Raw genomic sequence first — 55093 nt, 5'->3', positions numbered from 1 at the left:
GTCATGGGTTGGCATTGTGCTGGCTTTTGCCGGGCTGCTGCTGCTCGCCGGGCCTGACGGTGGCGAGATGGCCTTTAATGCAGGAGAGATTGCCACGCTGCTCAGTACGCTGGCTATCGCGGCGGAAATCATCCTGATCGGTGCCAGCGCAGGCAAAGTGAATGTGCAGCGCGTCACGGTGATCCAGCTGGCGGCGGCGTCGCTGTTTGGTTTTATCATGATGGTGCCTAACGGCGAGTCGGTGCCTCCGTTCAGTCCCTATCTGTTGTACAGTGCCGTGGGGTTGGGGATGGCCAGCGCGCTGATTCAGGTGACAATGAACTGGGCGCAGCGCAGCGTGTCACCCACGCGGGCAACGGTCATTTACGCGGGTGAACCGGTGTGGGCAGGAATTGTCGGGCGCATTGCCGGGGAGAGAATGCCCGCCATTGCGCTGCTGGGTGGGGCGCTGATCGTGCTGGGCGTGCTGGTCAGCGAACTGAAGCTGAAACGCAGAAAACAGCCTTCAGACCGGCCGGTGTAGAACGGTCGGGGCATGCCCCGACCTGCATAAGGTTAACTATCCTGACGCACCACGCTACCGCCGCTCAGCGCCGCGGCACGTTTATGGCTGAGAAGGGCATTAAGTAAAATGGCGCCGAAGGTCGCTGTTCCAATGCCGCCCAGCGTAAAGCTGCCGATCCTGAGCGCGAAGTCTCCCGCCCCCAGTACCAGCGTTACGGCCACCATAATCAGATTGCCGTTCTGGCTGAGGTCAACATGATTCTGCACCCAGATACGTGCCCCGGCCACGGCGATCAGGCCGAAGACCACAATCGAAGCACCGCCAATGACCGGGCCGGGAATGGTGTGGATTAATGCGCCAAACTTCGGTGAGAAGCCGAGTACCAGGGCAATCAGCGCCGCCGCCACAAACACCAGCGTGGAGTAAACCTTGGTCACCGCCATCACGCCGATATTCTCCGCGTAGGTGGTGACACCGCTGCCGCCCACGCTACCGGAGAGCATGGTCGCTACGCCGTCACCGACAAACGCCCGGCCCATATACGGGTCGAGATTGCGTCCGGTCATTCCGGCCACCGCCTTGATGTGACCGAGGTTCTCTGCCACCAGAATCACTGCCACCGGGGCAATCATCACCATCGCCTGGGTGCTGAACGTCGGGCTGGTGATCAGCGGCATACCAAACCACGGCGCATTCGCCAGCAGGCTGAAGTCCACGGGCTTGCCGAGGCCTAAACCATTGGTCAGCAGCGCGTAGATGGCCCAGGCGACAATTAGCCCGACAAGGATCAGCAGGCGCTGTACCATGCCGCGGGTGAAGACTGCCACCACGCCAATACACAGCACGGTCATTACCGCCATCCAGCTGTCGAACATCGAAGCCGAAACGCCGCGTACTGCAATCGGGGCCAGATTCAGGCCAATCGCCATCACCACCGCACCGGTAACCACCGGCGGCATCATTTTTTCAATCCAGCGCGTACCGGCTTTCATCACCACAAAGCCGATCAGCGTATAGACCAGTCCGCAGACAATGATTCCGCCCAGCGCCACGCTGAGGTTGGGGTTCAGCCCCTGACCGCTGAAGCCGGTCACCGCGATCACCACGCCGACAAATGCCGCGCTGGAGCCAAGATAGCTGGGAACGCGCCCGCCGGTGATCAGGAAGAACAGCAGCGTACCCACTCCTGACATCAGGATCGACAGATTCGGGTCCAGCCCCATCAGTAAAGGCATCAGCACCGTGGCACCAAACATCGCCACCGCATGCTGCAGGCCCATCACTACCGTCTGCCCGAGGGGCAGTGTTTCATCAGGCGCGACAATACCGGTTGTCGCCGCCGTCGTTTTCGACCATTGAGGGAACCAGGAACCTGCCATCGTTATCTCCAGAGTGTGAGCACTACATTGACCGGTGTGAGAGCGCCGGGATCAGAAACACTTTTGTGGCAGCGGATGATAGCCACGGTCGAACCAGATGAGGCCGTGGCTGCTGTCGCTGAATACCAGCGCCTGGGCCTCGCATACCAGGATGTCGTGGGTGCCGACGCTCATTACCTGGGTCACCACACAGTCAAATGAGGCCAGCGCCCCGCTGAGGATGGGAGAACCGGTGGCCAGCGTTGACCAGTCGGCGGCGATGAAGCGTTCGTCCATCGGGGTTTTCCCCCCGAACAGCGTTGATAAATCCTCATGTCCTGCCGCCAGCGTATTCACGCAGAGCTTTCTGTTCTCCCTGAAGGTGTCATACACCGAGGCGGAACGGTTCAGGCACACCAGCAGGGTGGGGGGCGTATCGGTGACGCTACACACCGCCGAGGCAGTAAACCCGGCACGTCCGGCGGGGCCGTCAGTGGTGATGATATTGACGGCAGCGCCGAGGCGCGCCATGGCGTTACGGAACTGCAGCTTCTCTACGCTGCTGACCGGGGTCGCAGATGGGGTGGAAAGTGTCATTCGGGCTCCTTACTCAATCACGCAGGCGGTGGAAAAATCGAGACGTGGCAGGCGGGTATAGACTTTGCTGGTGTCGCCGTAGCCGATGTTAATCAACAGGTTACTTTTCCAGCCGCTGTCGGCAAAAAACGCAGCATCAACGAGCCCGCGGTCAAAGCCGGACATCGGGCCGGTATCCAGCCCGAGGGCGCGACAGGCGGTGATCAGGTACGCGGCCTGCAGGGAACTGTTGCGAAAGGCGGTTTCTTCCGCCAGCGCCGGGCTGCTGGTAAACCAGGCACGGGCGTCGGCATGGGGGAACAGTTCTGGCAGCCGGTCGTAAAACTTCGGATCCCAGGCGACGATCGCCGTGACCGGGGCCGTCATTGTTTTCTCCAGGTTACCGCTGGAAAGCGTGGGCTTCAGGCGGGCTTTGGCCTCCGCGCTGCGCACAAAAAAGAACCGGGCCGGGCAGCAGTTTGCCGACGTGGGGCCCAGACGTACCCGCTGGTAAACATCCTCCAGCTGGGCGTCGGTCACCGGCCGATCCTGCCAGCCGTTAAAGGTGCGGGCCTTGTCGAACAGGGTGTCAAGGGCGAGAGTATTCAGGGCGTCTGCCATAGGGGCTCCAGATCGGGGGTATTGGCGGCCAGGCTGTCATTTTGCAGCCAGCTCATCAGCAGGTGATTAAATGTACTACTGTCGGTGACGCTCATCGCATGCCCCCCCCAGTTCATCCGTTGCAGGGTGGCGTTCGGCAGTGCGGCCAGCAGCTGTTCAGAGCAGGTCCAGGGCACCAGCAGATCGTCGCGAGAGCAGAGCAGCAGCACCGGTTGGGTTATCTGTGCAGCCTGCTCACTGTAATCGCAGGCCATCAGGGCATGCAGGCGCTTGAGCAGATTTTCCGTGCCCTGGAAATGGGTGATATGCAGGGCATCTTCCGCTTCAATGCGTGCCTGGTGCTCCGACAGCCAGTCAGCGGGGTAAAGAAACAGCGGCTGGGCGCGGACAAACGCCTCGACCCCGACATTCAGCAGCAGATCCTGACGCACGCGGAAACAGCGGCGGGTATGGGCATCCAGTTGCAGCCAGCCGTTAACCAGCACCAGACGCGATACGCGCCCGGGGTAATCGAGCGCCAGCTGCAGAGCGACCATGCCCCCGAGCGCATGGCCGACAATATCGAACTGCCGGATATCGTGCTGTTCCAGCAGGGTCGCCAGCTCAGCGGCCATCTGCTGCATACTGTAGCCTTCAGGCAGGCTGTCGGGGCTGCGCCCGGTGCCGCGCTGGTCATAGACCACCACGCGAAACGCCTTACGCAGCAGGTTCATCTGCGGTAGCCAGAAGCTTCCCAGTCCGCCCAGCCCGGCAGATAACACCACGGTTCTGGCTCCCGGATCCTCGCGGCCTGACAGCTCAATATGCATAGTGAACTCCTTATTTACCGATATGGGCGATGCTGGCAATTTCAATCAGCGCATCGGGTTTCACCAGCCCACACTGAATGCAGAAGCGGGCCGGTTTTTCCCCCGGAAAATAGTCGGCATACACGGCATTGACCGCCGCATAATTGCTCCAGTCGGTAATGAAAATGGAGTTGAAGGTCACGTCGTCCATCGTGCCACCTGCCGTTTCGATCACGCTTTTGATCGTTTCCAGCACGTGGCGGGTCTGGGCGGCCGCATCGCCAACGTGCACCACATTGTTGTCTTTATCGAACGGCAGCGTGCCGGACACATACACCACGCCGTCAGCCAGCGTGCCCGGTACAAAAGGAGCAATAGGAACGCTGGTGCCCGGTGGGGTGATAATCGTTTTTGGCATGAGAGGTCTCCGTCAGTGCGTCAGGGTCAGGCGGTCTGGGCGGCGTTAGCCGGTTCGGTTTGCAGCGCACGACAGAAGCTGCCAACGTCAGAGACCCAGCCGAAGAACGTTTCAATATTGAAGATCGCTGCCTGCTGGGCAAACAGCGGACCGGCCTGATAGGTGGCGTCTTCCAGCACGATACCGAAATACTCCAGGAAGAAACCATCGCGCAGCGTGGACTCCACGCAGACGTTGGTGGCAATGCCGGTAAACACCAGATGGCGGATCCCCCGGCTGCGCAGCATGCTGTCCAGAGCAGTATTAAAGAAGCCGCTGTAGCGCGGTTTTGGCAATACGATGTCGCCTGCCTGCGGCGTCAGCTGATCGACCAGTTCATAATCCCAGCCGCCCTTTGCCAGCAGGGTGCCCTGCAGTTCCGGGTTCTGACGCATGGTTTTCAGCGCGTTAGATTTATGCCAGTTGGGTGAGCCGGGGCCGCCGGCTTCGACGTACTGATCGTCCCAGCCATTCTGGAACCAGATAATCTGGATACCGGCCTCGCGTGCGGCTTTCACCGCCACGTTAATCTGGTCGATGACCGGGCGGGTGGCCGAGACGTCAAACCCGGCGAGGTCGAGGTAGCCGCCGGTGGTGGCGTAGGCATTCTGCATATCGACGACGATCAGGGCCGTCTGCTCCGGCGGGAAAACAATCGCTTCCGGGCGCGCGGGCAGGGTGATTGCATTTTGCATCGATGCGGTGGTGCAGACCACGGCAGGTTTATTCTTCATTACGCGACCTCCTGTGCGGCATCAATTACGTCAAGACGGCACTGCATCAGCGGCTGAATGCGCTCGCCAAAGTTTTCAATTCCCTGCAGGAAGTCATCAAAGGTCAGCAGTACGCCCTGGGTCCCGTCTACGCTGGCGACATCATCCAGCATGCGGGCGACGTTAGCGTAAGATCCAACGAGCGTTCCCATATTGATGTTCACGGCGGAGGTCGGGTCTGCCATCTGGCGCACGTTGGTGTCACTGCCGGAGCGCTTATCCTGCTGGCTCTGGGTGGTCAGCCATGACAGTGCCTCTTCATCCGCCCCTTCTTTATAGTGTTCCCATTTAGCGCGGGCGGCCTCGTCGGTTTCATCGGCGATGATCATGAACAGCACATAGGAGCCGACGTCACGCCCTTCGGCATCCGCAGCGGTTTTCATCCGTGCTGCCGTAGGGGCGAATGCGGTGGGGGTATTCACACCCTTGCCGAAGCAGAAGTTATAGTCAGCATGTTTTGCCGAAAACGCCATGCCGGCATCGCTCTGACCGGCGCAGATCACCTTCATCGGTTTCTGCGGCTGCGGGCTGAGGCGGCAGTCATTCATGGTAAAGAATTCCCCCTTGAGGTCGGATTTACCGCTGCCCCAGAGGTCGCGCAGCACGCTGACGTATTCAGTGAGATAGTCATAGCGGCGTGAGAAATACTCATCGCCCGGCCACAGCCCCATCTGATCGTATTCAGGTTTCTGCCAGCCGGTGACCAGGTTAACGCCGAAGCGGCCACCGGAGATAGAGTCGATGGTGGAGGCCATGCGCGCCACAATGGCCGGGGGCAGAGTCAGGGTGGCGGCAGTGGCATAGATTTCAATGCGCGACGTGACGGCTGCCAGACCGGCCATCAGGGTGAAAGACTCCAGGTTATGGTCCCAGAACTCCGTTTTCCCCCCAAAACCACGCAGTTTGATCATCGACAGGGCGAAGTCGAAATGATAATGCTCGGCCTTCTGCACGATGGCTTTGTTCAGTTCAAAGGTCGGCATGTACTGCGGCGCGTTGTTGGAGATCAGCCAGCCGTTATTACCGATCGGGATAAAAACACCAATTTTCATGAGACATCCTCTGCGTAAGTGAAAGATTGAATCCCGGCGCTGCGGTGCCTCCTGCACTGTCCTTTGAAGCGGCGCTGTATTCAGGATTGCAAAGGCTGTGCCACTTTGAGAAATGTCATTTAAAACAGATATTTGCTTTTCTTTGTGTAACATGCGGCTGGAGTAGATGGTCCGTTTCAGACCATTTGGTCAAAAAGCCTGCACGGAAAGCAGGCAGCGATGGTCAATAAAAGTGCAGAACGGTGAGTAGGTATGCGTGGGCGCTTTTGCTATTATCCCCGCAACCCACATGGATCATGGAGTCACGGTGAATTCTACAGACAAGTTACCGGCAAAAGCCCCGACGCGACGCTCGCGCGCGGTGGCAGCAAAGCGTTCCGCTATTCTTGCCGCGGCACTGGAGTTTTTCTCGCAGTTTGGTATTCACGGCACCAGCCTGGATAAAGTCGCTGAACGTGCCGATGTCTCTAAAACCAATCTGCTTTACTACTTTCCCTCGAAAGAAGAACTCTATATTGCCGTGCTGAAAGATCTGCTTGATGTCTGGCTGGCACCGCTGCGCGCCTTACGTCACGACCAGCATCCGCTCGAAGCCATCCGTGATTACATTCGCCTGAAACTGGAAGTATCCCGCGACCATCCCCAGGCTTCGCGCCTGTTCTGCATGGAAATGTTGCAGGGTGCTCCGCTGTTAAAAGCCGAACTGGCCGGGGACCTGCGTCATCTGGTAGAGGATAAAGCGACAGTGATTGAAACCTGGGTCCTGCAGGGAAAACTGGCTGCCGTGCAGCCTAATCATCTGATCTTTATGCTGTGGGCCACCACTCAGCACTACGCGGATTTTGCCACTCAGGTGGAGGCGATTACCGGGCAGACGCTGAGCGATGAGAGCTTCTTTAACCAGACAGTCGAAAACGTGCAGCGCATGGTGATTGAAGGCATCCGCGTACGCTAACTCACAGTAGTGGCAAACAGGGAGCGAAGATGGATTCCGTTTCACAGCTGGTTCTTGGGGCATCGGTCGCGGTTGCCGTCATGGGCCGAAAAGTTCCGGTGTGGCAGGCGGCTGCCGTGGGGGGCATCTGCGGCACGCTACCTGACCTGGATGTGCTCATCGATCACGGTGACGCCATCCGCAATATGACGCTGCACCGCACCGAAAGTCATGCGCTGTTCTGGCTGACGCTGGTGTCACCGCTGCTGGCCTGGCTGATCTCCCGCCTGTATCGCCCGCCGCAGACCTTTGCCCGCTGGTGGATGGCCGTGTGGCTGGCGCTGATTACCCACCCGTTGCTTGACCTGACCACCGTGTACGGTACGCAGCTGGCACTGCCTTTCACCGACCGCCCCTTCGCCATTGGCAGTATGTTTATTATTGACCCGCTGTACACGCTACCGCTGCTGGTGGGGCTGGCCGGCGCACTGGCGTGGCGACAGGCGCGTGGCCTGCGCTGGAACCGGGTGGGTTTAACCCTGAGCTGCCTCTATCTGGTGTGGAGCATGGCAGCTCAGGCGTGGGTGACTCATCAGGTGAAACAGCAGCTGGTACAGCAGAGTGATGATGTGCAGCAGATACTGGTGACCCCGACGGCATTTAATACGCTGCAGTGGCGGGTGGTGGCCATGACGGCAGACAGCTATCAGGAAGGGTTTTATTCGCTACTGAATGCGGACAAACCGCTGGCGTTGACCACGCATGCCAATGGCAGGGCGCTGTATCAGCAGTTCAACAGCAACTGGTACGTGCAGCGTGTCGCCTGGTTTAGTCGTGGTTTTTACGCCATGAAACGGGTGGGGGAACATATCACCATTACCGACCTGCGGATGGGGGAGGAGCCTCACTACAGCTTCACCTTTGACCTCGGGCCTGAGCCGCTGAAAGACGGGCCGTTCAAACCAGAGCGGTTAGCCGTTCAGCGCCCGCCGCTGGGGCAGGCGCTGCATAAACTGTGGTCGCGCTTTTAACTGAGCGGGTCAGAGGTGACTGACCCGTTTTTCATTACGCAGTTTTGCGTTTGCGCAGGAACCAGCCTGCTGCCAGCAGAATAAACCACAGCGGCGTCACCATCAGTGCCTGACGCGTGTCTTCTTCCAGAGTTAGCAGCACCAGAACAAACGCGAAGAAGGCCATACACACCCAGCACATGAACTTGCCCAGCGGCATCTTGTAAGTCGATTCAGCGTGGCGTTCAGGGTACTTCCTGCGATAAGCCAGGTAGGAACAGAGGATAATCGTCCAGACAAACATAAACAGAATGGCCGACACCGTGGTAACCAGCGTGAACACCGTCATCACATTCGGGATCAGGTAGATCAGCGCCACACCGCCCAGCAGACACAGGCAGGAGAAGAACAGCCCGGTCGTCGGTACCGCACGACGGGAAAGCCGGCCAAAGCTGCGGTGCGCCACGCCCTGCTGCGCCAGGCCGAACAGCATACGGCTGGTAGAAAAGATACCGCTGTTCGCCGACGATGCCGCCGAGGTCAGCACCACAAAGTTGACGATACTGGCCGCAGCCGGTAACCCAATCAGCACAAACATTTCAACGAACGGACTGCGATCGGCGACCACCTGATCCCACGGAGTGACCGCCATAATCACCATCAGCGACAGCACGTAGAACATGATAATACGCAGCGGAATCGCGTTAATGGCACGGGGCAGCACGGTTCTTGGGTTATGCGTCTCGGCCGCTGCCGTCCCTACCAGTTCGATGCCGACAAAGGCAAAAACAGCAATCTGGAAACCGGCAAAGAAGCCGCTCAGCCCTTTCGGGAACATACCGCCGTGACCCCAGATATTATTCAGAGAGGCCGTCCCGCCGCCCGGCGATGGATAGTGCATGGCGACCAGTACAATCCCGGTAGCAATCAGCGCCACAATGGCGACGATCTTAATAATCGCGAACCAGAATTCCATCTCACCAAACAGCTTTACCGTGGCAATATTCAGCGCCAGGAACACCACAATACACAGCAGGGCGCTCATCCATATCGAGAAGCCCGGGAACCAGAGCTGAAAATAGGAACTGATAGCCACCACGTCAGCGATGCCGGTCACCACCCAGCAGAACCAGTAGGTCCAGCCGGTGAAATAACCTGCCCACGGCCCCAGCAGGTCGGCGGCAAAATCGCTGAACGATTTATATTCAAGATTGGAAAGCAGCAGTTCGCCCATGGCACGCATCACGAAGAACAGCATAAACCCGATGATCATATAAACGAAGATGATCGATGGGCCGGCGAGGCTGATGGTTTTTCCCGATCCCATAAACAGACCAGTACCGATAGCTCCGCCAATAGCGATGAGCTGAATATGACGATTATGCAAATTCCGCTGGAGCGTGACCGGCTCTTCGGCGCGGGCGATAACCTCTTTAGATTGATCAACCATTACGGGTTTCCTGTCCTGTGGTGATGATGTGAAAGCTCTGTTGGCTTTTGATGTCAGTGATGTTGTCCGGTGTAATGCGATCAAGAGCTTAACGCAAAATTCCGGCGGATAAAGCAAAATTGCAGCTAAACTGCGTTAAGTGTGCATCACTTGCTTAAAAACCCGGCGTCAATTTTGTCGCTTAAACTGACAGGAGAGAGATGAGACGATTAATCCTGCTGATGGCAGCGGTGGCGGTGTGCTGGGGAGTGTGGAAGGTCTTACTGCCCAAATTACCCGCACAGTGGAATCCCTTCACGCCGCTGTCGGTGACGGATGCACCGACCGTGGTCACCCGTTACAAGCTGAAGCGCCTGAATGCTGACCCCGAAGCCTGTCTTGCGGTACTGCAGCAGGCGCAGACAGCCGGTTATATCAGCTTTACCCGACCCGGTAACCAGCAGGGCCGCTGCCCGCTGGTGGATCCGGTACGCATTACGCGGTTTGGTGATGTTTCACTCAGCAGCTCTTTTCTCAGCAGCTGCGCGCTGGCGGTCAGCAGCACGATGCTGGTTACACAGACGCTTAAACCTCTGGCTGCCAGTGAACTGGGGTCACCGCTGACCCGTATCGATCACTTTGGCAGCTACGCCTGCCGCAATATTTACCATCGTGCAGAAGGCCGTTTAAGCGAACACGCCACGGCTGAAGCCTGGGATCTGAGTGGTTTCCGTTTGCAAAACGGAATGCGCATCAGCGTGCTGAATCACTGGAAGGGGGACGATGCGCGTGCCCGCTGGCTACAGGCTGTTTTTGCCCGTAGCTGTAGGCTGTTTGGAACGGCGCTGGGGCCGGAATATAATGCGGCGCATGCTAACCATTTTCACTTTGGCATGCGCAGTTTCGGAATTTGCCGTTAAAAAATCGGGTATCAGGACATTCCACTCAATTATCTCCGGCCCGGAAAGCTATTCCGGTCCCTCATTACGAAATATCTGTTCCGCTTTATTCAACGGCGACAGGATTATCTCCGTCCTGACCTGCGGTGAAGCAGAAGCGCCCATTTTAACCGCGGCGGTCAATAATCATGGAAACATCTGAAAGTGCCGCCATTTAGTCCTCCTGTTCATTACCCAATCCCATGTTATCCCCTGCTGCCCACCGTGCTGAAGCGCGGTGCTGGTATGTAGATGAAAAGATTGGGGGACTGACCGACCACAGTGCTGACAATCCCTTTCCTTTAATGTGGACTTATCTGATGTTCATAAATCAGGATTAATATATTGTAAGAAACTCAAATGACGCTTCAGGCGTAATAATGTTCTTTAATATCATACTGTTGTTTTTTCATGGAGTGCGCAGGGACGGGCAGGCCATGAGAGAGAAGAAGAGTGACACTGTAAAACTATTGTGCATAAACCCGTAAACTAATGGGTCAAAATTATTGAATGTTTATAGGAAAAATCCTATTCTAAGCCGGTGTGGTGAGGGAAGTGTTAAATCGTTGTATCTTGTTAACGGCGTGTAAAGCGAATGATTGTGATGAATATTAAAGGCAGATGATGGTTTTCATGCTTATTTTTCTGGCTCTTTTTAATGATTTATCACGCAGGTGTCTGAGCAGAAAAACGCTTTCTGACACTTAAAGATGACGCCGGGGAATTAGATTTTTTGCTGCCGTATTCACCAGCACAATTATAATCAGGCAGGGTATTTGCCCCTTGCCCGGCAGAGGCGTTAATGACATCTGAGAACTATTTCAGTTGGCGAACCAGGATTCAATTAGCTTTTGGTCAGGGAAGCGAAGTGGCACATATTACCAGAGTGATTGAGCAGCAGGCTAAAGAGCTGGAATTCGATTTTTATGCTTTGTTTATTCGACATCCAGTACCGTTCACCCGACCGAAGACTTTTTTTTACTGTAATTACCCCAAAAAATGGGTTGAATATTATTTGCAGGAAGACTTTACGCTGAGTGACCCGGTTTTGAAAAAATGCTGTTCGCCGGGAGTCGTGTGGCAGTGGCGCGATGAGCCCGGTTGCAGCGGTCAGCGGGTTCTTAACGCGGCCAGAGAACACGGCATCTTTGATGGCGTCTCCTGCTCGGTGATGGCGAAAAACAGGTCCGTAGGAATATTATCGCTGTCAGTCGCGGATCCGAAAAAAATTATAGTGTTAACGACGGAAATTGAACTTAAACTCCAGTATATTTCGGAACTGGCTCTTGCCGCGCTGATCGAGATGGATGATATTTCGATGACTGCGACCAGACTGGAATTAAGTGAACGAGAGCTGGAGATTCTCAAATGGACGGCGGAGGGAAAGACATCCGCTGAAATATCACTGATTCTCACAATTTCTGAAAATACCGTTAATTTCCACCAAAAAAACATGCAAAAACGATTTAACGCACCAAATAAAACGCAAATTGCCTCTTATGCAGCAGCAATCGGTTTAATCTGAAAGAGGATGCAACTACCAGATTTGGTAGTTTCGAATTATTAACGGGTTGTCTACCCTGCGCCCAGGGTAACAACACTGCCCGAACCGGCAGGAGCGGCGCTCACGAGGGAATGCGACAGGGGATCACAAATGAAGATTATTCAGACCAAGCTGAAGGACATGCCATCCTCGTTACTGGCAGAGTTGGGGAGTTACCGTTACAGCGTCTTCGCCAGGGGCGAAGGATGGTCGATTCCGTCACGTCTCAGTACGCCGGGCCAGGAGTATGACCGCTACGATCGTTCGGATGTTATCTGGCTGATAGCCTGGACCGCTAAGTTCGGTATCTGCGGCTGTGCGCGCCTGATGGCCTGGCACGACCCTGACAACAGTCGTGCGGCCTCCGGCGGCGACAACGGCCGTATCGAGGGTCACGCAGTCTGGGAAATGTCGCGCTTTTCTGCCCGACTGGAAATTGACGCGGAACTGCCGCTCAATATCTTATGGCATGCGGTGCAACTGGCCGAACAGTCCGGCATACAGTATCTGTACAGCGCGGCAACCCCAATGCTGGAACAGATGTTTGAACAGCATCAGGTCTATTACGATCCGCTTACGCCAGGGATCATCCAGTCAGAAGACAATCTGTTTGCCGTTAAGATACCGGTCAGGCAGGAGAACCTGGCGGAAAAGTTCCACGGTGCGCGTCGCTTCCGGCCGGAAGAAGTGCTGCCTACCCTGGGGGTGTCTGGCACCTGGGGGCCACGTTAACGGCAGGTCACTGCCCGTGCCACTTTGACCACAGCGCGATCAGCACCCATGCTGCCGCGCTCCAGCATAAAACGGCTGCCAGCAACGCCAGCGGCAGCCGCATTATCGTAATAAAATACCAAAGCCCCAGCAGATAGATGAAGTAAGGCACGATTGCCCACATCCCGAAAATGATGGTGGTGCGTAATGCGTCGATGCCACGCTCGCTGGCGACAATATAGTGGGCTATCAGGGCGAAAGTAGGGAACAGCGGGATTAACCCGGCGAGATAGTAATGCCGTGTTTTCGACAGGATGCCAATCAGCACCACGACGATTGCCCCGAGTAGTGCTTTGAAAAGTAAGGCCATTGCTTTGTTCAGTGAGTGAAAACACTACGTTGTAATAAAACGACTGAAAAAGCAATCGACCTTAACGTTGAGGCAGCAGGGGGGTTACTGGCGGTACGCGTATTTGATCTGCTTCACCGTATTGCTGAAAACGTCTGCCTGCTTCTGGTCTTCCAGATCGGCGATGTAACGCTCCATCTTGATGATCACTTTACCGGCATCGGCCTGACCCATCCCTTTCAGCATCAGTGTCACCAGAGCCTTCATACAGGTCACTTCATTGGCCAGTGCCTGCGCTTCTTCGCTGGTTGAAAAGTCAATTTCGCTCATGATCTCTCCCGATAGTATTTGAAAATAGTGCTCATCGTGGTTGCTGCGAACACTAGAAAGTGATTGAAAGTATAACATATAACACTGTGAAGAAATCACCACGCGCGCTAACCGGTTACCGGGTACAATCCCCCTGGTTTCTGCATCGTGTTTTAACGGTCAGTGGGTCTGCTAAATGCGGCTGATAACAGGCGAAGCGGCCAAAATCTGGTTATTATTTATGTTCTAACCGTCAGTGAAAAGTAGTAACATAAGCGGCCTGCTATTGTCACTTTCGTCACCTGCCTTAGCCACTTAGGGAGCTTCGTTTGATAAGCGTTTTTCTAGTTGATGATCACGAGCTGGTACGCGCAGGTATTCGTCGCATCCTGGAGGATATCAAAGGTATTCAGGTTGTTGGTGAAGCGAACTGCGGGGAGGATGCCGTTAAGTGGTGTCGTACTCACAGTGCCGACGTGGTGCTGATGGATATGAACATGCCGGGAATTGGCGGGCTTGAGGCCACGCGCAAAATCATTCGCTATACCCCGGACTGTAAAATCATCATGCTGACGATTCACACTGAAAACCCACTGCCGGCGAAAGTCATGCAGGCAGGGGCATCCGGCTACCTCAGTAAAGGGGCTGCACCTCAGGAAGTGGTCAGCGCGATTCGTTGCGTTAATGCAGGCCAGCGCTATATTGCGTCTGATATTGCCCAGCAGATGGCGCTAAGCCAGATTGAGCCGCAAAAGGCCGAATCACCGTTCAGCTGTTTGTCGGAACGCGAATTGCAGATTATGCTGATGATCACCAAAGGTCAGAAAGTGACGGAAATTTCCGAACAGCTCAATCTGAGTCCTAAAACCGTTAACAGCTATCGCTACCGTATGTTCAGCAAGCTGAACATCAGCGGTGACGTAGAATTAACGCATCTGGCCATTCGTCATGGCCTGTACAGTGCGGAGCCGTTGATCAGTAGTGAATGAACCGTTTGATGCAAAAAGTTTCCTGAAAACTGTTACCAGCCAGCCCGGTGTTTATCGGATGTATGATGCGGGCGGAACGGTAATCTACGTCGGCAAAGCAAAAGATCTTAAAAAACGTCTTTCCAGCTATTTCCGCGGTAATCTGGCCAGCCGTAAAACGGAAGCGCTGGTGGCGCTGATCTGTCAGATTGATGTGACGGTTACCCATACGGAAACCGAAGCACTGCTGCTGGAACACAACTACATCAAACTCTACCAGCCGCGCTACAACGTGCTGCTGCGTGACGATAAATCCTACCCTTACATCTTTCTCAGCGCAGATACTCATCCGCGCCTGGCCAGCCATCGCGGTGCGAAACATGCCAAAGGGGAGTATTTCGGCCCTTTCCCCAATGGTTACGCGGTACGCGAAACGTTGTCGCTGCTGCAAAAAGTGTTTCCGGTGCGTCAGTGTGAAAACAGCGTCTACCGCAATCGCTCGCGCCCGTGTCTGCAATACCAGATTGGCCGCTGCCTCGGTCCCTGTGTAGAAGGCCTGGTTTCAGAAGAGGAATATGCGCGCCAGATCGATTACGTGCGGCTATTTCTTTCCGGGAAAGACGATCAGGTACTCAACCAGCTGGTTGCCCGTATGGAGCAGGCCAGCCAGGATTTACGCTTTGAAGAGGCCGCGCGTCTGCGCGATCAAATTCAGGCCGTACGCCGTGTGACGGAAAAACAGTTTGTCTCCAATCAGGGCGATGATCTTGACGTAATCGGCGTGGCATTTGAGTCCGGCATGGCCTGCCTGCACGTATTGTTTATCCGCCAGGGCAAAGTGCTTGGCAGCCGCAGTTACTTCCCTAAGGTGCCGAGCGATACGGAGCTTGCTGAAGTCGTGCAGACCTTCGTCGGTCAGTTCTATCTGCAGGGCAGCCAGGCGCGCACGTTGCCCACCGATATCCTGTTGGACTTTACGCTGCCGGAAAAAGATCTGCTGGCGGAGTCGCTGACGGAGCTGGCCGGACGACGTGTTGCCATACAGAGTAAGCCACGCGGAGATCGCGCCCGTTACCTGAAGCTGGCACGCACCAATGCCGCAACGGCGCTAGTGACCCGGCGGGCACAGCACTCGACCATCCATCAGCGGCTGACCGCGCTGGCCGGGACGCTGAAGCTGCCCGCAATCCGCCGTATGGAATGTTTTGATATCAGCCATACCATGGGTGAGCAGACGGTGGCCTCCTGCGTGGTGTTTGATGCCAACGGGCCGCTGCGCAGCGAATACCGGCGTTACAATATCACCGGCATTACGCCCGGCGATGACTATGCGGCAATGAACCAGGTGCTGCGTCGCCGTTACGGTAAGGCCCTGGAAGAGGGTAAAGTTCCCGATGTGATCCTGATTGACGGGGGTAAAGGTCAGCTTTCGCAGGCGAAAGAGGTCTTTGCGGAGCTGGATGTCCCCTGGGACAAACATCACCCCTTACTGTTAGGCGTGGCGAAAGGCAGCGATCGTAAAGCTGGCCTGGAGACGCTGTTCCTTGAACCGGAAGGGGAGGGATTCTCCCTGCCGCCCGATTCTCCAGCGCTGCATGTTATCCAGCATATTCGTGATGACTCTCACAATCATGCGATAACGGGTCACCGCAATAAACGGGCAAAAGTGAAGAACACCAGCGCGCTGGAAACCATCGAAGGCATCGGCCCCAAGCGCCGCCAGATGTTGCTCAAATACATGGGGGGCCTGCAACCGCTGATGAATGCCTCCGTTGACGAAATCGCCAGTGTCCCTGGGATCTCGCATGGGCTGGCCGAAAAAATCTTCCATGCGCTGAAACACTAAGCATTGCAACACCCGTAGCAATGTAGGAACATAGGGACAAATCCTACTCTGTCCAAACAGTTAGCGTGATTATGCCATTTAATATTCCGACCTTACTTACCCTGTTTCGTGTAGTATTAATCCCGTTCTTTGTGCTGGCTTTTTACCTGCCATTTCAATGGGCTCCACTGGCCTGCGCGCTGATTTTCATCTTCGCCGCGGTTACAGACTGGTTCGATGGCTACCTTGCCCGTCGCTGGAAACAGACCACCCAGTTCGGGGCGTTCCTTGATCCTGTCGCTGATAAAGTGATGGTTGCCATGGCGCTGGTGCTGGTGGCTGAGTATTTTCACGCCTGGTGGATCACTCTGCCTGCCGCCACGATGATTGCCCGCGAGATTATTATTTCCGCTCTGCGCGAGTGGATGGCAGAAATTGGTAAACGCAACAGTGTCGCCGTCTCGTGGATTGGTAAAGTGAAAACCACCGCCCAGATGCTGGCGCTGTTCGCGCTGTTGTGGCACCCGAACACTATCGTGGAAGGCATTGGCGTGGCGGCTTTGTACATTGCAGCCGTGCTGACATTCTGGTCAATGTTCCAGTATCTTAGCTCCGCGCGCGGCGATCTGCTCGAACGGTGATCGAAGCGACTTAAAAAGCAGCAAACGGATGCGTTGTGAGGATAATTTGGTTGACTCATTCCTCCAGAACAGTAGAATGCAACGCATCGAAAGGCAGCTCAGGCAGCCAGAAGATAAAGCAAATCAGCAAGTTCTGTCAGAGTGTGACAAAACAGAGTGAGTGCTGATGGCAATGCGGGAATAGCTCAGTTGGTAGAGCACGACCTTGCCAAGGTCGGGGTCGCGAGTTCGAGTCTCGTTTCCCGCTCCAGATTACGTTAGCAGGGATGTACTCTCTGGTGACAAAAAGAATAAAAGGCGCGTTGGCAGAGTGGCCATGCTACGGATTGCAAATCCGTCTACCTCGGTTCGACTCCGGGACGCGCCTCCAATTAACACCCAAGCCCGGGTGGTGAAATCGGTAGACACAAGGGATTTAAAATCCCTCGGCTTATGGCTGTGTGGGTTCAAGTCCCACCCCGGGCACCATATTATCAGTACCGATTAAAACGAATAAAAACAAGCAGTAAGCAATGTCGTAACCGCCCCGAAAGGCGGTTTTTTTGTGCCTGAATTTTCTCTTCCTAATATACCTTCCTAATATTCACCTCTACTTCTGCCCACCAACAACCGGAACTATCGCTATTTTTCGGTCGTATCTTGCCGTCTGCTCAAAATTTTTATGGCCGGAAATCGCCTGTTTATTGTAAATGTTGCCTGACAGGCCAGAGATACCTTTTGCTTTATAAATTCCAGCACCACGCCGTGGTCTTCAGCCCACTGGGCCAGAGCCAGTGATATCAGTTCCGGTCCGTTATCCATACACTTCTTAAGCGGATATCCACGGTTTGCTTCTATTCTGTCCGGAACCCGCACAACGCGCTGCACCGGAATATTCAGGTCAATAGAGCCTCACGGTTAAAATCATCCACGACGTTGAACGTCCAAATACGTCGGCCATATTGTAAGTATCATGGCTTTAGTTCCAGGCAATTTTTGATACTTCCTGTTTCTCAGCCATCAGCCGGGTTATAAGAACGTTTCCTATCTGCTTATCAACATGGGCTACACGATGTAAATGCTGAACAGGAGCTAAGAGCAGATACTCTGGCACCTGTCCGGCTTTCTCACTGCCCAGTGTTACATTGTTAATTCAACCTGCTTCCCATCGGGTAAATTGATGGTGACATTGAGTGTGCCGCCGACGGCTTCGACGTAGCGCTTCAGGGTAGAGACCTTAATTTCGGCACCACGCTGTTCCATCGCTGCGAGCGTTGGTTGAGCGATACCCATCGCTTTTGCCAAACTGGTCTGTGATGTGGCCACCGCCTCTCTAATCTGCTCAAGGCGGGTAGCCAGCAGGAGATCGGCTGTTTTCTCTTTGATGCGCTGCTGGCTGGCCGGAGATCGTTTCTCCATCATATCTTTCAATGTCGCCATTTTTATTTCTCCAGGCTATCGAGATGTTTTTGAAATTCTTGATCAGCTTGTTTGATCATATCAGAGTAAAATTTTCCTTCGTTAATCCCGGTCTTGTCGCCAGCGCATAAAACTATGGCTGTTCGCTGAGTATCGAATGCAAAAAATGCTCTGATAGGATCGCCTTTATGCTGAATTCGTAATTCTTTCATATTTTTAAACTTCGAAGCACGGACGGTATCGACAAAAGGCCGTCCCAGATTGGGACCATCAATCGCGATAAGGCCCATTCCTGCCAACAAATCTTCCTGCAAATCTTCCGTCTGATCCTCAAACCAGCAATCAAACAATTCTGAAGTCTGAACTTCCCACATCCTGTGATTACCTCATAGCCTATAAGCTATAGTTCATGCTATAGCCTGTAGGCTATTATATCAAGATAAATGTCTATTCGTGCCGTTACATCAGGCGTTGGTTATGTTGGTAAATATATTAAATCAGTGATTTAAATGCATTTCTATTCAATCTATCAGTACCGATTAAAACGAATAAAAACAAGCAAGTAAGCAATGTCGTAACCGCCCCGAAAGGCGGTTTTTTGTGCCTGAAATAACCCCCGCCTGACGCCTGCACATCGTGAAATATCCAGCCAAATTTCAGTACAGGGAAATGTTCAGTCCTTTTTATGAGTCATGCTGATAAACCACAGCTGATATCATGGCCGCGGTCTGTCAACGCGCTGAAAGCTCCGGATGGGGCAAATCAGATCATAAAGGAGGATGTATGAAAAAGGATTTCAGTCTTAACCTGGGAGCGAAGTTTTTATGCTTCTGTCTGGCTGTTGGAGGCATTCTGGTATTAATCAGTATCTACAGATTGTTAAAATACCTTGTCATTTGGTGAGTTGAACGTCAGCCACAGGCATCGTTGTGGATGCTATGGCTTGAGAAAAATAAACTGTTACGTCAGGGCATCCCCTGCGGTTGCCTTTTTTCATGTGATTGAAATTCAGGGCGTTGACGTGCAAAATTCATCACTGGATAAAGGGGACTGCATTGAAAATCATAAATATAACTATTTTAATCCTCATCATCGTTACGGCAACTGGCTGTACATCCAGAAAAAAATTACCGTTTATACCGATCGACTTCCCCGGATATGAGTGGTCTTCCAATCAGGATGGCGTGATATTCGGGCGAGCAGTGGGTGAGACTGAGGTTCGTTATGATGTCAACGCCGATGGACGGGTAGAGAACGTCAGATTTAGTCATGGAATGTCTGACTTACCGTTCAATCATTATCTGAAGGAAAAAATGCTGGATGACTGGCGATTTGAAGAAAACCATCCTCAGCAAGATGCTTCTCTGACAGTGACGTCCAGACAATAATTTTACGATGATCACCACCCGGCTACCGTGTCGGTTTTTTATTACCCGGAGCACTAAACGCCCGTAATTGGTGCCGGATCACCCCCTCCGGACTCATTTCTGCGATAATCACGCCCCACCAATGCATCCTTGTTTAGTCGACCGTTACCAGCCCCTCATGTCTTTCCACTCTTCATCCAATTTTATTAATCTTGCCCCTCAAGCCCGACTCAGGTCTGCCGATAACCATTTGACTTAAAGGGTGTCCGGAGTGTGAAGCTGAAGCATTCACATTTGCAACGTCGGTAATGCTCCCTGGAACGCCTGTCAATAATGACTTACGGGGAAGGATCACCGATGACAGATTTGCCTCACCAGAACGCCCCTCAACGACCTTACACTACCGCGCCTGCCCGCACAGAAGAAAATGCTGCTCTGATTGCCCGCACGCCGCGCTTCACCCTGGAGCAGGATGTCATTCTTTCTGATGTCACGCGTACGGCATTAAACGAATGTCTTGCCCGCCTGCGCTTTCATCACACCATCTATCAGCAGTGGGATTTTGCCCGCGTCGATCCGATGGGTATGACCGCTATCCTCAACTTTTATGGTGCCCCCGGTACAGGAAAAACGCTGTGTGCCGAAGCGCTGGCCGGCCAGTTGGGAATGCCATTCCTCTCACTCGGTATTGCTGAATTAGAAAGTAAATTTATGGGTGAGACAGCAAAAAATATTCAGGCAGCCTTTGCTCAGGCGAAGCAGAGCGGCGCACTGCTTTTCTTTGATGAAGCCGACACGCTGTTGGGCAAACGCCTGAGTAGCGTCACTCAGGGAGTTGATAATGAAGTGAATGCCATGCGCTCTACGCTGTTGATTGAGCTGGAGCGTTATGAAGGGATAGTGGTTTTTGCCACCAATTTTGCGCGTAACTATGACGAAGCCTTCCGCAGCCGTATTGGCTATCACGTTGAATTCACGCTGCCTGACAGCGCAGCCCGTCGTCAGCTCTGGGAAAAATTTCTGGTAGAGAAAATCCCACTGGCTGATGCGCGTGACGTCCTGCTTGATGGCGCCAGCGAGCTCTCTGAAGGGCTGGCCGGACGTGAAATACGCACCTGTATGCGGCTTGCGCTACCCAAAGCCCTGCTGGCAGCCGGCTACCCGGCGGGTGAACCCGCCCTCAGTCTGGATCACCTGCGACAGGCCATTGCCCAGGTGCAGGCCACGCATCACACCATTGCCTCACGTCCGGATTTTCCGACGGCAGAGGCCCACACCGCTAAAAAATTACTCGGCATTCAATAACCCTCAAGGAGATAAAAAAATGGGATTATGGTCATCAATTTGCAGTGCAGCCAGCAGCGCCTGGAGTACGGTAAAAGAGGTTGGTTCCGGCATCTGGAACGCCGCCAGAGAGACGGCCGCCCGAGCGGTGGAGTGGATGGCAGAAAAAGCCGAGGTGTTTGTCGGCAGCGTCAAATCGGTGTGGAACAGGGTAAAGCCGTTTATTAATAAGGTCATCCGCCCCGTGATTCAGAAAGCCGCCGATCTGGCGGCAAAAACATTACCGAATTTCCCCTGGATTGGCTCGGCGCTGAAAGCGCTGGATAAAGCCCTGGGGCTGCTGGTGGAGTGGGATAAAAGCGACCTGGCAAAACGCATCAGTAAAGCCATTGCGTGGGCGATTGCACAGGCCAAAAAACTAAAAGACATCTTCCTTGAGCCGAAAGAGATGGAAGAGGCCGCCATGCATGAAGAGATACTGCGTCAGGCGCGGGAACAGATGCGCGGCGAAGCCGCACAGGCCATCGATTTAGCCACCCTGATTACCCACTACGCGCAGCTCTCGACGCGCATTCGCGATATTCTTGAAACCATCCAGATTGCTAACTTTGAGCACTATCTGCGCCTGCGCGCCGCACAAAAACTGCTGGCGGATACTGAAACGCGCCTGACGGGTGCGCAGGACATCAATGCTATCAATGATGACGACCTGTTCCTGATCGACGTGGGCAGCGAGCTGCTGAAGCCAACGCCGCAGTTAAGTGATGCCAGCGTCGGCCGCCTGAATGAGGTGATCGTGGCTCGCTTCGGTAAAAAACTGATTCCGTTTGTCTTTGAAGAGATGATCATGGCCTGGGGCTTCAGCCTGGAAGAGATGGAAAACGAGTGGAAAACCCTGAGTGAGGCGCTGGCGAAAGAAGAGGTGCTGCTGCGCCGTCTGAATATCGGTAAGCGACTGGGAGACCTGCAGCCGATCGATGCGGCACTCCTCAGTGAGCTGGAAGCCCGTCTGCCCGCCCAGCAGTCAGAGATGCAACAGAAGCGCAAGCGCACCAATGAAATGCGCAACTATGTTTTTGCCGCAGAAGGTTTCCTGCAAATGCTGGAAAAAGAGCCCGAAGAATTTGCCGGGGAAGAGTATCTTGCCGCTGACAGCCGTGAGGTCGGGATGCTGATTATTGAATGTGCCCAGTTCGGTAAAAGCTGGGAGCAGCTGGACATTGACCAGCAAAGCCTGATTATCGACTTTGCCAATATGTTCGAGCAGGCCAGTCGCGAGCGTGCAGGCCTGCTGGTTGAGGTTGCGGCATGACACCACATGAGTTTTTTCTCTTCCTGCTGCCTGAGTTCGACTTTATTCAGCTGGTTTTTGGCGCGGTGATGCTGCTGCTGGTCGGGTTTACAATAATACAGCTGATACGTCAGGCAAACCCTGAACACTGGGAGCAAAAATGGCAGGGCGACATTGCCGCTAACGGTGCCGGGCGGCACGACGTTCGTCACGGTTCGGTGAACGAGATTAGCCAGTCTGTCGCCAGCGCGGCGGAACAAAGAGCCGACGTGATGCCCGGCATTCTGCTGATCATCGGGCTGCTGGGAACCTTTCTCGGGCTGGGGATCGCCCTGAATAAAGCGTCCAGTATTCTGATTGATGCCAATTCCGCTGGCATGGATAGCGCCATGGCCAACCTGATGGGCATGATGGAGGGATTAGGCACTAAGTTTAAGACCTCCACCTGGGGGATTTCTGCCTTTCTGTTGCTGAAAGGCTGGACGGCGATAAAAGGTTATGACGAAAAACGGCTGAACTGGTGCGTGCAGAAAGTGAATGCGGGGCTGGCGGAAGAGCAGCAGCTTCAGACGCAGCAACGCCTGGAGGTGCAGCAGCGTTTTCTGACGGCGTTGCTGCGTCTGGAAGAGGGGATCACCCGTCAGGGAGAGGCCACGCGGGCGACCCTGCAAAAACTGCACGACGGTGAACAGCTGTTCCGCGAGAACCTGACGCGCCAGGGAGACAGCGCCCTGAGCCAGCAGCAAGCCCTGCAGGGGCGAATAGGGGAACTGCATGCGGCGACCCTGACTATCGCTGACACGCTGACCCATCATCACGAGCATCAGCAGCAGCACGACCGCCAGCGGCAGACGGCCGTGGAGGCAATCCGCGATGCCGTGCGTGAAGTGGTTGAATCGAACAGCAGTAATCTGGGTGCCATCCAGCGCTCAGCGCAGGGCATGTCCGACGCGGCGCAAACCATGGGGCTTTCGGCCAGCCAGCTACAGGAGGGCATCGGTGACTTCCGTTCGGGCGTGACTGAGGTTCTCGGCACGATCAAAACCGACCTCGGTGGCACCATCAGCCAGATGGAGCAGAGTTTTGGCAGCAATATGGAGAAGATTGCCGGAAATATGAAACAGGCGACGGACGGCATTTCGTCGGCGGTGGGTACGATGTCGGAGAGGGTGGACAGCACCATGCAGCAGGTGCGCACCTCTATTGAAAGCTCGATTGACGCACAGCGTGCCTCCATCCAGGCACAGAGTCAGGCACAGAAAGAGTTTATTGTTACCAGTGAAACCCTTAACACCAAAGTGCTGGCGATGACCGCGCTGGTGGAAGACCTGCGCGACCGCATCCTTAGCGGCCTGTCCGCCGTGTCGAAGAGTTCACGTGAGGTGGCGCACCTCAATGGCCGCTATGAAACGCTGGCCGGTGCCGGGGAGAAAAGCGCCGAAGCGATTGAAAAGCTGGTACAGCAGCTGGCGTTACAGCAGCAGATCAGCCCGCTGCAACCGCAGTTTGAGCAGCTCAATAGCGGCATGGGTCAACTGCTGGATAGCGTCGGGGCGCTCCATTCCGACCTCAAAAGCAGCGCGTTAACGCCAAAAATTGATGAACTTAATGGCGCGCTGGAGCCGCTGTTGCAGGGCGTACAGGCGCTGCGAAGCGACGTGCAGCACGGCGGAAGTGAAACCAGCAATATGGGCACCTCGCTGCGATCGGTGCTGGAAGTTCAGGCTGAGAAGATGTCAGCGTTGCTGAATGTGCTGGCAGAGATCCGCTCCGTTCTGCAACGGACCGACAGCGTTGCCACTGTCGCCTGAGGAGGTCACGCATGAAAGATAAACCCAATGAGTGGGTCTCTGTCTCGGACCTGATGTCCGGGGTGATGGCCGTGGTGATGCTACTGCTGGTGATGTCGGTATTGCAAAAAACCTGGTCTGATGTTCGCCACAAACAGGAGATGGAGCAGGGAGCCAGCGCACAGCGGGCAAAAGTCGCTGAGATGCTCAGCAATATCAAAGCCTCGCTGAACGGGACAGCGAATGAAGGATTAGTGATGCTGGACACCAATGCGCAAAAGATCACGCTGCGCGACGGCGTTTTTAACCGGGGAAGCGCCTGCATAGCCGGGCAGGCGAATCAGGCGTTTGCCACTATTGAAGAGAACGTTTTAAAGTTTCTCAACGAGTTCAGCGCGGGCCAGGTGTTTATCGAAGGCTATACCGATAACCTCCCGGTGCTGCGACCGGTGACCAACTTTGCCGCCTTCTGCACCGTCTATGACGATAACTTCACGCTTTCCGCCGCCCGCGCGCGTGAAGCGCGGAAGTTCATCGTGGGTGAACTTCCGCCAGCAATGGCGCGTCGGGTGATTGTGGCAGGCTACGGTGATTCGCAGCCTATCCCCGGTGTTCCCCCGGAAGATGCCCGCCAGCGCAGAATCGAAGTGCGCTTTGTCCTGCCCACGCGGTGAGGGTCTGGTGACTGAGCGCATCAGTCACCGGATGTTTGTCTTAACCGGCCAGACCGCCAGCGCGCATTACGGCGACGGCTCCTCACTTTCCCTGGCTGGCGCTTTTTCTGCCTGCGTCAGCCTCAGCACCATCACGGTGACCGACTCACCGCAAACGGTGCGCTGTTCCACATCCTGCCAGCCGAGGCGACGATACAGCGCCTGCTGATCCGGCGTATACAGCCACAGCGCCTCTATCCGCTGCTCGCCAGCGCGAGCGATGCAGGCGTTGACCAGCGCCGATCCCACCCCCTGGCCGCGCCATTCACGTGGTGTAAACACTTCGCCCAGCCAGTAGCGGCGTTCCGGGCGGTCATCCAGTTCGTACTCAATCACGCTGGCGGTGCCGGTCAGCGTGCCGTCTGCGTGACAGGCTATCAGCGTAAAGCTGTCTTTTTCCTCGCAGTTTCGCTGCTGCAGGCGCTGGCTGATGGCCGAAAGGGAGGACCATGCCGGCAGTGCTGACCACTCACTGTGCAGCAGGCGGGCAATCTCATGGTGACGTTCGGGCTGCTCGCGCAGGGTAAAAATGGGCATTGATCGTTTCCTGTACTGATAATCGTGGCGACCGCCTGGCGGGGCGGATAAGAATTATCTACACTCTTTTGCAGGTGTCTTCCCTTCTTTATACAAGCGCGGCTATAATTGCCACCATTATTAGTTAGAACTCTAATTATCAGGCATCTTACCTATTGAATACTCAGGAACTTAACTTCTCACGTTTGCTGCATCTCACTGCCCACGCCTGGCGTCAGGCGATTGACCGACGCATGAAAGACAACGGTCTGAGTATGAGCAGCTGGATGGCGGTAGCGACCATCGCCATTCAGGATGCGCCGATGAGTCAGAAAGAGCTGGCGCAGGCGCTGGGCCTGGAAGATGCCAGCGTGGTGCCACTCATCGATCGTCTGGTAAAGCAGAAGCTGGTTGAGCGGGTTCAGCCTCCGGAGGATCGCCGTAAACGACTGTTACACGTCACCCCTAAAGGGGAGCTGCTGTATCAGCGCCTGAAAACGGAAGCCGATGCGTTGCGCAATGAACTTCTGTCCGGGGTGAATGCCAGTGAACTGGCGATCACCCAGCGTGTACTACAGCAGCTGCTGGCGGCGACAGAGGTGAAGTAAGGTGCCGCACGAAAAAGCCAATCCCTATGCTCCGCGTGAGTGGGCACCGGGTGAAAAACCGATGCTGCCCGGATCGCCGTCCACGCCGCAGCATCCGACTCATAAACGCATTGCCTTTGGCATCGTTGGCCTGCTGATTTGTATCACCGGGGCGCTGAGTAACGCCCTGGTGACCGCCAATCTGACCAATCTGCAGGGCGTGTTTGGCGCTTACACCAATGAAATCGCCTGGCTCCCGGCGGTGTACGTCATGGGCAATATCTCGATTAACCTGCTGCTGGTAAAGTTCCGCCAGCAGTTTGGACTGCGGGTATTTACTGAAGCGTTCCTGGTGCTGTACGTGCTGGTGGCGTTCTTCCATCTGCTGGTCAATGACCTCAGTTCGGCGATTATCGTTCGTGCCGCACACGGTATGGTCGGGGCGGCGCTCAGTTCGCTCGGCATCTACTATCAGGTGCAGGCGTGGCCGGCGAAGCACCGCCTGAAGGCGCTGGCGATCGGTCTTGGTGCGTCGCAGCTGGCGATCCCGCTGGCACGTCTGTTCTCGACGGAGCTGTTGCAGCTCGATGAATGGCGCGGGCTGTATCTGTTCGAACTGGGGCTGGCGCTGATGGCGCTCGGCGCGGTGCTGATCCTCAAGCTTCCCCCCGGCGAACGAACCAAAGTCTTCGAGAAAAAAGATTTTCTGACCTTCTTCCTGATGGCCCCCGGTATGGCGCTGTTCTGCGGCGTGCTGTCGCTGGGGCGCATTGAATGGTGGACCAGCACGCCGTGGCTCGGTATCTGTCTGGCGCTGGGTCTGGTGCTGGTCACGGCGGCAGTGCTGGTGGAGCACAACCGCAGTAACCCGCTGATTAACACCCGCTGGCTCGGCAGCGGAGCCATATTCCGTCTCGGCATCGTGATGGTCCTGCTGCGCATCATGCTGGCCGAGCAGAACACCGGAGCCATTGGCTACCTGCAACAGCTTGGATTGCAGAACGATCAAATGCAGGGGCTGGCGCTGGCGATCCTTGCCGGGGTGGCGGCGGGCATTATCTGCAGCGCGCTGACCATCAACCCGAAACACCTGAGCTGGCCGATTGTACTGTCGCTGATTATCGTGATGGTCGCCTCGCTGATGGATGCCCAGTCCAGCCCGCTGACGCGCGGCAATAATATGTATTTCAGCCAGTTCCTGCTTGGCTTCAGCACCTCGTTCTTTATCGCCCCGGCGATGTTATTAGGCGTGGGCAGCGTGGTGACACAGCCGAAGAACCTGGTCAGCTTTGTCGTGCTGTTTGGTATGAGCCAGAACCTCGGCGGCCTGATGGGATCGGCACTGCTTGGCACCTTCCAGACCTGGCGTGAAAAGTATCACTCCAGCCTGCTGGGTGACCAGCTGTCGCTGCTGGATCCGAATGTGACCGAACGTCTGGCCCAGTACAATAGCCTGTTTGCCAGCCTGATCGGTGACGGTACGCTACAGAGTGCTCAGGGCACGGCGCAGCTGCAAACGGTGGCGACGCTACAGGCCAACGTGCTGGCTTACAACGATGTTTATCTGCTCACGGCCTGTATGGCCGGGGTCACTTTACTCTGGGTGCTGTGGCGTTTGTCGCGTCTGCGCTACCTCAACTGGCAGCAGGCAAAACGCGAAGCGGAAGCGGAACAGCGCGCCATGCAAAATATTAACAAGACGATGAACCAGTAAGCGTCAGCGCATGGGGGCTTGCCGCCGGGCGCTGAACGACGACGGAAATACGGGGAAACCATGAGTCAACAGGAACAGCAGCAGCTCTCTGAGCGTCTGAGAAATAATAAGCTGCGTATTTTATCGATAGCCCTGGGGTCGGGCATTGCGCTGGTTGGCGTGCTGGTGATCCTCTATGCCTGGCAGCTGCCGCCGTTTACCAGCCAGACACAGTCAACGGAAAACGCCTACGTGCGCGGCCAGGTGACCTTTATCAGTCCACAGGTCAGCGGCTATATCACTCAGGTCAACGTGCTGGACTTCCAGCCGGTCCGTCAGGGCGAACTGATGATGACCATTGACGACCGCATCTATCGCCAGCGCGTTCACCAGGCGATGGCGCAGCTGGAGATGAAAAAAGCCACGCTGGCTAACAATATTCAGCAGCGCCGCAGCGCAGAGGCGGTGATCAAACGCAATGAGGCCGCGCTGCAGAATGCGAAGGCTCAGGCGGTGAAGGGCGGGCTGGATCTGAAACGCGTGGAAAATCTGGTCTCTGACGGCTCGCTGTCGCTGCGTGAGCGCGATGCATCACGCGCCAGCAACAGCCAGACGCAGGCAGATGTCCAGCAGGCGCAGGCCACGCTGGAGGTCTCGCGTCAGGACCTGCAGACAGCGATCGTGAACCGCGCCTCGCTGGAGGCAGATGTAGCCAGCGCCCAGGCGGCGCTGGAGCTGGCACAGATCGATCTGGATAACACCAAAATTATCGCTCCGCGCGACGGGCAGCTGGGGCAGATATCCGTGCGTCAGGGCGCCTGGGTCACGGCGGGAACGCGCCTGACCTCGCTGGTGCCGCAGCAGAAGTGGGTCGTCGCCAACATGAAAGAGACCCAGATGGCGCATATCCGTCCGGGTCTGCCGGTGACCTTCCGCGTGGATGCCCTGAACGGCGAACGCTTCAGCGGCGAAGTGGAATATATCTCCCCGGCGGCAGGATCGGAGTTCAGCGCGATTTCACCGGATAACGCTACGGGTAACTTCGTAAAAATTGCCCAGCGCATTCCGGTGCGCATTAAGATCACCAGCGACAATATTAACCACCTGCGTCCGGGGATGTCGGTTGAGGTCAATATCGACACTGCCGCCGCGCAGAATGGGGAGAAACCATGATGTGCGCGCCAAAAACGCTGCTGGCGATGCTGCTGGCGGCCACGCTGGCAGGCTGTGCTACTCAGGTGGAGCAGGCGCCATCGGCGCTGCCGATACCGGCGCAGTGGCGCAATCAGGTGGGCCCTGGATCGACCGTCGAAGCGAACTGGTGGCGTGCCTTTAACGATCCGGCGCTGAACCAGCTGGTGGAGCAGGCGCTGCGCAATAATCCGGATATCCTGATTGCCCGTTCCCGCGTGGAGCAGTACCGCGCACAGCTGCGCGGGGCACAGGGCGATAATTTCCCGACGCTGGATGCGGGCGTGGCGGCCAGCAGGGCGCGAGCGGTATCGGCAGCGACCGGTCAGCCGGCTCAGTCGTCGGTGTTCCAGGGGCTGTTGCAGGCCAACTATAACGTCGATTTATGGGGCGAGCGCAGCAGCAGTATCGATGCGGCAAAAGCGAGCCTGGCGGCCCAGCAGGCCGCAGCCAGCGCCGCAGAGCTGACGATCGCCAGCTCGGTCGCCTCAGGGTATATGACATTGGTGTCACTCGACGAGCAGCTGCGGGTGACCAACGCCACGCTGGACAGCCGTGCAGATTCGCTGAAGCTGGCGCAGCGCCAGTTTGAAAGCGGCTATACCTCGCGGCTGGAATGGGTACAGTCCCGCTCGGAATATCAGACGGCGAAAGCACAGATCCCGCTGTTACGACATCAGATTGCTCAGCAGGAAAACGCCCTGAGTATCCTGGTGGGCATGAACCCGCGTCAGATTGCACGTCAGAATCACTTTGACCATGTTGTCCCGCAGACCTTGCCTGGCGTCATGCCGTCTCAGCTGTTGCAGCGTCGCCCGGATATCGTGCAGGCCGAGCGCCAGCTGCTGGCGGCCGATGCTTCGTTACAGTCTTCACGCGCCAGCCTGCTGCCATCGCTCAATCTGACCGCCACCGGTACCCTGCAAAGTTCGGTGCTGCATGAGCTGGTGGAGAACCCGTTCCGCCTGTGGAGCATCGGCGGCAGCGTGCTGGCACCGCTGCTTAACCGCGAAGCGCTGACAGCACAGGTGGATGTCTCCATGGCGACGCGCAATCAGGCGCTGTACAGCTATGAAAAAGTGGTGCGCAGCGCGTTCAGTGAAGTGAATGACGATCTGGACGCCATCGCGCGCTATCAGGAGCAGCTCAGCGAACTGCAGGCGCAGGAGAAAGTGGTGCAGGAAGCGCTGCGCATCGCGCGCAACCGCTATCAGAACGGCTATGCCTCGTATCTGGATGAACTGGATGCCCAGCGCACGCTGTTCAGCATCCAGCTCAGTGTGGTGCAGGCCAAAAACAATCTGCTGTTGGCGCAGATTGATCTCTACCGCGCCCTCGGCGGCGGCTGGCAGGTCTGATCCCTGGTGTCTGCGTTTACCCTCTGCTGAGCCTCCTTTTTTGTCAGGCCGCCATGCGTACTTCACCGCGTGGCGGCCACATCTCTCCCTACCATTTAGCCGTTCTGCGATATAACGGCAGGTGTCACCTCAGAAAATAGCGTGAAATTGAACGAATTTTCTGAGTTCATTTATGCTTCTCAATACTTAGCAGCGAGTGCTACCATGCAAATCTTTACAATCGGCAGTTGTAATGATTAAAGAACCCGTCAGCGATGCCGACAACCCTTTAAACACTGAGATGTGTTATAAAGCGTTTTATGTCGCAAATGCGGGTTATTCCGAGTGTCAGCAGCAGATGCTAAACGTTATGCTCTACCTGTAACGAGCGGTCAGTCTGGCGGTTAACTGCCGGTGACCGGCAGCGGCGATCCTGTCTTTGGGCATCATTAAATTAATCGAATACAGGGTGCGGAACTGTCTCGTGCCGCAAGAAGAATCAGCATGAATTTAGCTTTTACACTCCTCGACTGGCAGGCGAATGCGCCCGGACTGCATGAGCTTGCGCACTGGCAGCAATGGTCAGCGCATCCTCCTGTCATCGACGATACCCAGCCGCTGGCGAAATGCAGCCAGCTGCCGATGATGACTGCGCGCCGTCTGAACAGCGGCAGTCGGGCGGCGGTCGACTGCGGGCTGTCGCTGATGCGTCGTCACCCCGTAGATGCCCTGGTGTTTACCAGCCGTCACGGGGAGCTGGAGCGTAATCTTCGTATTCTTACCGCGCTGTCGCAACAGCAGAATCTGTCGCCAACTGACTTTGCTATGTCGGTACACAATGCTGCCGTCGGCAGTTTAACCATCGCAGCGGCGGCCCCGCTGGTATCGACCTCGCTGTCGGCGGGGGCAGACTCTTTCCAGCAGGGGCTGGTGGAAGTGGCCGCGCTGCACGCAGCGGGATACCGTCAGGTGCTGCTGGTCGATTTCGAAGGTGTGATACCGGAAATTTATCATCCCCATATTCCTGACCAGACGCTGTTTTCTGCCTACGCGGTGGCGCTGCTGTTGGCACCGGGTGAGGCCTGTCAGTGCCGGGGCGGAATGAAGGGCGCTGCCCCGGCGCCGGTTCTGCCGCAGAGCCTGCTGTTTCTGCATGCCTGGCTGGCGCGTCAGACGCGGTTCAGCCTGAGCGGTGAACGTCTGCACTGGCAGTGGGAGTGCCGCTATGAGTGAGCGCCCTTATCGCTACCTGAACCGCTGCTGGCGCATCCTGATGACCGGCTGCTGCTTTACGCTGTTTGGACTGGGCGGGCTGATGCTGTCGCTGGTGTGGTTCAACCTGCTGCTGCTGTTGCGTAACCCTGAGCAGCGTCGTCGTCTGGCCCGGCGCAGCATCTCGCGCAGTTTTCGTCTGTTCCTGCGCTGCTGCCGTGCGGTGGGGGTGCTCGACTACCGCATCGAAGGCGCCGGGCTGTTACAGCAGGATCGCCGCTGCCTGGTGGTCGCGAACCATCCGTCGCTGGTGGACTATGTGTTTCTGGCCTCGGTGATGCCGGAAGCCGACTGCCTGGTAAAAGCCGGGCTACAGAAAAATCCCTTTCTCTCCGGGGTGATCCGCGCCGCTGATTATCTGGTTAACAGCCAGGGCGAAACGCTGTTACCGGACAGTCAGCGCCGCCTCGACCAGGGGGATGCGATTATTCTGTTCCCGGAAGGCACGCGTACCCGCTACGGTGAACCGCTCAAATTACAGCGGGGTGCCGCCAATATCGCGGTGCGCTGCCGCTGTGACCTGCGTCTGGTCCACATTGTCTGTACACAGCGTATGCTCGACAAACAGAGCCGCTGGTATCAGGTCCCACGAGAGAAACCGCAGTTCACTATTCGGGTGCGGGAACGCATTGACGGCAGACTATTTTGGGCAGGGGAGGGAGAGGCTGAATCACGCGCCGCCCGCCGCCTTACTCACTATTTGCAAGACGCACTCATACCAGAACATCAATAATTATTCGGAATCAGTATGGAAGAGTTATCGCTCGAAATTAAACAGATGATCATCGACACGCTTAATCTGGAAGAGGTCAGCGTGATGGATATTGACACCGACGCGCCGCTGTTTGGCGACGGCCTGGGTCTTGACTCAATCGACGCCCTGGAACTGGGCCTGGCGGTGAAAACCCGTTACGGCGTGGTGCTCTCCGCTGAGAGTGACGAGATGCGCCAGCACTTTTTCTCCGTTGCCACCCTGGCGGCGTTTATCCATGCCCGGCGCTCTGCGCTGACGGCCTGATCGAATCCAGGAGAGACCGTAATGGATAAGAAAGAAATTTATCAGGAAATCACCGGCCTGCTGGTCAAGCTGTTTGAACTGGATGCCGACGACATCAAACCCGAGTCGCGACTGTATGAAGACCTTGAGCTGGACAGTATTGATGCCATCGATATGGTGGTCCATCTGCAAAAACGCATCGGTCGCAAAATCAAACCTGAGATCTTCAAGTCGGTACGCACCGTGCAGGACGTGGTGGACGCGGTTGAACAACTGCTGCGTGAGGAATGATCGTTAACGGCGGCAGGGAAGAGTAGCTATGCTGCGCATTGTCACCGGCCTGCTGCTGGTGCTGTGGCCTTTTCTGGTGTGGTTCAGTCTCACGCACCCTCAGTATCACTGGCTGCTGCCGCTGATGGCGCTGCTGTTTGTGCTGCGCTGGATCGGGCTGCGCCGTCAGGCCGGGGCCTTTGCTGCCGCAGGGAAATGGCTGGCGGTAGCCGGTGGCGGACTGTGTGCTGCCAGCATGCTGCTGCGCGACCATCATCTGCTGCTGTGGTACCCGGTAGCGGTCAACGGCATCCTGCTGGCGCTGTTTGCCAGCTCCCTGTTCAGCGCGATGCCGCTGGTGGAGCGTCTGGCGCGCCTGCGGGAAGCCGGGTTGCCGCCGCGCGCGGTGGCCTATACCCGGCGCGTGACGCAGGTATGGTGCCTGTTCTTTCTGTTTAACGGTGGTGTGGCGCTGGTCACCTGCCTGCAGACGTCTCTCACCTGGTGGACATGGTGGAACGGACTCATCAGTTATCTGTTGATCGGGCTGTTAATGGCGGGCGAATGGTGCGTACGCCAGCGCATGAAGGCGGCGCTGTGAAGTCCGGGGCGTTGCCGATGGGCCAGTGGCTGACCACCACCGCGCCGGGCGTGGTGGCGCGCAGCGGCACTCGCCAATGGAGCCGTCATCAGTGGCAGCAGCAGGTAACGGCGCTCGGCACACGGCTGCTGGCGCATCCGGGGCAGCGCTGGGCGCTGTGCTTTGAAGACTGCTATCTGTTCAGCGTGGCGCTGCTGGCGGCGCTGCATGCCGGTAAAACACCGCTGATCCCCGGTCACTGCCGTCCGTCGCTGCTGGCCGAGCAGGCTGCGGAGTTCGACGGCGTACTCAGCGACCAAACGTTTCTTCTCGACTGCCCGGTCTGGCCGGTCGGGGAGGGGCAAGACGCAGCATGCGGGGAGCTGCCGCCTATTCCTCAGGATGCCGCCGTGGTGCTGTTCACTTCCGGCTCCACCGGCACCCCGCGCCAGGTGAGTAAACCGGTCGCCAGTCTGGATGAAGAGGCACGCTGGCTGCATGCGCTGTGGGGCGAACGGCTGCAGGGCTGCACCCTGATAGCCTCCGTCACCCATCAGCATCTTTACGGGCTCAGTTTTCGCCTGGTGCTGCCGATGGCGCTGGGCCTGCCGTTCGACAGCCGTCAGGTTTACTACAGTGAGCAGCTGGTGTCCCGGCCTGCCGGACGCTATGTCTTTATCAGCAGCCCGGCCTTCCTGCGGCGCATTGATTTTTCGCTGGAGGCTCCCGGCTGCTGCCTGACGGTATCAGCCGGAGGGCCACTGTCGTGGCGTGACGCGCAGAGCGTGGCGCAGTGGACGGGGTCTCCGGTTGAAGAGATCTACGGCAGCACTGAAACCAGTGCAATCGCCAGCCGGACCCGCAGCGCGGAGGGGGCGCCGTGGCGGCCGTTCAGTGGCGTACAGTTTCATCAGGATGCTGAGCATCACTGGTGGGTGCGTTCGCCGCTGATCCCGCAGGCGCAGGGCCTGATGCTGGATGACAAACTGGCGTTCAGCGCGCAGGGTTTCCAGCTCTGTGGCCGCTACGACCGCATTGTGAAAATTGAAGATAAACGCGTGTCGCTCAGTGAAATTGAGCGGCGACTGCTGGCGCTGCCGGAGGTGGCCGACGCCGTGGCGCTGCCCGTCGTGCGCGGCGACCGCAGCGGCATCGGCGTGGTGCTGGTACTGCATCAGAACGGCGGTGACCTCTCCGCGCTGAAGCGCCAGTGGCGTTATGAATTGCAACGCTGGCTGGAACCGGTCGCGATGCCGCGCTTCTGGCGCGTGGTTGACACCATTCCGCATAACAGTCAGAGCAAACGCGCCTGGCCGCAAATACAGGAGTTATTTTATGTTGCCCGTTGAGCTTGCGCTACACCAGCAGGGGGATGAAGCCGAACTGCTGCTGCGCGTCGATCCTGACCTGTTCTGGTTTCAGGGGCATTTCCCCGGTCAGCCCCTGCTGCCCGGCGTGGCGCAGCTCGACTGGGTGATCCACTACGGCACCGCGCTGCTGGCGCCCGGTAAGCAATTTGCCTGCGTGGATAACATCAAATTTCAGCAGCCGATCCTGCCCGGTGCGACGCTGAAACTGACGCTGACCTGGCAGGCCGAAAAGGGGCTCAGCTTCCGGTATCAGCTGGTGGGAGAGGGCGATCTTCACCCGGCCAGCAGTGGGAAAATCCGCCTGTGTTAAGCGCTACGTTCCACCCGTGCGTGGTGATCCCCTGCTATAACCATGGCAGGATGATGGCCTCTGTGCTGGCACGGCTGGCGCCGTTTAACCTGCCGGTGCTGATTGTCGATGACGGCAGCGATGCCGCCACGGCCAGCCAGCTTGACGCGCTGGTGGGGCCGGGCGTTCAGCTTCACCGCCTGGCGTCGAATCAGGGCAAGGGGGCGGCAGTGCTGGCGGGGCTGAAAGAAATGGCCCGCCAGGGCTTTACGCATGCGATGCAGGTGGATGCCGACGGCCAGCATCACATTGAGGATGGCCCGCGCATGCTGGCCGCCGCCCGCGCCGCACCCGATGCGCTGATCTCCGGCCAGCCGCAGTATGACGACTCGATACCCAGGGCGCGACTGTATGGCCGCTATATCACCCATTTCTGGGTGTGGGTGGAAACCCTGTCATTCTCGCTGAAGGACAGCATGTGTGGTTTTCGCGTTTATCCGCTGGCCCCGACGCTGGCGCTGGCGCAGCGCCATGCCATCGGCCAGCGCATGGACTTTGACACGGAAATCATGGTGCGGCTCTACTGGGCAGGTACGCCCTCGCACTTTGTCGCTACCCGTGTGACCTATCCCCTGGACGGGGTGTCGCACTTTGATGCGCTGCGCGATAACCTGCGCATCTCCTGGATGCACACCCGGCTGTTTTTCGGTATGTTGCCGCGCATTCCCTCTCTGCTGCGTCGGCGTCCGGCGGCACACTGGTCTGCCACCCCGGAACGCAAAGGGCTGTGGGGGATCCGCTTGATGCTGGCCGTCTATCGCTGTTTTGGCCGCCGGGCATTTACCCTGCTGCTGTGGCCGGTGACCGCAGTCTACTGGCTGACCGGCGGCGAACAGCGCCGCGCCTCGCAGCAGTGGCTGAACGCCATCAGCGATCACGCTGAGCGGCATCAGAGGCCGCTGCCCCTGCCGCTTAACAGCTTCCGCCACTTCCTGCGCTTTGGCGATGCCATGCTGGATAAAATTGCCAGCTGGCGCGGCGACCTGCGCTGGGGCAAAGCCATCGATTTTGCCCCCGGCGCGCAGGCAATTATCCATCACGGTCCGGCAGGGGGACGGTTGATCCTCGCCTCGCACCTGGGGGACATCGAAGCCTGCCGTGCGCTGGCACAGCAGGTAAGCGGGCTGGTGATCAACGCGCTGGTGTTTACCGATCACGCGCAGCGCTTTAAGCAGGTGCTGGACGAGATTGCCCCTGACGCCAGCCTTAATGTGATCCCGGTGACGACGATCGGCCCGGAAACCGCCATTCTGCTGCGGCAGAAGCTCGACGCCGGTGAATGGGTTGCCATCGTCGGCGATCGCACTGCCGTCAACCGCCAGCGCGGCGGCAGCCGTCGCGTGATATGGAGCGAGTTTCTCGGAAAACCGGCACCGTTCCCACAGGGACCTTTTGTGCTGGCGGCGGCGCTGCGCTGCCCGGTGATGCTGATGTTCGCTCTGCGCCAGGGCAAGACTTTACGCCTGCACTGTGAGCCTTTTGCTGACCCGCTGGAGCTGCCGCGGGCAACTCGCCAGCAGGCTTTGCAGCAGGCGGTAGACCGCTATGCGCAGCGGCTGGAATATCACGCGCTGCTGTCGCCGCTCGACTGGTTTAACTTTTTTGATTTCTGGCAGCTGCCGGAAACTCCCCCGACCGAAGATGAAGAGAAGGAATCCCGGTGTTAAACGATGCGCGTTTCTCTGTTGAGGTTGAACTGACCGTTCCGTTCCACGATGTCGATGCGATGGGCGTCGTCTGGCACGGCAACTATTTCCGCTATTTCGAAATTGCCCGCGAAGCGCTGCTGGCGAAATTTAACTACGGCTACCGCGAAATGAAAGCCTCAGGCTATGTCTGGCCGGTGGTTGATACCAGAGTGAAATATCGCGCGACCCTGACCTTTGAGCAGCGTATCCGCGTGCGTGCCACCATTGAAGAGGTGGAGAACCGTCTGCGCATCGGCTACCAGATTTTTGACGCAGAGAGCGGGCAGCGCACCACCACCGGCTACACCATTCAGGTAGCAGTGGCTGAAGGGGAGAGCGGCATCAGCTTTGTCTCGCCACAAATCCTGTTTGACCGCCTGGGAGTCACGCCATGAAAACAATCTTCTTCACGCTGCTGATGCTGTGCAGCCTCAGCACGCAGGCTGTCACGCTGGAAGAGCTGCAACAGCGCTTTGCCAGCCAGCCGGTGGTGCGCGCCGACTTCAGCCAGCTGCGCGTGATTAAAGGAATGGCGCAGCCGCTGAAATCCAGCGGTCAGCTGCTGATAGCCCAGGATAAGGGGCTGTGGTGGCAGCAGGCGAAACCGTTTCCGCTGACGCTGGTACTGGATGAAAAACGGATGGTGCAGGTGATGAACGGCCAGCCGCCTGAAATCGTTACCGCTGACAGTAACCCGCAGATGTTCCAGTTTAATCACCTGCTGCGCGCGCTGTTCCAGGCAGATCGCAGGGTGCTGGAGCAGAATTTTACGCTGGATTTTCACGATCTCGGCCAGCATCGCTGGCGTCTGGTGCTGACGCCTGTCACCTCACCGCTGGATAAACTTTTTAATAACATCACCTTACAGGGCGCAGTTTATCTCGACAGCATTCAGCTTAACGATCGCCAGGGGGACCGGACCGATATCACCCTCAGCAACCAGCGGCTGACGCCGAAGAGCCTGACCAATGAAGAGCAGCAGCGTTTTGTTTTCTGACTGGCCGCGCCAGCTGGCTGCTGGCTGGCTGATCGTTTGCCTGCTGCTGCTGACCGGGCTGGCGCTGCTGCTGCCCCAGGCGCGGATTAACAGCAGCGTGCTGGCACTGCTGCCCGCACAGTCAATGGGCGCGATGCCTGCCGACCTGCAACAGGGTTTTATGCAGCGCCTTGACCGTCAGATGGTATGGCTGGTCAGCGCAGGCAAACAGGATAATCCCGCCGTGGCGCAGGCGCTGCTGGGGCGGCTGCAACACCTCGACGGTCTCAGGCAGGTCAACGGTCCGCTGGGGAAAGAACAGCAGCAGGCCTGGGGGCAGTTTGCCTGGCAGCACCGTAACAGCATGATCGATCCGGTGACCCGCGCCCGCCTGGAGAACGGCGGTGCCGCACAGGCGGACTGGGTGCTGGCGCAGCTCTATTCTGCTTTTGCCGGGGTGAGCGGGCAGGAGATCAACCACGATCCGCTGATGCTGGTGCGCGGCGCCCAGCTGGCGATGCAGCAGAATGCCAGCCAGCTGGGCCTGAGCAACGGCTGGCTGACTACCCGCGATAAGCAGGGACAGCGCTGGTACTTTATCCACGGAGAACTGGCCAGCAGCTCGTTTGATATGCAGCAGAGTCATGCCATCGTCGGCCAGCTGCGCGATATTGAACAGCAGCTGCGCCAGCAATACCCGCAGATGCAACTGCTGTCACGCGGCACGGTGTGGTTCAGCGATTACGCCAGCCAGCAGGCGCAACACGATGTCTCTACCCTCGGCGTCGCCACCATCGCCGGCGTATTACTGCTGGTGTTTGCGGTGTTTCGCTCTCCGCGCCCGCTGCTGCTGTGCGCGCTGTCGGTCGGTATCGGCGCGCTGGCGGGGACGGTGATCACCCTGCTGTGCTTTGGCGAGCTGCACCTGATGACGCTGGTGATGAGCCTGAGCATTGTCGGTATTTCGGCAGATTACACCCTCTACTATCTGACCGAGCGTATGGTTCACGGGGCTGATGTGACACCACAGCAGAGCCTGCACAAAGTGCTGCGCGCGCTGCTGCTGGCGCTGGGCACCACCGCGATTGCCTGGCTGATCATGGTGCTGGCCCCGTTCCCCGGCATTCGTCAGCTGGCCGTGTTTGCCGCCGCCGGACTGACGGCCTCCTGCCTGACGGTGATCTGCTGGTATCCGCTGCTGGTAAAAGGGCTGCCGGTACGTCCAATCCCGCTGCTGGCTCTGCTGGGGCGCTGGCTGGCGGCATGGCGGCGCAGTCATCGCCTGCGCACAGGCCTGCCGCTGCTGGTGGCGGCGATCTCGCTGATCGGGCTGAGCCAGCTGCGTGTTGATGACGATATTTCCCAGCTGCAGGCGCTGCCGAAACACCTGCTGGCCCAGGAGCGTCAGCTGACCACGCTGACCGGACAGAGCGCCGATCAGACCTGGCTGGCGGTGTCCGGTGACAGCCCGCAGCAGACGCTACAGCGCCTGGAGGCGCTGGCACCCCGTCTGGCCGAGGCGCGCCGTCAGCAGTGGCTGAAAACCTATCGTCTGCTGCCGCTCTCCTCGCTGGCACAGCAGCAGCAGGATTTACAGCGGCTGAAACAGGCTGCCCCGACGGTGATCGCCCGCCTGCAGGAGTCCGGTGTCACGGTAAACGCCCCCGACCTCAGCGCCATGCCGCTGACGCCGCAGGCCTGGCTCGACAGTCCGAACAGTGAGGGCTGGCGCCTGCTGTGGCTGACGCTGTCTGACGGACGCAGCGGCGTGCTGGTCCCGCTGAGCGGCGTGGCGAACCGCACCGCGCTGGCGGAGCTGGCCGCCAGTCTGCCCGGTGTCAGCTGGATCGACCGCAAACAGACCTTTGATACGCTGTTCGCCTTTTATCGCACCCTGCTGGGCTGGCTGCTGACGGCGGCACTGGCGGGGATTGCATTAAGTTACGTGCTGCGTCTGGGCTGGCGGCAGGGGACGCTGACGGTGATCCCTTCCGTACTGTCACTGGGCGCTGGCCTGGCGGCACTGGCGTTCTCCGGCCATTCGCTCAATCTGTTCTCGCTGCTGGCCCTGGTGCTGGTGCTGGGCATTGGTATTAATTACACCCTGTTCTTCAGTAATCCACGCGGTACGCCGATAACCTCTCTGCTGGCGGTCATGCTGGCGATGGCCACCACGCTGCTGACGCTGGGAATGCTGGTCTTCAGCAGCACCCAGGCGATCGCCAGTTTTGGCATCGTGCTGTGCAGCGGCATTTTTACCGCCTTTTTACTGTCCCCGCTGGCGCTGCCGGTGAAACGGAGAAAAAAATGAAAAGCCTCCTGGCACTGTGCTGTGTCGTGCTGCTGTTAACGGGCTGCGCCGCAAAACCCGATCAAACGCGACCGCAGGCGTGGCTGAAACCGGGCGTGCGCGTGATGTTACCGCCGCCTGTTATTGATCCGGCCTTCAGCCAGCAGCAGCTGCTGACCGGCCGCTTCAAAGGGAAACAGCAGTCGCTGCTGGTATTGCTGAGTGCCGATGGTCAGCAGCTGACGCTGGCCGGGCTCTCTTCGCTGGGTATCCGCCTGTTTCGCGTGACCTATGATGCCAGCGGCATCCACACCGAGCAGTCGCTGGCGTTACCGGAAATGCCGCCCGCCAGCCAGGTGCTGGCCGACATTATGCTCAGCCACTGGCCGGTGAGCGCGTGGCAGCCCCGTCTGCCTGCGGGCTGGACGCTGGTGGACCAGGGCGATCGCCGTCAGCTGCGCGATAACAGCGGGACGCTGATCGCCGAGATCCGCTACCTGCAGCGTGGCGCGCAGCGGCTGCCGGTCAGCGTTCAGCAGTTTGCCTTTGGTTACCATATCTTGATTCAGAACCTGGACGGATGATGATGTTTATTTCTGCGGTGGGCATGCTCAGTGCGCTGGGCGCCACGCCCGATGAGATTGCCGCTAACCTGCAACGCGGCGCGGCACCGGGTATGCGCGCTGACAGCGGCTGGCTGATCGGTGATAAACCCTGCTGGACAGGACAGGTGGATGCGGCACTGCCAGCCGTCCCGGCACGGCTGGCGGCGCACAACAGCCGTAACAACCAGTTGCTGCTGGCCGCGCTGGCGCAGATTGATGCGCCCGTACAGGCGGCGATAGCGCGCTACGGCGCAGACCGCGTGGCGGTAGTGCTGGGCACCAGCACTTCGGGTCTGGATGAGGGTGACCGCTTTATCAGCGGTGACCGTGAAAACTACCACTATTTCCAGCAGGAGCTGGGGGACCCGTCGCGTTTCCTCGCCGACTTTCTGCAGCTGAGTGGTCCGGCCTATACGCTCTCTACCGCCTGTTCTTCCAGCGCCCGTGCGCTGATTAGCGGCCAGCGTCTGATTGCTGCCGGGCTGGCGGATGTGGCGATTGTCGGCGGTGCCGATACGCTCAGCCGTATGCCGCTGAACGGGTTTGACAGTCTGGAGTCACTGTCGGCATTGCGCTGCGCGCCGTTCAGCCAGCAGCGTGACGGCATCACCATCGGCGAAGGTGCGGCGCTGATGCTGCTGACCCGTGAGCCGCAGCCGGTCGCTATTCTGGGGTGCGGGGAGTCTTCCGATGCCTGGCATATGTCAGCACCGCATCCGGAGGGCGAAGGCGCCAGGCGTGCCATTCACATGGCGCTGCAACAGGCGGGGCTGACGCCAGATCGGGTGGGCTATATCAATCTGCACGGCACCGCCACCCGTCTGAATGACAAGATTGAAGCCGGGGTGGTCAGCGCGCTGTTTGGCAACCAGGTGCCGTGCAGCTCCACCAAGCATCTGACCGGCCATACGCTCGGTGCCGCAGGCATCGTTGAGGCGGCCCTGTGCTGGCTGATCCTCACCCGCGATCTGCCGCTGCCGCCGCAGGACTTCAGTAGCACCACGCCGGACAGCGGACTGCCGGACTGTGGCCTGCTCACGGCTCCGGCACCGCTGGCCCGCCCGGTGGTGATGAGTAACTCTTTTGCTTTTGGCGGCAATAACGCCTGCCTGATTTTAGGAACGCTGTGATGTCAGACTTTCAACCCGCCGCTTATTACCTGCCACACGCTGCGCCAATGGTGCTGGTTGATGAGGTGATTGCGGTCAGTGACGAACAGGCCCGCTGCCGGGTGAAAGTCAGCGCCGACAGCGTGCTGGCTCCTTTTCTCACCCCGGAGGGTGCGCTGCCTGCCTGGTTTGGCATTGAGATCATTGCGCAGACCATCGGCGTCTGGTCCGGCTGGCACGGCCACCGGCAGCATCAGCAGGCACCGCGTCCCGGCATGTTGCTGGGCGGGCGGGGTTATCGCTGCCAGCAGCCGGTATTTCCAGCCGACAGCGTGCTGGATATCAGTATTACTCTGCTGATGCGCGATGAAAAAATTGGCAGCTTCGAAGGTGTTATCTCCCTCGAAGGCGACATCTGGGCCAGCGGGCGACTGAACACCTATCAGCCCGATGACCAGGAACTTCAACATCTTCTGCAACAGGATATTCAGGCATGATGCGTTCTGTTTTAGTGACCGGCGCCAGTAAGGGCATTGGCCGCGCCATTGCGCTGCGCCTGGCCGCCGATGGGTTTACCGTGGTGGTCCATTTTCACCGTGATGAGGCCGGTGCGCAGGACACGCTGCGCCAGATTGAAAGCGCCGGTGGCGCGGGGCGTCTGCTGGGCTTCGATATTGCTGACCGTGAGCAGTGCCGTACGCGTCTGGAGGACGATATCGGGCAGTCCGGTGCCTACTATGGCGTGGTCAGCAATGCCGGGATCGCCCGCGACGGGGCGTTTCCCGCCCTGACGGACGACGACTGGGACCAGGTGATCCACACCAACCTCGACAGTTTTTACAATGTGATCCAACCCTGCGTGATGCCGATGATCGGTCTGCGCAGGGGAGGCCGCATTATCACGCTCTCCTCGGTATCCGGCCTGATGGGCAACCGTGGACAGGTCAATTACAGCGCGGCGAAAGCGGGCATCATCGGGGCCAGCAAAGCGCTGGCGATTGAGCTAGCGAAACGCAAAATTACCGTCAACTGCATTGCGCCCGGTCTGATTGATACCGGCATGATCCAGATGGAACCGGCAGCCGTAGACGAAGCGCTGAAGATGATCCCGATGAAGCGCATGGGCGCTGCTGACGAAGTGGCCGGGCTGGCGAGCTATCTGATGTCGGATATTGCCGGTTACGTTACCCGCCAGGTGATTTCCATCAACGGGGGAATGCTGTGATGCGCCGTGTCGTGGTGACAGGAATGGCCGGTGTGACCGCCTTTGGTGAAAACTGGCAGGCCGTGTCTGAGCGCCTGCGTGCAGGCGGTAACGCCGTGCGTAAAATGCCGGAGTGGCAGATCTATGACGGGCTGAATACTCTGCTGGCGGCCCCGGTGGATGATTTCACGCTGCCCGCACACTACACCCGAAAACGCATTCGTTCGATGGGGCGGGTATCCCTGATGGCCACCCGTGCCACGGAACTGGCGCTGGAGCAGGCGGGGCTGCTGGGCCATCCGGTACTGACCCAGGGCGATACCGGCATCGCCTATGGATCGTCTACCGGCAGTACCGGCCCGGTCAGCGAATTCGCCACCATGCTGACGGAAAAGCACACCAACAATATTACCGGCACTACCTACGTACAGATGATGCCGCACACAACGGCGGTTAACGCCGGACTGTTCTTTGGTCTGCGCGGCCGGGTGATCCCGACCTCCAGCGCCTGCACCTCCGGCAGCCAGGCCATCGGTTACGCGTGGGAAGCGATTCGCCACGGCTATCAGACGGTGATGGTGGCCGGTGGGGCGGAAGAGCTCTGTCCGTCAGAAGCGGCAGTCTTTGACACGCTGTTTGCCACCAGCCAGCGTAACGACCGGCCCGAAAGCACCCCCTCTCCGTTTGATACGCAGCGTGACGGTCTGGTGATTGGCGAAGGCGCCGGGACGCTGATCCTGGAAGATCTGGAGCATGCCGAAGCGCGCGGTGCCACCATCTATGCTGAAATCGTCGGCTTTTACACCAACTGCGATGCGGCCCATATTACTCAGCCGCAGCGTGAAACCATGCAGATTTGTATCGAAAGGGCGCTGCGTTCAGCGGGGCTGGCGGCAGGCGATATTGGCTATATCAGCGCACACGGCACCGCGACCGATCGCGGCGATGTGGCAGAAAGCCACGCCACGGCGGCCGTGTTTGGCAACGCTACGCCGATTTCGTCATTAAAAAGTTACTTTGGCCACACGCTGGGCGCGTGCGGTGCGCTGGAAGCATGGATGAGCATTGAGATGATGCGGGAAGGCTGGTTTGCGCCAACGCTGAATCTGACACAGCCCGCAGAAGACTGCGCCGAACTGGATTACATTATGCATCAGCCGCGTGCGGTGCAGACCGACTATATCCAGTCGAACAACTTTGCTTTTGGTGGTATTAACACATCGCTGATTTTTCGCCGCTGGCCCTGAATCCCGAAGGGGGAATGTGGCCAGCCAGCGCAGATGGAAAAAGTAAAAATATTAGTTAAGGTTGATAATCATTTTTGCTGACTGTTCAACTTGTGAAGTACTGCGCTGCGCTGGTTTTTAATAACAATTATATCTTATGCCGTTTTCAACGGCTTTAAATCGATTTACTTCGTTAGTTTAAGGGGGAGTCATGTTATTCTCTGGCGCGATAATTCGACAGAAATTGACGTCTTTGGGAGTGCAGGTCTGACTGAGACAGGCTGAGCTTTCGTTAGCGATTCTTATTCTATTAGTGAAACGGACGTCTTTCATTTTTACTGGCACTCAACAGGAACGTTTTGCCGGTACGCTGTGGCTGACCATGAATAACAGTTCCAAACCTGAGCCTGAAAAAGAACCACGAGTGCCGTTAGATGATGCGCAATTCGCCATAGTGGTGCTTGCCGTCACCTCATTCACGCTGATTATCTTTGTGCTTGCTATCACGCTGTGGATGTCCTGACCGGCTGCTGTTTGCGTTTAATTTGCTGACTGCGTAGCGTCAGCGCTATCGATTCGTTAACCGTACGGTTGCCGTTAGCATCGGGTAAACCAAACAGACCTGCGGGATAGCGTCGGTCATCATCCCACGCCGGATAATCGACCAGCGGATAGATCGACACTCCCTCTATCTGGACTCCTGCATCCAGCGCCAGGCTGACCTCCTGGCAGACCTGGGCGATCCACTGAGCACACCGGTCGGCTTCGGCTCCGGTTTCGGCAATCATCAGCGGCCGCTGATAGCGCTGCCCGATCTCCTGCAATAGCAGGTTGAGTGGGCGATAGTCGGGATGATGTGGTTCGAGCGGATCGCCGTTGTGGAACCACTGGTTATCGGGATACCAGGTGAGGCCAATAATATCCAGCAGATCTTCCGAACCGCCCAGTTCAGGTTCACTTCTTCCTGCCAGCCAGTCCCAGACTTCAAACTGAGCCTGATGCAGCAGCTGCGCCTCCTGCCGGGCTGCGGTCGAATAACCGGAGGCCGCCACGTTGACCAGCGGGTCCGTCAGAACAAAGCGTACGCCGGGCAGCACTTCGCGCATGGCGCGCATCGCGGCGATGCTGGCGCGGGTCAGCTGTCGTTTAAGCTCGCGCCCGCGTCCGGTGACAAAGGGGTTAAACCAGGCAATTTCCGCCCCGGCCCAGGACCAGAACGAGATCTGATTCATCGGGGTGATAAACGGACGGGTATAACCCTCGTCCCGCATCAGACAGGCAAAGGCACGTGCCCAGGCGCTGAAGCGTTCAACAAATTCCTCCCCCCAGATATCCAGCCCGTCCGGCCAGCCGAAATGGGCCAGTTCCCAGATCATTTCAATCCCGTGGGCTTTTGCTGCTTTAAGCTGCGGCAAAAAGCTTTCCCAGTGGTATTCTCCCGGTTGCTTCTCAATTAAATACCAGCGCGCACCGTCGCGTGCCGTCAGGATCTGGTGGCTGGCCAGCAGGGCATAATCTTTATCAAGCAGCGTGTCGTGGCCGCTGCTGATGGTTAAATCAGCCCGTTTGCCCGGGGTGCGGCAGGCGGTAGAACAGGCAAAACTTCCCTGGAAAAAGCTGGAAAACAGGCCTGGCTGGTGACGATACGGAGCCGTTGAGTTGCCATGTTGCATGATGCTCTCCTGGGCAAAAAAAACGCATGATGATGGGCTAAGTCTAGACTATATGTCTGAGTGTCTTACCCAGGGGTAAAAGATGCCGGAAGTGAGCCGGATCAATTACAGTATTATCGCTAAGGATCGTCGATGACCGACACGCTTCACCCACCGCAGACCGACACGTCGGCGACCGCTACACGCCTGGCGCAGGCGATAACGCCGCTGGTGGCGAGTCACCCGGATTACAGCGGTGTCTATCCGCTTGCTGAGGGGCTGGATGCCTTCGCCGCGCGCTATCAGCTGATCTCGATGGCGGAAAGCACACTGGATATTCAGTATTACATCTGGCAGAACGATATGTCCGGCAGGCTACTGTTTAGCGCAGTGCTGGCGGCGGCAGATCGCGGCGTGAGGGTGCGTTTGCTGCTGGATGATAACAATACTCAGGGCCTGGACCAGACGCTCAGCGAGTTGAACCGTCATCCGCTGATCGACATCCGGCTGTTTAACCCGTTTACCTTTCGCAGCCTGCGGGCGCTCGGCTACCTGACCGACTTTGCCCGCCTTAACCGGCGCATGCACAATAAAAGTTTCACCGCTGACGGTGCCGCCACCATTGTGGGTGGGCGCAATGTGGGTGACGAGTATTTTGGCGCGGGCGATGAGCCGCTGTTTTCCGATCTCGACGTGCTGGCCATTGGTCCGGTAGTGTCGGAAGTATCGCAGGACTTTGAGCGCTACTGGCGCAGCCGTCCCGTTGCGCCACTGCGCCGCGTGGTGGAAGAAAAAGCAGGGGACAGTTCTGCCGTCACGCTGCCCGAAGCCTGGCGTGAAGATCCCCAGGTGCTGTGCTATCTGCGTGAAGTCGATGAGTCAACGTTTGTTACCCAGTTGGAAAGCCGGACACTGCCCTTCACCTGGGCGAAAACGCGTCTGCTGAGTGACGACCCGCGTAAAGGGCTGGGCCGGGCCAGGACCAGTACGCTGCTGCCGCAGCGCCTGCTGGAGGTGATCGGTCAACCGCAGCAGCAGCTGGATATTATCTCTGCCTACTTTGTGCCGACGCGCACCGGGGTTGCCCTGCTGCTGGCGCTGGTGCGAAAAGGGGTGAAAATCTCAATCCTCACCAACTCGCTGGCGGCGAATGACGTCTCCATCGTTCATGCCGGCTATGCCAAATGGCGCAAGAAGCTGCTGCGCCACGGCATTCGCCTGTATGAACTCAAGCCCAACACGGCAGCGCGTGAGCCAAGCCACGATCGCGGGCTGACGGGGAACTCCGGTTCAAGCCTGCATGCCAAGACGTTCAGCGTGGACAACCAGACGGTGTTTATCGGATCGTTTAATTTCGACCCGCGATCTGCGGTGCTGAACACCGAGATGGGGCTGGTGATTGAAAATGACGTACTGGCCACGCGCATTCACCAGCGCTTTATCAGCAGCATGCGCGACCGCGCCTGGACGCTGCGCCTGGATAAGTGGGGGCGGGTCAACTGGGTGGAGTATCCGGGGGAGGGGGCGAACGAGGTCGTACACAAACGCGAGCCGCGTACCCGGCTGATGCAGCGCCTGCTGGTGCGCCTGGTATGGCGTCTTCCCATCGAATGGTTGCTGTAGGGGCGACCATTTGTTCCGGTCGACCCGGTCCGCGATTGATGCACTGGCCTGCCTGATAATTCGTAGGGGTCGACCTTTTTTTCCGGTCGACCCGGTCCGCGATTGATGCAGTGGCCTGCCTGATAATTCGTAGGGGTCGACCTTTTTTTCCGGTCGACCCGGTCCGCGATTGATGCAGTGGCCTGCCTGATAATTCGTAGGGGTCGACCTTTTTTTCCGGTCGACCCGGTTCACAATTGATGCAGTGGCCTGCCTGATAATTCGTAGGGGTCGACCTTTTCTTCCGGTCGACCCGGTCCGCGATTGATGCAGTGGCCTGCCTGATAATTCGTAGGGGTCGACCTTTTTTTCCGGTCGACCCGGTCCACAATTGATGCAGTGGCCTGCCTGATAATTCGTAGGGGTCGACCTTTTCTTCCGGTCGACCCGGTCCGCGATTGATGCAGTGGCCTGCCGGAAATTCGTAGGGGTCGACCTTTTTTTCCGGTCGACCCGGTCTGCTATTTACGCTGTGGTTTGCCGGAAAACAGGAAGCGCAGCAGCGGAATACGCAGATGGATCTCATACAGCAGAAACGCGATGCCAAAGACAAACACCAGCCCGGCAAAGAAGCCCAGGGTATTGTTGTCGATGGTTTTCACAAACAGAATGCCATAGAGAATGGTCAGCGGATGATGGACCAGGTAAATAAACAGCGAGGCATTGACCAGATAGGTCACTCGCGGCGAATGCGAGTTAAGCAGACGGTGGCCAAAAGTAAACACCACGTTGACCATCCACAGACCCATCAGCATCGACACCACGGCGTCAATCTCATACAGCCAGCCTTCGCCCTTGCTCCAGGTCTGGTTTGCCACATAAGCGGCAAAGGCCAGCGCGGAACCGACAAACGTCCAGGGCACCGGGCGAACAAATAACGCTTTAATCGCCGGATATTTCCATGCCATTGCGCCGAGCATAAAGAACGGCAGATACATCAGCGTCTGCATCACGGCCATATTAAACAGCGCATCGCCGAGCACCTGAGGGGCGAAAATGAACATCAGACGGCGGAAGCCCCCCCAGACCAGGCTGCAAAGCAGGATAAAGACGGTTAAACGCGTCCAGGTCAGCTCGGAATAGTCTGTTTTTTCCCGCCCGGCGTCGCGCAGAAAACGGAACAGCCAGTAGCCCGCCACCGTCAGGACAATCAGGACCAGCAGGAACCACAGATGGGAGATCAAATCCCACACCAGCGTATTGTATTTTTCATACAGCGTTTTGCTGCTCCAGTCACCAATCTTACTGGTCCACTCTTTCAGCAGATAAAACTGCGGCAGCGTGATGAGTGGGATCGCCGTCAACATCGGGATGCCAACCCGCTCCACGCGCAGCTTGAGCCAGTCCGACGGGGTGTAGCGCAGGAACAGCATATAGGAGAAATAACCTGAAATGACGAAGAACACCTGCATGCGGAAAGCATGGATGAAGTCATTCAGTATGGTCAGCCATTCTGACGGTGCCAGGCTGTTCACGGACCAGGTTTGTGTCGAATAAATCAAAGAGACATGAAAAGGTACCCCTAATAACATCAGCCAGGCGCGAATCGAATCCAGAAAATATTCTCGTTGTGGTTTTTTCGTAGTCATAAATATCCAATATTCAACACGTTATTAATCTGGTTCGCCCTGAACCAGCCTAAAGCTAGCGCTTACTTTAATCGCATAAACACAGGTATACTATCAGCCGAATCTGTTTCCGCTAAACGCTTGAGAATCGGGCTCTTAGCGAGTCAGATTAGTGGAACAAAAACGTGGTCAGGCTGTCGGAATGCTGAATTATCCTTTAAGATGGATCCATTGATTTAAGCACCCGAAAGGGGGGGAAGTGCGGATTAAAATGAACAATAAACCAGAACTGATGAAATTGCGCTGGGTTGGCGCAGCAGTTTTGCTTTCAATGTATGCCAACACCAGTTGGGCTTTCAACATTGATGATGTGGCAAAGCAGGCGAAAGAATTAGCAGGTAAAGGCTTTGAAGCACCGAAAAGCAACCTGCCGTCACAGCTGCGTGATATGAAGTACGCCGACTATCAGCAGATCCAGTTCAATCATGAGAAAGCGTACTGGAACAAGCTGAAGACCCCTTTCAAACTTGAGTTCTACCATCAGGGGATGTATTTCGATACCCCGGTACGTCTCAATGAAGTGACCGCGAACAGCGTGCGTGAGATTAAATACTCACCGGAATATTTTAATTTCGGCAACGTTAAGCATGACCCGGACACGGTGAAAAACCTCGGTTTTGCCGGGTTTAAAGTGCTGTACCCGCTGAACAGCAAAGACAAGAAAGACGAGATCAGCAGCTTCCTTGGTGCCAGCTATTTCCGCGTGATTGGTCAGGGCCAGGTCTACGGTCTGTCTGCCCGTGGTCTGGCGATTGATACCGCGCTGCCGTCGGGTGAAGAGTTCCCGCGCTTTAAACAGTTCTGGATCGAACGTCCTAAACCACAGGATAAACACCTGGTGATCTACGCGCTGCTCGACTCGCCGCGTGCGACCGGAGCGTATCGTTTCCTGATCACCCCAGGCAAAGACAGCACCGTTGACGTGCAGTCTAAAGTCTACCTGCGCGACAAAGTGGGCAAACTGGGCGTTGCCCCGTTAACCAGCATGTATCTGTTTGGTGCGAATCAGCCATCTTCAGTGGCGAACTTCCGCCCGGCGCTGCATGACTCCAACGGTCTGTCGATTCACGCCGGCAACGGTGAGTGGATTTGGCGTCCGCTGAACAATCCGAAACACCTGGCGGTCAGCACCTTCACCGTGGAAAACCCGCGTGGATTTGGTCTGCTGCAGCGTGGCCGTGATTTTGATAAGTATCAGGATCTGGACGACCGTTACGATCTGCGCCCGAGCGGCTGGATCGAGCCGAAAGGTGACTGGGGTAAAGGCCGCGTAGAGCTGGTTGAAATCCCAACCACCGATGAGACCAACGATAATATCGTAGCATTCTGGACGCCGGAAAGCCTGCCAGAGCCGGGTAAAGAGATGAAGTTTGACTATCGTCTGCACTTCACCCGCGACGAAAGCCAGCTGCATACCCCGGATACGGCCTACGTGAAAAGTACGCTGCGTTCTACCGGCGACGTGAAACAGTCTAACCTGGTGCGCCAGCCGGACGGCACCATCGCGTTTATCGTCGATTTTGTTGGCCCGGATATGAGCAAGCTGCCGGAAAATACCCCGGTTACGCCGCAGGTCAGCATCGGTAATAACGGTGAGCTGGTAGAAAACAGCGTACGTTACAACCCGGTCACCAAAGGCTGGCGTCTGGTGTTACGTATTCGTGTTAAAGACAATAAACAGCCGACCGAGATGCGTGCTGCACTGGTTAACGGTGACAAAACGCTGACGGAAACCTGGAGCAATCAGTTGCCTGCCAATGAATAAGTCAACCGTAATCCCCGATGAATATATCGACACGCTGCCCCTTTCCCCCGAGCGGAAAGGGGCGCTGCGTGATGCGCTGCCAGAACAGCCGGAAGAGGTCTTCAGTCAGCTGCACTATCAGCTGGCCGAAGACGGTCCGGTCGAAACGCGACCCGATGATGCTCCGCAGGAGTCGGTAAAAGCGCGTGTCGAAATGAGCTGGCCTGATGCTGTCGATGGCGGTCGTCAGTTTGATAAAGACGCGCTGGATCGCACCACGCTGAAAGCGATGCCGAAACACACCCGTTCTTCCATGTATCCGGAAGAGTGGCGCACTAACCCGGTGGCTCGCGCATGGGACTCTCTGCGCGGGCGGAAAAGTACGCCGCGCTATGACAGCCGCGAAGAGCAGAAAAATGAAGATAAATGGCGCCATGTTGGCTCCATTCGTCGTTACATCCTGCTGTTCCTGTCTGTCTTCCAGACCGTGGTCGCCACCTGGTATATGAAAACCATCCTGCCGTATCAGGGCTGGGCGCTGATCGATCCTATGGAGATGATCAACCAGAACTGGCAGCAGTCGGTATTGCAGATCCTGCCTTACGTGTTGCAGACAGGGATCCTGTTCCTGTTCGCTATCCTGTTCCTCTGGGTCTCTGCCGGGTTCTGGACAGCGCTGATGGGCTTCCTGCAACTGATGATCGGCAAGGACAAATACAGTATTTCGTATCTGACCAACGGCGACGAACCGATTAACCCGGAGCACCGCACCGCGCTGATCATGCCCATCTGTAATGAAGATGTTGAGCGTGTATTTGCCGGTCTGCGTGCCACCTGGGAGTCAGTGGTGCGTACCGGTGAGCAGGCGAACTACGATGTCTATATCCTGAGCGACAGCTACAACCCGGATATCGCCATGGCTGAACAGAAGGCCTGGATGGAGCTGGTGCGTGACGTCGGTGGGGAAGGGCGTATTTTCTATCGCCGTCGTCGTCGTCGTGTGAAACGCAAATCCGGTAACATCGATGACTTCTGCCGCCGCTGGGGCAGCCAGTACAGCTACATGGTGGTACTGGACGCCGACAGCGTGATGAGCGGTGACTGTCTGAACGGCCTGGTGCGTATGATGGAAGCTAACCCGAAAGCGGGTATCATCCAGTCATCACCGAAAGCCTCTGGAATGGACACCCTGTACGCGCGCTGTCAGCAGTTTGCCACCCGCGTTTACGGCCCGCTGTTTACCGCCGGTCTGCACTTCTGGCAACTGGGCGAGTCGCACTACTGGGGCCACAATGCGATTATCCGCGTTCAGCCGTTTATTGAACACTGCGCGCTGGCACCATTGCCGGGCGAAGGTTCGTTTGCCGGTTCTATTCTGTCGCATGACTTTGTGGAAGCCGCGCTGATGCGTCGTGCAGGCTGGGGCGTGTGGATCGCATACGATCTGCCTGGGTCTTATGAAGAGCTGCCGCCTAACCTGCTGGACGAGCTGAAGCGTGACCGCCGCTGGTGTCACGGTAACCTGATGAACTTCCGTCTGTTCCTGGTGAAAGGCATGCACCCGGTTCACCGTGCGGTGTTCCTGACGGGGGTGATGTCCTACCTGTCGGCCCCGCTGTGGTTTATGTTCCTGGCGCTGTCTACCGCCCTTCAGGTGGTGCATACGCTTATGGAGCCTCAGTACTTCCTGCAACCGCGCCAGCTGTTCCCGGTGTGGCCGCAGTGGCGTCCTGAGCTGGCGATTGCGCTGTTCTCCACCACGCTGGTGCTGCTGTTCCTGCCGAAGCTGCTGAGTATCGTGCTGGTGTGGTGCAAGGGCGCGAAGCCATACGGCGGTGCGTTACGTGTGCTGGCGTCGCTGTTCCTGGAGATGCTGTTCTCCGTGCTGCTGGCGCCGGTGCGCATGCTGTTCCACACCGTGTTCGTGGTCAGTGCGTTCCTCGGCTGGGAAGTGGTATGGAACTCGCCGCAGCGTGACGATGATGCCACGCCGTGGAGTGAAGCCTTTAAGCGTCACGGTTCACAGATGCTGCTCGGCCTGGTCTGGGCGGGCGGTATGGGTTGGCTGGATCTGAACTTCCTCTGGTGGCTGTCGCCGATTGTCTTCTCGCTGATCCTGTCACCGTTTGTCTCGGTGTGGTCCAGCCGTCGTACCCTCGGGCAGGCCTCGAAGCGCGGCAAGCTGTTCCTGATACCGGAAGAGTTCAGCCCGCCGCAGGAGCTGCTGGATACCGACCGTTACGTGGAGCTGAACCGCGAGCGCGCGCTGGATGATGGCTTTATGCACGCTATGTTCCATCCGTCGTTTAACGCGCTGGCCAGCGCAATGGCGACCTCGCGTCACCTGAAGAGCGATATTCTCGACTTCGCCCGTGACCGCCGCGTAGAGCAGGCGCTCAGTGAGTCGCCAGCGAAGCTGGACCGCGATCAGCGCCTGGCGCTGCTCAGTGACCCGGTGACGCTGTCGCGTATGCACTATCGTCTGTGGCAGAATGCGGATAAGTATCACGACTGGTTAGATCACTACCATACGTTGAAGCTGAACCCGCTGGCGTTGAACAACGCGAAATAGTCCCTGGGGCGACCGAAAAAAAAGGTCGCCCCCTACAGAACATGACAACCCGATTTATCGCTGCTGACCCTGTTTTCCGGTCACCCAGCAGGATATGAAATCCGTTTGTAGGGGCTGACCTTCTTTTCCGGTCAGCCCGCAGGATATGATATTCGTTTGTAGGGCTGACCTTCTTTTCCGGTCAGCCCGCAGGATATGAAATCCGTTTGTAGGGGCTGACCCTGTTTTCCGGTCACCCAGCAGGATATGAAATTCGTTTGTAGGGGCTGACCTTCTTTTCCGGTCAGCCCGCAGGATATGAAATTCGTTTGTAGGGGCTGACCTTCTTTTCCGGTCACCCTGCAGGATATGAAATCCGTTTGTAGGGGCTGACCTTCTTTTCCGGTCAGCCCGTCAGGCAGGACGATAAAAAGCCGGAACGTTGTGTTCCGGTTTTTTTTTGGATTTTTTGCATTCAGTGCTATGTTGCTGCAACGTGCGCAACATAAAATAGTGCGTTTTTTATTCGGGATTAACGTAGTGATGATGTTATTACGCGGTACGATCGTAGCGATAAGCGTGCTGGCCCTGAGCGGCTGCGGCAGTATTATCAGCAGAACCGTGCCCGGACAGGGGCACGGGAATCAGTACTATCCTGGCGTACAGTGGGATGTACGCGACACGGCGTGGCGCTTTATCACCATTATCGATCTGCCGCTGTCGCTGGTTCTCGATACGCTGCTGTTGCCGGTTGATGCCAGCCACGGCCCGTACGAATAATTTCCCGCACTGAGCGTCAGGCGCGGTTATCCGCATCGGTATTATTGTCTTCCCACTCTTCCGCTGCGGCCTCTGCCTCCTCGCTGTCGGCGGCAGGTTCAAGCTGAAACTCTCCTTCATCCCACTCATGCAGGGTGTTTTCCGGCAGCCACTCGTTTCTCAGTTCAATCTCATCGAAGTCACCGTCAAAAATCGCCTGAGCGGCTTCTCCGCTGCGTGCTGGGAGGATCTCACTTTCCTCATCTTCATCAGTGAGAAACTCCGCCTGCCACATGATGTCCCCGTCCTGCATCACATATTTTTGCAGGTTAAACTGGCTGACAGAGGCATCGTCCTCATCAACCTCCGGGTTAGCGGCAAGGTACTCTTCTTTAGCCGTATCAATGGCTTCTTCCAGCGTGGCATACAGTGTCATCTTTATCTTCCTGGTTATTTCGCTAAAGGTTAATTGTTGACGCTATGCGCCAGGATGCAAGGGCAGAACGGAGAAATTTTGTCTGGGCAGGCAGCGCTATGCAGAAAAGCGGAAACAGGTGAGTTCACTGGATAATAAAATTGCAGGCAACCGCCTTCGTCAGCCAGACCCTACTATCAGCCTGATAGAATCTCACCCCCTGTTCAGTCATTGAGCGGGCATCAATTTTCAATACAACCGGTTTACCATGTGTCGATATCAGCCCAGCCTTCGCTGTCCAGGGTCAGACCAATGGATTCTGGCTGGTGACGTAAAGCATAGGCGATGGACGGAGATAAAAGACGTCAGTAATGCCATCGGGTGGTCGTTAAGCGCACCACCCGATATGCATCAACCCTGCGGCACCTCTGCCAGATCGTGATAAATCGTCAGGCCCAGCTCGCGTGCGATGCGCACGTCATTATCGGCCCCGCGTGATTCCCCCGGCAGGCGCAGGATGCCATCGCAGTGGCCGATCAAACGGTGTGCGACCGGATATAAAAAGGCTTCGCTGATGGCGTCACCAATCTTTTCCGACCCGGCGATGCGCGCCAGTGGGAAGGCCAGCCATTCGCCAATCAGCGGAATATGCCCTTTCTGATACAGGCCCAGGGCTGCCTGCTCCATGCGTGCAAGGTTGGCGTGGATTAACTCTTCACGGTCGCCGGTGCCGCTACGTACCGGTCCTGCGACTAAAATTTGTAATGATTTCATAGGGTCTCCTGAAAAACA

The 55093-nt window shown here is 57.1% G+C and carries 57 protein-coding genes, 3 tRNA genes and 2 pseudogenes (2 of these 62 only partly in view); 41 read left to right on the top strand and 21 right to left on the bottom strand.

Annotated elements, in window-relative coordinates:
* Positions 1–523: the 3' portion of a DMT family transporter gene (locus ABEH87_RS06720; RefSeq protein WP_346575077.1), read on the top strand. The gene continues 383 nt to the left of window position 1, outside the view; only the last 523 of its 906 coding nucleotides appear in the window; the start codon falls outside the window, past its left edge; the stop codon is at positions 521–523.
* Positions 524–555: 32 nt separating this feature from the next.
* Here the strand turns inward: ABEH87_RS06720 and rutG are convergent, their stop codons facing one another.
* From rutG to rutA, 7 genes are read right to left on the bottom strand one after another with little or no spacing between them, the layout of a single operon-like run.
* Positions 556–1884, bottom strand: coding sequence for a pyrimidine utilization transport protein G (gene rutG / locus ABEH87_RS06715; RefSeq protein WP_346575075.1), 1329 nt, complete (start codon positions 1882–1884; stop codon positions 556–558).
* A 51-nt stretch (positions 1885–1935) separates the two neighbouring features.
* The gene (gene rutF / locus ABEH87_RS06710) at positions 1936–2460 is read right to left on the bottom strand and encodes an NADH-dependent FMN reductase RutF (RefSeq protein ID WP_346575073.1); all 525 of its coding nucleotides are present in this window, start codon (positions 2458–2460) and stop codon (positions 1936–1938) included.
* 9 nt (positions 2461–2469) lie between these two features.
* Positions 2470–3060 carry a malonic semialdehyde reductase gene (locus tag ABEH87_RS06705; RefSeq protein ID WP_346575071.1) on the bottom strand — a complete coding sequence of 197 codons (591 nt, stop codon included), beginning with the start codon at positions 3058–3060 and terminating at the stop codon, positions 2470–2472.
* A complete protein-coding gene (rutD, locus tag ABEH87_RS06700) occupies positions 3045–3869 on the bottom strand; it encodes a pyrimidine utilization protein D (protein ID WP_346575069.1) in 825 nt (274 codons plus the stop codon). Before rutD ends, ABEH87_RS06705 begins: the two co-directional genes overlap by 16 nt.
* Before the next feature lie 10 nt (positions 3870–3879).
* Positions 3880–4266, bottom strand: coding sequence for a pyrimidine utilization protein C (gene rutC / locus ABEH87_RS06695; RefSeq protein ID WP_346575067.1), 387 nt, complete (start codon positions 4264–4266; stop codon positions 3880–3882).
* Positions 4267–4292: 26 nt separating this feature from the next.
* Positions 4293–5000, bottom strand: a complete 708-nt coding sequence (rutB, locus tag ABEH87_RS06690; protein ID WP_346576170.1) for a pyrimidine utilization protein B — start codon at positions 4998–5000, stop codon at positions 4293–4295.
* Between the two features lie 38 nt (positions 5001–5038).
* Positions 5039–6130: a pyrimidine utilization protein A gene (gene rutA / locus ABEH87_RS06685; protein ID WP_346575065.1), complete on the bottom strand. Its 1092-nt coding sequence runs from the start codon at positions 6128–6130 to the stop codon at positions 5039–5041.
* Between the two features lie 289 nt (positions 6131–6419).
* On the opposite strand from rutA, the gene rutR reads away from it, so the two are divergent.
* Positions 6420–7085: an HTH-type transcriptional regulator RutR gene (rutR, locus tag ABEH87_RS06680; protein ID WP_346575063.1), complete on the top strand. Its 666-nt coding sequence runs from the start codon at positions 6420–6422 to the stop codon at positions 7083–7085.
* A gap of 29 nt (positions 7086–7114) precedes the next feature.
* Entirely contained in the window at positions 7115–8095 is a 981-nt protein-coding gene (locus ABEH87_RS06675) for a metal-dependent hydrolase (RefSeq protein ID WP_346575061.1), read from the top strand.
* A 34-nt stretch (positions 8096–8129) separates the two neighbouring features.
* Here the strand turns inward: ABEH87_RS06675 and cycA are convergent, their stop codons facing one another.
* Positions 8130–9524, bottom strand: coding sequence for a D-serine/D-alanine/glycine transporter (gene cycA, locus ABEH87_RS06670; protein ID WP_346575059.1), 1395 nt, complete (start codon positions 9522–9524; stop codon positions 8130–8132).
* A 221-nt stretch (positions 9525–9745) separates the two neighbouring features.
* On the opposite strand from cycA, the gene ABEH87_RS06665 reads away from it, so the two are divergent.
* The 3 genes from ABEH87_RS06665 to ABEH87_RS06655 all read left to right on the top strand — a co-directional run bounded on the left by ABEH87_RS06665 (position 9746) and on the right by ABEH87_RS06655 (position 12716).
* The gene (locus ABEH87_RS06665; RefSeq protein WP_346576168.1) at positions 9746–10423 is read left to right on the top strand and encodes an extensin family protein; all 678 of its coding nucleotides are present in this window, start codon (positions 9746–9748) and stop codon (positions 10421–10423) included.
* Positions 10424–11243: 820 nt separating this feature from the next.
* The gene (gene sdiA, locus ABEH87_RS06660; RefSeq protein ID WP_346575057.1) at positions 11244–11966 is read left to right on the top strand and encodes a transcriptional regulator SdiA; all 723 of its coding nucleotides are present in this window, start codon (positions 11244–11246) and stop codon (positions 11964–11966) included.
* Between the two features lie 129 nt (positions 11967–12095).
* Positions 12096–12716, top strand: a complete 621-nt coding sequence (locus ABEH87_RS06655; RefSeq protein WP_346575055.1) for an autoinducer synthase — start codon at positions 12096–12098, stop codon at positions 12714–12716.
* A gap of 7 nt (positions 12717–12723) precedes the next feature.
* On the opposite strand, the gene ABEH87_RS06650 is transcribed toward ABEH87_RS06655, so the two are convergent.
* Positions 12724–13065: a GlpM family protein gene (locus ABEH87_RS06650; RefSeq protein ID WP_346575053.1), complete on the bottom strand. Its 342-nt coding sequence runs from the start codon at positions 13063–13065 to the stop codon at positions 12724–12726.
* Positions 13066–13149: 84 nt separating this feature from the next.
* Complete coding sequence (locus ABEH87_RS06645; protein ID WP_346575051.1) at positions 13150–13374, bottom strand: DUF2594 family protein; 225 nt, start codon at positions 13372–13374, stop codon at positions 13150–13152.
* A 308-nt stretch (positions 13375–13682) separates the two neighbouring features.
* Between ABEH87_RS06645 and uvrY the strand changes: the two genes are divergently transcribed.
* From uvrY to ABEH87_RS06615, 6 genes are all read left to right on the top strand, one after another.
* The gene (gene uvrY, locus ABEH87_RS06640; protein WP_346575049.1) at positions 13683–14342 is read left to right on the top strand and encodes a UvrY/SirA/GacA family response regulator transcription factor; all 660 of its coding nucleotides are present in this window, start codon (positions 13683–13685) and stop codon (positions 14340–14342) included.
* A complete protein-coding gene (uvrC, locus tag ABEH87_RS06635; RefSeq protein ID WP_346575047.1) occupies positions 14335–16167 on the top strand; it encodes an excinuclease ABC subunit UvrC in 1833 nt (610 codons plus the stop codon). Before uvrY ends, uvrC begins: the two co-directional genes overlap by 8 nt.
* A gap of 71 nt (positions 16168–16238) precedes the next feature.
* Positions 16239–16787, top strand: coding sequence for a CDP-diacylglycerol--glycerol-3-phosphate 3-phosphatidyltransferase (gene pgsA, locus ABEH87_RS06630; RefSeq protein ID WP_346575045.1), 549 nt, complete (start codon positions 16239–16241; stop codon positions 16785–16787).
* Between the two features lie 174 nt (positions 16788–16961).
* Positions 16962–17037: transfer RNA gene (locus ABEH87_RS06625), tRNA-Gly, on the top strand.
* Between the two features lie 46 nt (positions 17038–17083).
* Positions 17084–17157, top strand: a tRNA-Cys gene (locus ABEH87_RS06620).
* A gap of 12 nt (positions 17158–17169) precedes the next feature.
* Positions 17170–17255 (top strand) — tRNA-Leu (locus ABEH87_RS06615).
* A gap of 121 nt (positions 17256–17376) precedes the next feature.
* Here ABEH87_RS06615 and ABEH87_RS06610 read toward each other — a convergent pair.
* From ABEH87_RS06610 to ABEH87_RS06595, 4 genes and pseudogenes are all read right to left on the bottom strand, one after another.
* Positions 17377–17511: pseudogene (locus ABEH87_RS06610) on the bottom strand (integrase); the annotation flags it as partial.
* A pseudogene (locus tag ABEH87_RS06605) lies at positions 17508–17725 on the bottom strand (IS3 family transposase); the annotation flags it as partial. The pseudogenes ABEH87_RS06610 and ABEH87_RS06605, both read right to left, overlap by 4 nt.
* A 181-nt stretch (positions 17726–17906) precedes the next feature.
* The gene (locus ABEH87_RS06600; protein WP_346575043.1) at positions 17907–18206 is read right to left on the bottom strand and encodes a helix-turn-helix transcriptional regulator; all 300 of its coding nucleotides are present in this window, start codon (positions 18204–18206) and stop codon (positions 17907–17909) included.
* A gap of 2 nt (positions 18207–18208) precedes the next feature.
* On the bottom strand, positions 18209–18559 hold the full coding sequence (locus ABEH87_RS06595) for a type II toxin-antitoxin system RelE/ParE family toxin (protein WP_346575041.1): 351 nt from the start codon (positions 18557–18559) through the stop codon (positions 18209–18211).
* Positions 18560–19240: 681 nt separating this feature from the next.
* Between ABEH87_RS06595 and ABEH87_RS06590 the strand changes: the two genes are divergently transcribed.
* The 5 genes from ABEH87_RS06590 to ABEH87_RS06570 all read left to right on the top strand — a co-directional run bounded on the left by ABEH87_RS06590 (position 19241) and on the right by ABEH87_RS06570 (position 24591).
* Positions 19241–19573, top strand: coding sequence for a hypothetical protein (locus ABEH87_RS06590; protein ID WP_346575039.1), 333 nt, complete (start codon positions 19241–19243; stop codon positions 19571–19573).
* Positions 19574–19909: 336 nt separating this feature from the next.
* Positions 19910–20857 carry an ATP-binding protein gene (locus ABEH87_RS06585; protein WP_346575037.1) on the top strand — a complete coding sequence of 316 codons (948 nt, stop codon included), beginning with the start codon at positions 19910–19912 and terminating at the stop codon, positions 20855–20857.
* 19 nt (positions 20858–20876) lie between these two features.
* On the top strand, positions 20877–22148 hold the full coding sequence (locus tag ABEH87_RS06580) for a hypothetical protein (protein ID WP_346575035.1): 1272 nt from the start codon (positions 20877–20879) through the stop codon (positions 22146–22148).
* Positions 22145–23938, top strand: a complete 1794-nt coding sequence (locus ABEH87_RS06575; RefSeq protein ID WP_346575033.1) for a hypothetical protein — start codon at positions 22145–22147, stop codon at positions 23936–23938. Before ABEH87_RS06580 ends, ABEH87_RS06575 begins: the two co-directional genes overlap by 4 nt.
* Before the next feature lie 11 nt (positions 23939–23949).
* Positions 23950–24591, top strand: a complete 642-nt coding sequence (locus tag ABEH87_RS06570) for an OmpA family protein (protein ID WP_346575031.1) — start codon at positions 23950–23952, stop codon at positions 24589–24591.
* A gap of 66 nt (positions 24592–24657) precedes the next feature.
* On the opposite strand, the gene ABEH87_RS06565 is transcribed toward ABEH87_RS06570, so the two are convergent.
* Complete coding sequence (locus tag ABEH87_RS06565) at positions 24658–25167, bottom strand: GNAT family N-acetyltransferase (protein ID WP_346575029.1); 510 nt, start codon at positions 25165–25167, stop codon at positions 24658–24660.
* A gap of 155 nt (positions 25168–25322) precedes the next feature.
* Between ABEH87_RS06565 and ABEH87_RS06560 the strand changes: the two genes are divergently transcribed.
* The 20 genes from ABEH87_RS06560 (at position 25323) to ABEH87_RS06465 (ending at position 43911) form a co-directional block, all read left to right on the top strand.
* Positions 25323–25754 (top strand): MarR family transcriptional regulator, encoded by a 432-nt coding sequence (locus tag ABEH87_RS06560; protein WP_346575027.1) that lies wholly within the window; start codon positions 25323–25325, stop codon positions 25752–25754.
* Between the two features lies 1 nt (position 25755).
* Complete coding sequence (locus ABEH87_RS06555) at positions 25756–27447, top strand: MFS transporter (protein WP_346575025.1); 1692 nt, start codon at positions 25756–25758, stop codon at positions 27445–27447.
* A 60-nt stretch (positions 27448–27507) separates the two neighbouring features.
* Positions 27508–28599 (top strand): HlyD family secretion protein, encoded by a 1092-nt coding sequence (locus tag ABEH87_RS06550; protein ID WP_346575023.1) that lies wholly within the window; start codon positions 27508–27510, stop codon positions 28597–28599.
* Positions 28596–29975, top strand: a complete 1380-nt coding sequence (locus tag ABEH87_RS06545; RefSeq protein ID WP_346575021.1) for an efflux transporter outer membrane subunit — start codon at positions 28596–28598, stop codon at positions 29973–29975. The genes ABEH87_RS06550 and ABEH87_RS06545 overlap by 4 nt, the downstream gene beginning before the upstream one ends.
* Before the next feature lie 483 nt (positions 29976–30458).
* Positions 30459–31187: a beta-ketoacyl synthase chain length factor gene (locus ABEH87_RS06540; protein WP_346575019.1), complete on the top strand. Its 729-nt coding sequence runs from the start codon at positions 30459–30461 to the stop codon at positions 31185–31187.
* The gene (locus ABEH87_RS06535) at positions 31180–31959 is read left to right on the top strand and encodes a lysophospholipid acyltransferase family protein (RefSeq protein ID WP_346575017.1); all 780 of its coding nucleotides are present in this window, start codon (positions 31180–31182) and stop codon (positions 31957–31959) included. The genes ABEH87_RS06540 and ABEH87_RS06535 overlap by 8 nt, the downstream gene beginning before the upstream one ends.
* 15 nt (positions 31960–31974) lie before the next feature.
* Positions 31975–32244 carry a phosphopantetheine-binding protein gene (locus ABEH87_RS06530; RefSeq protein ID WP_346575015.1) on the top strand — a complete coding sequence of 90 codons (270 nt, stop codon included), beginning with the start codon at positions 31975–31977 and terminating at the stop codon, positions 32242–32244.
* A gap of 21 nt (positions 32245–32265) precedes the next feature.
* Positions 32266–32514 (top strand): acyl carrier protein, encoded by a 249-nt coding sequence (locus ABEH87_RS06525; protein WP_346575013.1) that lies wholly within the window; start codon positions 32266–32268, stop codon positions 32512–32514.
* 28 nt (positions 32515–32542) lie between these two features.
* Positions 32543–33094: a hypothetical protein gene (locus ABEH87_RS06520; protein ID WP_346575011.1), complete on the top strand. Its 552-nt coding sequence runs from the start codon at positions 32543–32545 to the stop codon at positions 33092–33094.
* Positions 33058–34422 carry an AMP-binding protein gene (locus tag ABEH87_RS06515; RefSeq protein ID WP_346575009.1) on the top strand — a complete coding sequence of 455 codons (1365 nt, stop codon included), beginning with the start codon at positions 33058–33060 and terminating at the stop codon, positions 34420–34422. Before ABEH87_RS06520 ends, ABEH87_RS06515 begins: the two co-directional genes overlap by 37 nt.
* A complete protein-coding gene (locus tag ABEH87_RS06510; protein WP_346575007.1) occupies positions 34409–34753 on the top strand; it encodes a hydroxymyristoyl-ACP dehydratase in 345 nt (114 codons plus the stop codon). The genes ABEH87_RS06515 and ABEH87_RS06510 overlap by 14 nt, the downstream gene beginning before the upstream one ends.
* Entirely contained in the window at positions 34747–36459 is a 1713-nt protein-coding gene (locus tag ABEH87_RS06505; RefSeq protein ID WP_346575005.1) for a glycosyltransferase, read from the top strand. Before ABEH87_RS06510 ends, ABEH87_RS06505 begins: the two co-directional genes overlap by 7 nt.
* On the top strand, positions 36453–36875 hold the full coding sequence (locus ABEH87_RS06500; protein WP_346575003.1) for a thioesterase family protein: 423 nt from the start codon (positions 36453–36455) through the stop codon (positions 36873–36875). The genes ABEH87_RS06505 and ABEH87_RS06500 overlap by 7 nt, the downstream gene beginning before the upstream one ends.
* Entirely contained in the window at positions 36872–37477 is a 606-nt protein-coding gene (locus ABEH87_RS06495) for an outer membrane lipoprotein carrier protein LolA (protein WP_346575001.1), read from the top strand. The genes ABEH87_RS06500 and ABEH87_RS06495 overlap by 4 nt, the downstream gene beginning before the upstream one ends.
* The gene (locus tag ABEH87_RS06490; RefSeq protein ID WP_346574999.1) at positions 37449–39767 is read left to right on the top strand and encodes an MMPL family transporter; all 2319 of its coding nucleotides are present in this window, start codon (positions 37449–37451) and stop codon (positions 39765–39767) included. Before ABEH87_RS06495 ends, ABEH87_RS06490 begins: the two co-directional genes overlap by 29 nt.
* Positions 39764–40330, top strand: a complete 567-nt coding sequence (locus ABEH87_RS06485; RefSeq protein WP_346574998.1) for a DUF3261 domain-containing protein — start codon at positions 39764–39766, stop codon at positions 40328–40330. Before ABEH87_RS06490 ends, ABEH87_RS06485 begins: the two co-directional genes overlap by 4 nt.
* Positions 40330–41481 (top strand): beta-ketoacyl-[acyl-carrier-protein] synthase family protein, encoded by a 1152-nt coding sequence (locus tag ABEH87_RS06480; RefSeq protein ID WP_346574996.1) that lies wholly within the window; start codon positions 40330–40332, stop codon positions 41479–41481. Before ABEH87_RS06485 ends, ABEH87_RS06480 begins: the two co-directional genes overlap by 1 nt.
* Complete coding sequence (locus ABEH87_RS06475; protein WP_346574994.1) at positions 41481–41957, top strand: hotdog family protein; 477 nt, start codon at positions 41481–41483, stop codon at positions 41955–41957. Before ABEH87_RS06480 ends, ABEH87_RS06475 begins: the two co-directional genes overlap by 1 nt.
* Positions 41954–42685 (top strand): 3-ketoacyl-ACP reductase FabG2, encoded by a 732-nt coding sequence (locus tag ABEH87_RS06470; RefSeq protein ID WP_346574992.1) that lies wholly within the window; start codon positions 41954–41956, stop codon positions 42683–42685. The genes ABEH87_RS06475 and ABEH87_RS06470 overlap by 4 nt, the downstream gene beginning before the upstream one ends.
* Complete coding sequence (locus ABEH87_RS06465) at positions 42685–43911, top strand: beta-ketoacyl-ACP synthase (RefSeq protein WP_346576167.1); 1227 nt, start codon at positions 42685–42687, stop codon at positions 43909–43911. The genes ABEH87_RS06470 and ABEH87_RS06465 overlap by 1 nt, the downstream gene beginning before the upstream one ends.
* 482 nt (positions 43912–44393) lie before the next feature.
* Here ABEH87_RS06465 and ABEH87_RS06460 read toward each other — a convergent pair whose 3' ends face one another.
* Positions 44394–45563: a beta-glucosidase gene (locus tag ABEH87_RS06460; RefSeq protein WP_346574990.1), complete on the bottom strand. Its 1170-nt coding sequence runs from the start codon at positions 45561–45563 to the stop codon at positions 44394–44396.
* Between the two features lie 132 nt (positions 45564–45695).
* Between ABEH87_RS06460 and ABEH87_RS06455 the strand changes: the two genes are divergently transcribed.
* Positions 45696–47165, top strand: a complete 1470-nt coding sequence (locus tag ABEH87_RS06455; protein ID WP_346574988.1) for a phospholipase D family protein — start codon at positions 45696–45698, stop codon at positions 47163–47165.
* Positions 47166–47665: 500 nt separating this feature from the next.
* Here ABEH87_RS06455 and mdoC read toward each other — a convergent pair whose 3' ends face one another.
* Positions 47666–48793 (bottom strand): glucans biosynthesis protein MdoC, encoded by a 1128-nt coding sequence (mdoC, locus tag ABEH87_RS06450; RefSeq protein ID WP_346574986.1) that lies wholly within the window; start codon positions 48791–48793, stop codon positions 47666–47668.
* A gap of 268 nt (positions 48794–49061) precedes the next feature.
* Between mdoC and ABEH87_RS06445 the strand changes: the two genes are divergently transcribed.
* The 3 genes from ABEH87_RS06445 to ABEH87_RS06435 all read left to right on the top strand — a co-directional run bounded on the left by ABEH87_RS06445 (position 49062) and on the right by ABEH87_RS06435 (position 53907).
* Positions 49062–50597, top strand: a complete 1536-nt coding sequence (locus ABEH87_RS06445) for a glucan biosynthesis protein G (protein WP_346576165.1) — start codon at positions 49062–49064, stop codon at positions 50595–50597.
* Positions 50590–53148 carry a glucans biosynthesis glucosyltransferase MdoH gene (gene mdoH, locus ABEH87_RS06440; protein WP_346574984.1) on the top strand — a complete coding sequence of 853 codons (2559 nt, stop codon included), beginning with the start codon at positions 50590–50592 and terminating at the stop codon, positions 53146–53148. Before ABEH87_RS06445 ends, mdoH begins: the two co-directional genes overlap by 8 nt.
* Positions 53149–53670: 522 nt before the next feature.
* Positions 53671–53907 (top strand): YceK/YidQ family lipoprotein, encoded by a 237-nt coding sequence (locus ABEH87_RS06435; protein ID WP_346576164.1) that lies wholly within the window; start codon positions 53671–53673, stop codon positions 53905–53907.
* A 16-nt stretch (positions 53908–53923) separates the two neighbouring features.
* Here ABEH87_RS06435 and ABEH87_RS06430 read toward each other — a convergent pair whose 3' ends face one another.
* The 4 genes from ABEH87_RS06430 to ABEH87_RS06415 all read right to left on the bottom strand — a co-directional run.
* Complete coding sequence (locus tag ABEH87_RS06430; protein WP_346574982.1) at positions 53924–54322, bottom strand: MysB family protein; 399 nt, start codon at positions 54320–54322, stop codon at positions 53924–53926.
* 242 nt (positions 54323–54564) lie between these two features.
* Positions 54565–54648: an RNA 2'-phosphotransferase gene (locus ABEH87_RS06425; protein ID WP_346576162.1), complete on the bottom strand. Its 84-nt coding sequence runs from the start codon at positions 54646–54648 to the stop codon at positions 54565–54567.
* Positions 54649–54712: 64 nt separating this feature from the next.
* Entirely contained in the window at positions 54713–55075 is a 363-nt protein-coding gene (locus ABEH87_RS06420) for an NUDIX hydrolase (protein ID WP_346574980.1), read from the bottom strand.
* Positions 55072–55093, bottom strand: the 3' end of a protein-coding gene (locus ABEH87_RS06415) for a GDP-mannose pyrophosphatase (RefSeq protein ID WP_346574978.1). It continues 575 nt past the right edge of the window; the window shows 22 of its 597 coding nt (coding positions 576–597); the start codon falls outside the window, past its right edge; it ends in the stop codon at positions 55072–55074. The genes ABEH87_RS06420 and ABEH87_RS06415 overlap by 4 nt, the downstream gene beginning before the upstream one ends.

Source organism: Erwinia sp. Eh17-17 (assembly GCF_039675725.1).
Taxonomy (GTDB): domain Bacteria; phylum Pseudomonadota; class Gammaproteobacteria; order Enterobacterales; family Enterobacteriaceae; genus Erwinia.
This window is presented reverse-complemented; position numbering and strand designations above follow the sequence as displayed.

What these genes read in the sequence shown, in the direction of transcription:
- rutG (WP_346575075.1), bottom strand. Translation starts at nt 1,884, where the DNA reads ATGGCAGGTTCCTGGTTCCCTCAATGGTCGAAAACGACGGCGGCGACA.
- rutF (WP_346575073.1), bottom strand. Translation starts at nt 2,460, where the DNA reads ATGACACTTTCCACCCCATCTGCGACCCCGGTCAGCAGCGTAGAGAAG.
- ABEH87_RS06705 (WP_346575071.1), bottom strand. Translation starts at nt 3,060, where the DNA reads ATGGCAGACGCCCTGAATACTCTCGCCCTTGACACCCTGTTCGACAAG.
- rutD (WP_346575069.1), bottom strand. Translation starts at nt 3,869, where the DNA reads ATGCATATTGAGCTGTCAGGCCGCGAGGATCCGGGAGCCAGAACCGTG.
- rutC (WP_346575067.1), bottom strand. Translation starts at nt 4,266, where the DNA reads ATGCCAAAAACGATTATCACCCCACCGGGCACCAGCGTTCCTATTGCT.
- rutB (WP_346576170.1), bottom strand. Translation starts at nt 5,000, where the DNA reads ATGCAAAATGCAATCACCCTGCCCGCGCGCCCGGAAGCGATTGTTTTC.
- rutA (WP_346575065.1), bottom strand. Translation starts at nt 6,130, where the DNA reads ATGAAAATTGGTGTTTTTATCCCGATCGGTAATAACGGCTGGCTGATC.
- rutR (WP_346575063.1), top strand. Translation starts at nt 6,420, where the DNA reads ATGGATCATGGAGTCACGGTGAATTCTACAGACAAGTTACCGGCAAAA.
- ABEH87_RS06675 (WP_346575061.1), top strand. Translation starts at nt 7,115, where the DNA reads ATGGATTCCGTTTCACAGCTGGTTCTTGGGGCATCGGTCGCGGTTGCC.
- cycA (WP_346575059.1), bottom strand. Translation starts at nt 9,524, where the DNA reads ATGGTTGATCAATCTAAAGAGGTTATCGCCCGCGCCGAAGAGCCGGTC.
- ABEH87_RS06665 (WP_346576168.1), top strand. Translation starts at nt 9,746, where the DNA reads ATGGCAGCGGTGGCGGTGTGCTGGGGAGTGTGGAAGGTCTTACTGCCC.
- sdiA (WP_346575057.1), top strand. Translation starts at nt 11,244, where the DNA reads ATGACATCTGAGAACTATTTCAGTTGGCGAACCAGGATTCAATTAGCT.
- ABEH87_RS06655 (WP_346575055.1), top strand. Translation starts at nt 12,096, where the DNA reads ATGAAGATTATTCAGACCAAGCTGAAGGACATGCCATCCTCGTTACTG.
- ABEH87_RS06650 (WP_346575053.1), bottom strand. Translation starts at nt 13,065, where the DNA reads ATGGCCTTACTTTTCAAAGCACTACTCGGGGCAATCGTCGTGGTGCTG.
- ABEH87_RS06645 (WP_346575051.1), bottom strand. Translation starts at nt 13,374, where the DNA reads ATGAGCGAAATTGACTTTTCAACCAGCGAAGAAGCGCAGGCACTGGCC.
- pgsA (WP_346575045.1), top strand. Translation starts at nt 16,239, where the DNA reads ATGCCATTTAATATTCCGACCTTACTTACCCTGTTTCGTGTAGTATTA.
- ABEH87_RS06600 (WP_346575043.1), bottom strand. Translation starts at nt 18,206, where the DNA reads ATGGCGACATTGAAAGATATGATGGAGAAACGATCTCCGGCCAGCCAG.
- ABEH87_RS06595 (WP_346575041.1), bottom strand. Translation starts at nt 18,559, where the DNA reads ATGTGGGAAGTTCAGACTTCAGAATTGTTTGATTGCTGGTTTGAGGAT.
- ABEH87_RS06585 (WP_346575037.1), top strand. Translation starts at nt 19,910, where the DNA reads ATGACAGATTTGCCTCACCAGAACGCCCCTCAACGACCTTACACTACC.
- ABEH87_RS06580 (WP_346575035.1), top strand. Translation starts at nt 20,877, where the DNA reads ATGGGATTATGGTCATCAATTTGCAGTGCAGCCAGCAGCGCCTGGAGT.
- ABEH87_RS06575 (WP_346575033.1), top strand. Translation starts at nt 22,145, where the DNA reads ATGACACCACATGAGTTTTTTCTCTTCCTGCTGCCTGAGTTCGACTTT.
- ABEH87_RS06570 (WP_346575031.1), top strand. Translation starts at nt 23,950, where the DNA reads ATGAAAGATAAACCCAATGAGTGGGTCTCTGTCTCGGACCTGATGTCC.
- ABEH87_RS06565 (WP_346575029.1), bottom strand. Translation starts at nt 25,167, where the DNA reads ATGCCCATTTTTACCCTGCGCGAGCAGCCCGAACGTCACCATGAGATT.
- ABEH87_RS06550 (WP_346575023.1), top strand. Translation starts at nt 27,508, where the DNA reads ATGAGTCAACAGGAACAGCAGCAGCTCTCTGAGCGTCTGAGAAATAAT.
- ABEH87_RS06545 (WP_346575021.1), top strand. Translation starts at nt 28,596, where the DNA reads ATGATGTGCGCGCCAAAAACGCTGCTGGCGATGCTGCTGGCGGCCACG.
- ABEH87_RS06540 (WP_346575019.1), top strand. Translation starts at nt 30,459, where the DNA reads ATGAATTTAGCTTTTACACTCCTCGACTGGCAGGCGAATGCGCCCGGA.
- ABEH87_RS06535 (WP_346575017.1), top strand. Translation starts at nt 31,180, where the DNA reads ATGAGTGAGCGCCCTTATCGCTACCTGAACCGCTGCTGGCGCATCCTG.
- ABEH87_RS06530 (WP_346575015.1), top strand. Translation starts at nt 31,975, where the DNA reads ATGGAAGAGTTATCGCTCGAAATTAAACAGATGATCATCGACACGCTT.
- ABEH87_RS06525 (WP_346575013.1), top strand. Translation starts at nt 32,266, where the DNA reads ATGGATAAGAAAGAAATTTATCAGGAAATCACCGGCCTGCTGGTCAAG.
- ABEH87_RS06520 (WP_346575011.1), top strand. Translation starts at nt 32,543, where the DNA reads ATGCTGCGCATTGTCACCGGCCTGCTGCTGGTGCTGTGGCCTTTTCTG.
- ABEH87_RS06515 (WP_346575009.1), top strand. Translation starts at nt 33,058, where the DNA reads ATGGTGCGTACGCCAGCGCATGAAGGCGGCGCTGTGAAGTCCGGGGCG.
- ABEH87_RS06510 (WP_346575007.1), top strand. Translation starts at nt 34,409, where the DNA reads ATGTTGCCCGTTGAGCTTGCGCTACACCAGCAGGGGGATGAAGCCGAA.
- ABEH87_RS06495 (WP_346575001.1), top strand. Translation starts at nt 36,872, where the DNA reads ATGAAAACAATCTTCTTCACGCTGCTGATGCTGTGCAGCCTCAGCACG.
- ABEH87_RS06490 (WP_346574999.1), top strand. Translation starts at nt 37,449, where the DNA reads ATGAAGAGCAGCAGCGTTTTGTTTTCTGACTGGCCGCGCCAGCTGGCT.
- ABEH87_RS06485 (WP_346574998.1), top strand. Translation starts at nt 39,764, where the DNA reads ATGAAAAGCCTCCTGGCACTGTGCTGTGTCGTGCTGCTGTTAACGGGC.
- ABEH87_RS06480 (WP_346574996.1), top strand. Translation starts at nt 40,330, where the DNA reads ATGATGTTTATTTCTGCGGTGGGCATGCTCAGTGCGCTGGGCGCCACG.
- ABEH87_RS06475 (WP_346574994.1), top strand. Translation starts at nt 41,481, where the DNA reads ATGTCAGACTTTCAACCCGCCGCTTATTACCTGCCACACGCTGCGCCA.
- ABEH87_RS06470 (WP_346574992.1), top strand. Translation starts at nt 41,954, where the DNA reads ATGATGCGTTCTGTTTTAGTGACCGGCGCCAGTAAGGGCATTGGCCGC.
- ABEH87_RS06465 (WP_346576167.1), top strand. Translation starts at nt 42,685, where the DNA reads ATGCGCCGTGTCGTGGTGACAGGAATGGCCGGTGTGACCGCCTTTGGT.
- ABEH87_RS06460 (WP_346574990.1), bottom strand. Translation starts at nt 45,563, where the DNA reads ATGCAACATGGCAACTCAACGGCTCCGTATCGTCACCAGCCAGGCCTG.
- ABEH87_RS06455 (WP_346574988.1), top strand. Translation starts at nt 45,696, where the DNA reads ATGACCGACACGCTTCACCCACCGCAGACCGACACGTCGGCGACCGCT.
- mdoC (WP_346574986.1), bottom strand. Translation starts at nt 48,793, where the DNA reads ATGACTACGAAAAAACCACAACGAGAATATTTTCTGGATTCGATTCGC.
- mdoH (WP_346574984.1), top strand. Translation starts at nt 50,590, where the DNA reads ATGAATAAGTCAACCGTAATCCCCGATGAATATATCGACACGCTGCCC.
- ABEH87_RS06435 (WP_346576164.1), top strand. Translation starts at nt 53,671, where the DNA reads ATGATGTTATTACGCGGTACGATCGTAGCGATAAGCGTGCTGGCCCTG.
- ABEH87_RS06430 (WP_346574982.1), bottom strand. Translation starts at nt 54,322, where the DNA reads ATGACACTGTATGCCACGCTGGAAGAAGCCATTGATACGGCTAAAGAA.
- ABEH87_RS06420 (WP_346574980.1), bottom strand. Translation starts at nt 55,075, where the DNA reads ATGAAATCATTACAAATTTTAGTCGCAGGACCGGTACGTAGCGGCACC.